This is a genomic window from Micromonospora sp. NPDC051227 (assembly GCF_044455385.1).
Taxonomy (GTDB): domain Bacteria; phylum Actinomycetota; class Actinomycetes; order Mycobacteriales; family Micromonosporaceae; genus Micromonospora.
In genome coordinates this window covers 166,367-222,702 of sequence record NZ_JBITET010000012.1, presented here as the reverse complement: position 1 = coordinate 222,702, position 56,336 = coordinate 166,367, and the positions used below count along the sequence as shown (strand labels likewise).

Here is a 56,336-nt window from a genome sequence, read left to right as displayed (position 1 = left end):
ATGTCGTTGATGGAGTTGGTGCCGGCCTCGGTGGTGCCCATTTCCTTGGCCATGTCGTCGACGTTGATGTTCTTGCCCTGCACACTCAGGGCGTTGCGGGTGGCGGCGGGTCCGCAGTAGTAGAAGTTCGGCTGGGCTTCGTAGCGCACGCCGAGTTCGCGCTCGCCGTGGCCGCCCTTGCGGTCGGTCTGGGTCTGGGTGGCCGGGTTGCTGGTGGTGGGGGCGGCGAAGGCGGTGGTGACGGGGCCGGCGATGGCGCCGCCGGTGAAGGCGAGCCCGGCGGCGGTCAGGGCGGTCTTACGGATCAGATCGGTACGCATGATGGCGTGCTCCTCTGCATCGGGGGTGCCCGCACGGCACTCAACGGGGGGTCAGTGCGACCGTGCGGGGAAAGTTCGAGGGGTGCCCGGTGACCCGCGAGGGGGGTCGGCGTCGGGACAGGGTGTAACCGTTCGCGGTGGCAGGTCATTCCGCCTACCCGCAGGGGGCCTGTTGTGGTGCTCGGCCGTTCGGGGGGTGTAACCGGGGCGGCCTGGCGGGTGTTCCCGGCGGCTGCCCTGCCCGGCCGTTCGGCCATGCGGAGGATGTAACCGGGGCGGCCCGGCCGGTGTTCCCGGCGGCTGCCGTGCCCCGCGACCGGGACTGTTGCGGTGGTCTGCCAGGTATAACGACCCGGCCGGGCAGCCGATTCCGCCGCCGGGGTGGCCCCGACCACCCGACAGCCGACACCAAACCCGACAACCCGCCCAGCTCGCCCAGTCGGCGATACGGACAGGCCGGCCGAGACGGGGTGATCGACTCGGGTTCCTGAGAGTCGCGGTGTCCGGGCGCCGGGGATGCCCCGACTTCATGAAAAGCCGAGTGGATCATGCCGGTCTGCGCCGTTCGCGCGGCTCGGGGCGGTCCGAGGCGGGCCAACGCGGAGGCAGGTCACCGCGTGAACGGGGCCGGCCTCCGGTAGGGCGCCGTGTGGACCGGGCCGGCCCTCGGGTAGAGCGCTCCGGGACCTGCTCGTCGCCAGCGCCCGGCCGCGCCCGGGTGGACCGGGCCTGTCCGGAGCTGAGCGCCTTGCAGGCCGGGCTGAGCCGGGGGTCAGGGCGTGGCGGTGTCGGTCTGGGGCATGTTGCGCTGTGTCGGGATGGTCGGTGCGGTGGGCCAGGGGATCTCGGGCGCGCGGTGGAAGGTGATTCCGGCTGTCGTCCAGCGTGGGCCCTGGCCGGCCAGGCGGTCGCGGAAGTCGGCCCAGTCGTGGGTCGCCCGGGTGGACCAGCCCAACTCGGCGATGGCCGGGAGGCGGGGCAGCAGCAGGAGTTCGAGGTCGGCCAGCGAGGTGACCGATTCGGTCCAGAGCGGGGCCTCCACACCGAGAACGGCCTCCGCCGGTACGCCCGCGACGTGCGTACCCGGGTCCCAGTCATACGCCTTTCGTACGTCGATGAGGCCGGCCCAGTCGTGCCCGATCGGGGTGTCCGGGGCGTACTTCATGTCCAGGTAGGCGTGGTTGCCGGGGGAGACGATCAGCCGGGCGCCCCGACGTACGGCGTCGACGGTGGTGGGGTCTTCGCCGTTCGTGCCCCACCACTGCAGGACCCGCCCGTCGAGGTGGGCGGCGGGTGCGAGCTGGTGCCAGCCGACGACGGTCTTGCCGAGGTCGGCCACGGTGCGCTGAACCCTCTCGACGAAACCGGTGTAGACCTCGCCCTTCACCTTGAACGCCTCGTCGCCGCCGATGTGCAGCCAGGGGCCAGGGGTGAGCGCGGCCACTTCGCCCAGCACGTCGGCGACGAAGTCGTACGTCCGCTCGTCGGCCGGGTCGACGTAGCTGAAGCCGACCTCGGTGCCGGTGTACGGCGGCGGTGCGATCTTGTCCGGTGCCAGCTCCGGGTACGCGACCAGCGCCGAGTTGGTGTGCCCCGGGAGGTCGATCTCCGGGACGACGGTGATGTGGCGGGCGGCCGCGTAGGAGACGATCCGCTGGTAGTCGGCCTTCGTGTAGTGCCCGCCAGGGCCGCCGCCGACCTCGGTCGTCCCGCCGACGGTGGTCAGCTTCGGCCAGGAGTCGACGGCGATCCGCCAGCCCTGATCGTCGGTGAGGTGCAGGTGCAGGTGGTTGAGCTTGTAGCGGGCCAGGTGGTCGACCACCCGCAGCACGTCCTCGACGGCGAAGAAGTGCCGCGCGACGTCGAGCATGGCGCCTCGGTAGGGGAACCGGGGTACGTCGGTGATGGTGCCGCCGGGCAGCGCCCAGCGTTCGGTGACCGGGGTCGGACTCTCGATCGCCGCCGGCAACAGTTGGCGCAGCGTCTGTACGCCGTGGAAGAGGCCAGCGGCGGTGGCGGCCGTGACGCGTACCCCGACGGTGGCGATGTCGAGGCGGTAGCCCTCCGCGCCGAGGCCGGCGCTGTAGCCCTCCGCGCCGAGGTCGGCGCTGTAGCCCTCCGCGCCGAGGTCGGCGCTGTCGTCGAGCACCAGCGCGATGCCATTGGCGGGCTCCGGCGTGATGGTGTCGGTGACCGGCAGCGGGTAGCCGGTGGCCGGACGCAGGAGCTGGGCGAGCTGCTCGGCGACCGCCAGCGCGGCGGGGTCGGCGCTGGACACGATGACCGCGTCGGCCGGCAGTACCCAGTCGGCGGTCGGGTCCGGCTCAACGTGCTGTGGGGCGGGCACGACGTCGGCCAGCCGGTGCGGGGCCGTCGGGGCGAGCAATGTGCCCGCGGTCTGCTCGGCCGTGCGGGCCAGCGTGGCCGCGGCCGGTTCCCCCGTTGAGAGCGCCGTGCGGGCCAGCGTGGCCGCGTCCGGTTCCCCCGCCGGGAGCGGCACGGGGACGGCGGTGGGGCCGGGGGAGGGGGTGGTCGACACGGCGGCGACTCCGGGGGTGTATTCGCGTCGGTTATGGCAAAAGTGAGGTTCACCGGCTGGCGTGGCGTCAAGCGTACGACGCTCGGCCGGGATGCGTGATGGTGCGCATGGAAGCGTTCCCAAAAACCGGTACGAACACGGATAGTCGTGATGGCTGTGCCAATTGTCACCGAACGGTCCCAGGTCACTCGATGTTCGCTTAACCTTCGCCCACCGATCGACGTTGACCCCGGGATTACCGGCGGTCCGTCCCGGGGAATAAGAAAACTGAACCTTCGTTAAGTGTCAATCCGGCGCGTGTGTTGTGGAGGCTCTGGTGGCAGCGCAAGGGACCGTCGATCACAAGTACGTCTACGACTTCTCCGAAGGCAACAAGGAGCTCAAGGAGCTGCTCGGCGGCAAGGGGGCAAACCTCGCCGAGATGACCAACCTGGGCCTGCCCGTCCCGCCCGGCTTCACCATCACCACCGAGGCGTGCCAGGCGTACCTCACGACGGGACGGGAGCCGGACGGGCTCGCCGGTCAGATCGAGGCACACCTGGAATCGCTGGAGCGCGCGATGGGCAAGCGCCTCGGTGACCCGCAGGACCCACTGCTGGTCTCCGTCCGCTCCGGTGCCAAGTTCTCCATGCCCGGCATGATGGAGACCGTCCTGAACGTCGGTCTCAACGACCAGAGCGTGGTCGGGCTCTCCGCGCAGGCGGGGGGCAACGACAGATTCGCCTGGGACTCCTACCGGCGACTCATCCAGATGTTCGGCAAGACCGTCTGCGAGGTGCCGGGCGAGGAGTTCGAACACGCCCTCGACGAGGCCAAGCACGCCAAGGGCACCCACAACGACCTGGATCTGGACGCCGACGACCTGCGTGGGCTGGTCGACGCGTACAAGAAGATCTTTTTGAAGCACACCGGTCGGGAGTTCCCGCAGCAGCCACGCGAACAGCTCGACCTGGCCATCCGGGCGGTCTTCGAGTCGTGGAACGCCGAGCGCGCGGTGCTCTACCGCCGTCAGGAGCGCATTCCGGCCGACCTGGGCACCGCGGTCAACGTGGTGACCATGGTCTTCGGCAACCTCGGGCCCGACTCCGGCACCGGGGTCGCGTTCACCCGTGACCCGGCCAGCGGCGCGCAGGGGATCTACGGCGACTACCTGGCCAACGCCCAGGGTGAGGACGTGGTCGCCGGCATTCGCAACACAGTGCCGTTGCAGGAGTTGGAGCAGCTCGACAAGGCCTCCTACGACGAGCTGCTCGGCATCATGGCCCGGCTGGAGGAGCACTACAAGGACCTCTGCGACATCGAGTTCACCATCGAGCGCGGCAAGCTGTGGATGTTGCAGACCCGGGTCGGCAAGCGCACCGCCGCCGCCGCGTTCGTCATCGCCGGGCAACTCGTCGACGAGGGCTTGATCGACCTGGACGAGGCGCTGCACCGGGTCAACGGCGCGCAACTGGCCCAGCTGATGTTCCCGCGCTTCCAGCTCGACCACGAGTTCCAGCCGGTCGCCAAGGGCATCGGCGCGTCGCCCGGCGCGGCGTCCGGCACTGTGGTCTTCACCTCCGCCCGGGCCGTCGAGCTGGCCGCCGAGGGTGAGTCGGTGATCCTGGTGCGTCGGGAGACCAACCCGGACGACCTGAACGGCATGATCGCCGCGAAGGGCATCCTCACCTCGCGCGGCGGCAAGACCAGCCACGCCGCGGTGGTGGCCCGGGGCATGGGCAAGACCTGCGTCTCCGGTGCCGACGAGATCGAGGTGAACGTCCCGGCGAAGCGCTTCACAGTGGCGGGGCAGACCGTCAACGAGGGCGACGTGGTGTCCATCGACGGCACCACCGGCAAGGTCTACCTCGGCGAGGTGCCGGTCATGCCCTCCGAGGTCGTGCAGTACTTCGAGGGCAGCCTCGACCCCGAGCACATCGACAACGCGCTGGTCCGGGCCGTACACCGGATCATGACGCACGCCGACGGAAAGCGGCGGCTGGCGGTCCGCACGAACGCCGACACCGGCGCGGACGCCGCCCGGGCCCGGCGCTTCGGCGCCGAGGGCATCGGGCTGTGCCGCACCGAGCACATGTTCCTCGGTGACCGGCGGGAGCTGGTCGAGCGGCTGATCCTGGCCCGGGCCCCGGGCGAGCGGGAGGCGGCGCTGGCGGCGCTGCTGCCGTTGCAGCGGGCCGACTTCGAGGAGATCTTCCGCGAAATGGACGGCCTGCCGGTCACCGTCCGGCTCATCGACCCGCCGTTGCACGAGTTCCTGCCGCCGTTGGAGCAGCTCGCCGTCAACGTGGCGGTCGCCCAGGAACGCGGCGAGGACGTGGCCAAGGAGGAGGCGCTGCTCGCCGCCGTCCGGCGGATGCACGAGGAGAACCCGATGCTCGGGTTGCGGGGCGTACGCCTCGGCCTGGTCATCCCCGGCCTGTTCGCGATGCAGGTCCGGGCCATCGCCGAGGCGGCGGTCAGCTGTGCCCGCGGCGGCGGGGTGGCGAAACCGGAGATCATGGTGCCGCTGGTCGGGGCCGTGCAGGAGTTGGAGACGGTCCGTGCCGAGGCCGAAAAGATCATTGCCGAGGTGGTCGGGGACAGCGGCGTCGAGGTGCTGATCGGCACCATGATCGAGGTGCCCCGGGCGGCGCTGACCGCCGGGCAGATCGCCGAGGCGGCCGAGTTCTTCTCCTTCGGCACCAACGACCTGACCCAGATGGGCTGGGGCTTCTCCCGCGACGACGTCGAGGGCGCGTTCTTCTGGCGCTACCTGGAGTTGGGCATCTTCGGCATCTCGCCGTTCGAGTCGATCGACCGCGACGGCGTCGGTCGGCTGGTGCGGATCGCCGCCGAGGAGGGTCGGGCCGCCCGGCCCGGACTGAAGCTCGGCATCTGCGGTGAGCACGGTGGCGACCCGGACTCGGTGCACTTCTTCCACGAGGTCGGCCTGGACTACGTGTCCTGCTCGCCGTTCCGGGTGCCGGTGGCCCGGTTGGAGGCCGGTCGAGCGGTCGTGGAGACCGGCGGGTCGGACAGCCGCTGACGCACGTCGGCGGCGGCCTGGTCACCCGGCCGCCGCCGGCGCTCAGATCGGCGGACGACGCCAGGTGGGTCGGGACGAGCGGCGCAACTGCGCCGGCAGGGTCGCCATCGGGGTACGCGTGGCCAGCGGGGCGTGCGCGTCCGGTACCGACGTCGCGCCGATGCCTGCCCCGCGAACGTCCAACAACGACCCCGCCCGACGGGCCACCACCCGGGCCTCCTCGTGCAGCGCCTCCAGGTCCCCCGCCGCGGACGCGGTGACGAGGGTCAGCAGGGCGCTGCGCCCGGCCGGATAGGTGACCACGCAGCCGGCGGTGGTGCACACCACCGACTCCCGGAACTCACCCTGCTGGACGGTGTCGGCCACCCGGTGCCCGAGCCCGAAACTCGCGGCGGCGAGCGCGGCGAGATGGGTGGCGTCGGTGCTGGGTAGGTCGCTGGAGATGAGCAGGCCGTCGGTGCCCGCGAGGACCGTGCCGGCGATGTCGGGTCGTCGCTGGCGCAGCCCGCGTAGCTCCGTTCCCATCACCGTGTCTGCGTCCACGAGCGTTACCCCTCACCGGTCGGCTCTGCGTGTCAGTCGGCTGGTTACGTTCCGCGCTGGGAACGCTACCGGTGGCGACTTCCGGCCGCGAGCCCGTAACCCTCGGCGATCGGTCGGCAACTGGGGGCCAATCGGTGGTTGTGTGCCCTTCGTCGATGCGTCGTGAGCGGGTCGAGCAGTGGGGGCGGGCGTAATCTTGGCTCGCTCGCACACGGCCGATTGGGCGCCGCGTCGAACGGGAAGAGGTGACTGCATGACCAGTGTCTGGGAGAGCCTGACTGTCGACGCCCGCGACCCGGCCCGACTGGCCCGTTGGTGGGCCGAGGCGCTCGGCTATCAGGTCGTCACCGAGACTCCGAGCGGCGTGGAGATCCGCCAGTCCCCGGACCAGTTGCCCGCCCTGTTCTTCGGCCCGGTGGCCGAGGGCAAGGAGCGCAAGAACCGGCTGCACCTCGACCTGCGCCCCGCCAACCAGGAGGCTGAGGTCGAGCGCCTGGTCGACATGGGTGCCCGGCACGTCGACATCGGTCAGGGCGACGTCGAGTGGACGGTGCTGGCCGACCCCGAGGGCAACGAGTTCTGCGTGCTGCGTGAGCGCGAGGAGTGAGCCGGTGTTGCGAGCCCCGCAGTCGCGAACAACAGAAGCCTTGTGAGCGCGAGGACTGAGCCGTTCTTGCGAGCCCCGCAGTCGCGAACAACAGAAGCCTTGTGAGCGCGAGGAGTGAGCCGTTCTTGCGAGCCCCGCAGTCGCGAACAACAGAAGCCTTGTGAGCGCGAGGACTGAGCCGGGCGCGGCGGACGCGCGGTTGGTCGAGGAGCCGCCCAAGGACACCGGGCATCGCCGGTCGCCGTACGAGCGCGACCGGGCCCGGGTGCTGCACTCGGCGGCGTTTCGCCGGCTGGCCACCAAGACCCAGGTGCACACCGCCGGCACTGACGACTTCCTGCGTACGCGGCTGACGCACTCGTTGGAGGTGGCCCAGATCGCCCGGGAGATGGGTGCCCGGCTGGGCTGCGACCCGGACGTGGTGGACGTCGCGGGGCTCGCGCACGACCTCGGGCACCCGCCGTTCGGGCACAACGGCGAGGCTGCGCTGGATCTGCTCGCCACGCCGTGCGGCGGCTTCGAGGGCAACGCACAGACCCTGCGGGTGTTGACCCGCCTGGAGGCGAAGGTGCTCGCCCCGGACGGCTCGTCCGCCGGGCTGAACCTGACCCGGGCGTCGTTGGACGCGATCGGCAAGTACCCCTGGCCGCGCCGGCCGGGGGAGCGCAAGTTCGGGGTGTACGCCGACGACGTGGCCGTCTTCGACTGGATCCGCGCCGGCGCGCCCGGCGACCGGCGCTGCCTGGAGGCCCAGGTGATGGACTGGGCCGACGACGTCGCGTACTCGGTGCACGACGTGGAGGACGGCATCCACGGTGGTTACGTCACGTTGCACCCGCTGCTCACCGACGTCGACGAGCGGGCCGCGCTCTGCGGCGACGTGGCCGCCGCCTACTCCGGGGAGTCCGCGGCGGACCTGGCCGAGGTGCTCGTCGATCTGCTGGCCGGTCCGCTGCTCGCCCCGTTCACCGGGTACGACGGCAGTCATCGCGCGCAGGTCGCCTTGAAGGCCACCACCAGCGGTGTGACCGGGCTGTTCGTGTCCGCTGCGGTGGCGGCGACGGAGGAGCGCTTCGGTCCGGGCCCGCACCGCCGCTACGCCGCCGATCTGGTGGTGCCCCGCCTGGTGCGGGCGCAGTGCGCGCTGCTCAAGGGCATCGCGCTGCGGTACGTGATGCGTCGCAGCGGCTTCCGGGGCCGCTACGAGCGGCAGCGGACGATGCTGGCGGAGTTGGTCGCCGCGCTGGTCCGGCGTGCCCCGGAAGGGCTCGACCCGATCTTCTCCCCGCTGTGGCGGGCCGCCCCGGACGACGCGGCCAGACTGCGGGTGGTCATCGACCAGGTGGCCTCCCTGACCGACCCGGCGGCAGTGACCTGGCACACCCGCCTGGTCGGCAACGGGACACCCCCGATTGACCACCAGCCAACTTAGGCTAGCCTAACTGATATGACGGAACGCCCCAGGAACGTCACCTCGGCCCGGGTGCTGCGCACCGAGCGGCCCACCCCGCACCTGATCCGGCTGGTCCTCGGGGGGGACGAACTGGTCGGCCTGCCGGTGGGCGAGTTCACCGACCACTACATCAAGGTGGTGTTCCCGCAGCCGGGGGTTGCGTACCCGCAGCCGTTGGACCTCGCCGCGATCCGGCGGGACCTGCCCCGGGAGCAGTGGCCCCGGCTGCGCGCGTACACGGTTCGGAGCTGGGATCCGCTGGCCGGGGAGCTGACCGTCGACGTGGTGCACCACGGCGACGAGGGGTTGGCCGGCCCGTGGGCCGCCGCGCTGCGTCCCGGCGATCCGGTGCACTTCGTCGGCCCCGGCGGCGCGTACGCCCCGAACCCGGACGCGGACTGGCATCTGCTGGTCGGTGACGAGAGCGCCCTGCCGGCGATCGCCGCCGCGTGCGAGCGTCTGCCGCTGGGTGCCCCGGCCCACGTCTTCGTGGAGATCGCCGACCCGGCGGAGGAGCAGAAGCTGCTCAGCCCCGGGGCGGTCGAGTTGACCTGGCTGCATCGCGGCGAACGCCCGGTGGGCGAGGCGCTGGTCGAGGCGGTGCGGGCGTTGGAGTTCCCGGCCGGCCAGGTGCACGCGTTCGTGCACGGCGAGGCAGCCTTCGTCCGGGAGCTGCGCCGGCTGCTGCGCGGCGAGCGGGGCGTACCCCTCGACCGGCTCTCCATCTCCGGTTACTGGCGGCGCGGCATGGACGACGAGGGTTGGCGCTCCACCAAGGCCGACTGGAACCAGCAGGTGGCGGCCGAGGAGACGGCCATTCCGGAGCAGGCCGCGGCGGCCTGAGCACCGCTCAGCCCTCGGGCGTGTTCATCTCCTGACCGGCCCGGGCGAGGCGTCGGCTGAGCAGTACGGCGTAACCGACGACGGCCAGGGAGAGCAGCGACAGCATCAGCCTCGGCTGGTGCACCGTCGTGGTGATCAGCGAGACCGCGACCACCCCGTAGGCGGCGATCGCCAACCGGGCGGCGCTCGGTCGGGTCCACAGCCAGTACAGGGCGAGCCCGCAGGCGGTCCACACCACCATCGACGCGCCCAGCAGCAGCCGCAGCTCCAGCGGCAGGCGGTTCGCGTTGTCGTCGACCAACCGCACCACCTGCCCGAGCGCCCAGCCGAGCAGCAGCAGCGCACCGCCGAGCGGAATGTGCAGGTAGCTGTACGCCTGCCCGCCGCGCAGCCGGCTCTGGGCCAACCGGGTGGTCACGAAGGTGGTGTAGACCCACCAGACCGCCGCCGGGATCAGGAAGGCCATCGCGGCGGTGAGGATCATGTGGGGCGGGGGGTGGTCCGGCACGGCGAAGAGCAGGCTGGCCAGCGCGCTACCCAGCACGATGATGGTGAACTGGCCGATCCGTTCCGGCAGGTGCCGGTTGTCCACCGGCCAACGGTTGAGCCAGCGCACCCCGACCCAGGGCGTGCTCAGTTCGATGACCATCGCGATCGCCCACAGGACGGGCCGCAGTTCGGTGGGCACGGTCAACGACACCAACCAGATCAACCAGCCCGACCCGAAGCCGATCAGGTAGACCGTCGTGACCATCCGGGCCATCGGGCTGGTGGGGCGGGCACGCAGGTACAGCAGGAGCAGCACACCCCGCACGATCAGGTACCCGACCGGCAGGAGCACGCTCTCCGGCACCTCGTCGACCCCGAGGGTCATCGCTCCCGCGCCGACCAACGCGACAAGCACCAGCAGTCGGTGCAACGCGTCGTCCGGATCGAACCGGGTGTCGTAGTACACCTGCCCCATCCAGGCCCACTGGATCACCACGAAGAGCCCGATCACGGCCAGCACGGCCTTCGGCGACGGGGTCGGCTCGTCGCCAAGTCGGCGCACCACCGCGGCGAGGGCGTACACGAAGATGAGGTCGAGGAAGAGCTCCAGCCAGGTGGCGTGCCGGTGGCCGGCCTCGTCCGCACCCGGGGTCTGCCCGGGTAGCCCCATCCGAGCGGCCAGCCATCTCGGCAGGCGGGGGGCTTGGGTCCGTACCCGGCGCATCTGGTCATGGTCCCCGCGCGGACCCGGCCTGCGGGCCGGAACCGCCCAGCCGGCAGCGGCCGCCGCCACACCGGCGTCCCCCGGCCGGCGTGTCGTCGGTCCGGCAGGGCAGGATGTACGGCGAGGGGGTGGGGCATGGCTGGGCGGATCCGGGACGAGGACATCGCACTGGTCCGGGAACGCACCTCGATCGGGGATGTGATCTCCGAGACGGTCACCCTGAAGTCCGCCGGCGGCGGCAACCTCAAGGGTCTGTGCCCGTTCCACGACGAGAAGAGCCCGTCGTTCAACGTGTCTCCGGCCCGCAACGTCTGGTACTGCTTCGGCTGCGGGGCCGGCGGTGACGCCATCAAGTTCCTGATGGACGCCGACCACCTCAGCTTCGTGGAGTCCGTCGAGCGGCTGGCCGGCCGCGCCGGCATCCAGTTGCGCTACATCGAGGACGACAGGAGCGCCCCGCGCCCTCGCCCTCAGCAGGGCCAGCGCCAGCGCCTGGTCGCCGCGCACGCCGCTGCGGTCGAGTTCTACCGGGCGCAGCTCAGCACCGCGGGTGCCCGGCCGGCGCGTGAGTTCCTGGCCCAGCGAGGGTTCGACCGGGCCGCCGCCGAGCGTTACGGCTGTGGCTTCGCGCCGGACGGTTGGGACCTGCTCACCAAGCACCTGCGCCAGCAGGGCTTCACCCACCAGGAGCTGGTCACGGCCGGGCTGTCCCGCGAGGCCCGCTCCGGCAGCCTGATCGACCGGTTCCGCCGCCGGCTGCTCTGGCCGATCCGCGACCTTGCCGGCGACGTGATCGGCTTCGGCGCGCGCAAGCTCTTCGACGACGACGACGGCCCGAAGTACCTGAACACCCCCGAGACGCCGATCTACAAGAAGTCGCACGTGCTCTACGGCATCGACCAGGCCAAACGGGAGATTGCCAAGCAGGGGCGGGCGGTGATCGTCGAGGGTTACACCGACGTGATGGCGTGTCACCTGGCCGGGGTGACCACGGCGGTGGCGACCTGCGGCACGGCCTTCGCCGCGGACCACATCTCCGTCCTGCGTCGGCTCCTGTTCGACAGCGACGAGGTGGCCGGCGAGATCATCTTCACCTTTGACGGTGACGCCGCCGGCCAGAAGGCCGCGCTGCGCGCCTTCGAAGACGACCAGCGCTTCGTCGGGCGCACGTTCATCGCGGTCAGCCCGGACAACATGGACCCGTGCGACCTGCGGCTGGCCAAGGGCGACCTGGCGGTGCGTGACCTGGTCGCCCGCCGCGAGCCGCTCGTCGACTTCGCGCTGCGACACGTGATCGGCCGCTTCGACCTGGACACCGTCGACGGCCGGGTCGAGGCGATGCGCCACGCCGCGCCGCTGGTCGCGCGACTCAAGGACCGGGAAAAGCGCCCGGAGTACGTCCGCAAGCTCGCCATGGACCTCGGCATGGAGATCGAGCCGGTGCAGCGGGCGGTGCTCGCCGCCGCCAACACCCCGCCGACCGGCACCCGCGACGCCGCCCCCGCCGCCCGGCCAACGTCGGCCCGCCCCGAACCGGCAGTGGACAGCCCGCAGTCGATGGTCGAGCGCGAGGCGCTGAAACTCGCCCTCCAGCAGCCGGTCCTGGCCGGGCCCATGTTCGACGCGGTCGAGGCCACCGAATACCGCCACCCGGTGCACGTCGGGGTGCGCGCGGCCATCGCGGCGGCCGGTGGTGCCGCGTCGGCGACCGGCGGCGCGGTCTGGATCGAGTCGGTCCGCGACGCCTGCGACGACCTGGCGTCGGCGGCGCTGGTCGGTGAGCTGGCGGTGGAGCCGCTGCGGATAGACGGGGAAGCCGACCCACGCTACGTGTCGATCACCATGGCGCGGGTGCAGTTCGGGTCGGTGACCTCCCGGATCCGGGACATCAAGTCCCGCATCCAGCGGATCAACCCGGTCAACAACAAGGACGAGTACTTCGCCGCCTTCGGTGAGCTGCTGTCCCTGGAGCAGCACGCCCGGGCGCTGCGCGAGCAGGCTGCGGGAGGCCTCTAGATGGGACTGTTCAGCCGCAAGCCGAAGCTGCCGCCGGCCGACCGGCCGGCGCTGACCGCCGACGAGCGGGTGTTGGCATGGGCGGCCGTCGGCAACGGCGAGAGCGACGGGGTGGTGGTCGCCACCAACCTCGGGCTGTGGCTGCCCGGTCGAGGGCACCGGCTCGGCTGGCACACCATCCTCAAGGCGGTCTGGTCCGGCCGGGAACTGACCGTCACCCCCGCCGAGACCGTCGTCGAACGCGAGGGCTACACGGTGGTCGCCGACGGCCCGGCCGAGACGTACTTCCTCCTCGACCCGCGCGAGCTGCCGCACCAGGTACGGGCGCGGGTGACCCGCTCGGTCGCGTACACCGAGCACCAGCCGGTGCCCGGCGGCGCGGCGCGGGTCGCGGCCCGCCGCGTGGCCGGGGCCGACGGTCTGACCTGGACGGTCCGACTCGACCCCGGCACCCCCGCGGACGACGAGGCCCTGCTCGCCGAGACCGATCGTCTGGTCGGTTCGGCCCGTGCCGCCACCGCTCCGGCCGATCTCTGACCGGTTGGGTCAGTTGGCGCCGAGGTCCTTCAACGCCTTCTCCGCGCCGCGGTGCAGCGGCACCGGCAGGGTCCTGCGGGCCTTTTCCAGCGAGATCCCCTTGGCCGCCGGGTTCGCCTGGGCCAGCGCGTCGCGCTTGTCGAACACCGTCCGGGTGATCGCGCAGGCCACGTTGGCGTCCAGGTCCTTACGGACCAACAACACGTTGGGTACGACGATCGTCGGGGTGTCGGCCGCCGTCCCGTACGCGTCCCGGCCGATCGTGCCTTCCTGGTAGCCGGGGCTCAGCGCGGCCATCTTCGGCAGCAACGGCGAGGTGTCGACGAACTTCACCGAGTCGCCGGCGGTGGTGAACAGGTCGGTGAGGCCCCCGGTGGGCAGACCGCCGGACCAGAAGAAGCCGTCGACGCTGCCGTCCTTGATCCCCTCGACCGTCTTGGTCAGGTCCAGTCGCTGCGCCCGGATGTCCTTGGCCGGGTCGAGGCCGGCGGCCTCCAGCAGCCGGTTGGCGATCACCTCCGTGCCGGACTTCGGTGAACCGGTGGAGATCCGCTTACCGCGCATGTCGGCCACCGAGGTGATCCCGGAGTCGTTGCGGACCACCACCTGCGTGTAGTTGTCGTAGATGCGGGCCAACGCCTGCACCGGCTGCGGCGCTGTGAAACTGCCCTTGCCCTCGACCGCGTTGACCGCCGTGTCGAACAGGGAGAACGCCACGTCGTACTGGCCACCGACGAGCTGTTCGACGTTCTGCACCGAGGCGCCGGTCTCGGCTGCGGTGCCGGTGAGCTTGCCGCCGGTCGACCCGGACAACTGCCCGGCCAGGGCGTTGCCGACCACGTAGTAGACGCCCGTCGCGTTGCCGGTGGCGATGCCGACGCGCGTTTCCTTGGTCACCTCACAGGTGACCTCGCTGGCCGTGTCGTCGGTGGCCGCGCCGCCCTGCTGACCTCCACAACCCGCGGCACCGACCGTGACGAGGGCGAGCGCGCTCAGGCCCGCCGCGAGCCGTACGTCGATTCGTCTCACAGTTTCTCCTCCACAGGATTTGACGATGGTCGGCCGGCGGATCCGCGTCGCAGGAACACACCGGCCACCGCGACGGCGGCCAGTGCCGTGCCGACAGCGACCGGCACCGGTTCGAGCCAGAGCACTGTGACGCCGCCGAACGCACCGAGCACCCGTTCCGGGGCGCCGGCCGGGCCCACACCGGGCAGCCAGCCACCGGCGGCGACGGCGAGCACCGCGACGCTGAGCGCGGTGACTCCGGCGGCGAACGCGATTCGCTGGACCCCGCCGATGCCGAGCAGACCGAGCCCGGCCGGCGTGATGACGAACGCGATCGGGGTCAGGTACGCCGGCAGCGCGTACCGGAGGGTCTGCCACATGGTCGGCACCAGCCGACCACCGGTGACCGCCGCGGCGGCCACCGCGGCGAGCGCTGTCGGTGGGGACACCTCGGACAGCACCGCGAAGTAGAAGACGAACATCGCCGCCGCCGGCGCGGTGACGCCCAGGTCGAGCAGGGCCGGACCGACGATCACCCAACCGATCACGAACGACGCGGTGACCGGCACGGCCAGACCCAGCAGGGTGAGCGCGACGGCGGCGAGCAGCGCGGTGAGCACCAGCACCAGCGTCGGGTCCGAGGTGGCCGCCTGCGCCCCGCCGATCAGCAGCGCCGCCGCCTGCGGCCCGAGGCCGGTCTTCGTGGTGGTCGCCGTGATGATGCCGGCGGCGGCGCAGACCGCGGTGACGGCGAGGACGCCGCGTACGCCGGTGACCAGCGCGGTCACCAGCCGGCCCGGGGTGAGTCGGTGCGCGCGGTCCTCGTTCCTGGGGGCCAGGAACGACAACGCGACGGTGAGCACGATGGCGAAGACGACAGCCCTCGTCGCGGACACACCGATCGCGAGGAACACGATGATGGCGATCAGCGAGGCGAAGTGGTAGCCGAACCGGGCCAGCAGACGCCAGGGCGAGTCGACGTCGATCACCACGGGGCGTACGCCGGACCGGCGAGCGTCGATCTCCACGGCGAGCAGGATGCCGAGGTAGTAGAGCACCGTCGGTACCGTTGCCCAGCCCAGCACCTGGAGGTACGAGACGCCCAGGTACTCGGCGATGATGAACGCCGCAGCACCCAGGGTGGGTGGGGAGAGGATGGCGCCCACGCCGGCCGCGGCCAGCATGCCGCCGGCCCGCTCCGGCGGGTAGCCGGCGCGGCGCAGCAGCGGCCAGGTGACAGCGCCGATGCTCACCGTCGTCGCCGCGCCGGAGCCGGAGACGGTGCCGAGCAGGAAACCCGAGGCCACCGCCGTCCGGCCGGCGGCGGTACGGGAACGTCGGAACGCCGCCGCCGACAACTCGACGAAGAACCGCCCGGCCCCGGACAGTTCCAGCACCGCGCCGTAGATGGTGAACAGCACGATGTACGAGGCGGCCACGTCGAGTGGCGTGCCGTAGAAGCCGCTGTCGGAGTTGTAGAACGCGTCGACCAGCTGACTGAAGTCGAGCCCGGCGTGCGCGACCGGCCAGGATTGCGGCAACAGCCCGCCGTAGTAGCCGTAGCCGAGGAACAGCAGGCAGACCGCCGGCAGGATCCAACCGGTGGTACGTCGACACGCTTCGAGCAGCAGGAGCAGCAGGAGCGTGCCCAGCACCAGATCCGTGGGTGCCAGCAGGCCCTGCCGGTCGAGGAACGCGTTGTAGCCGCCGCCACCGTCGCCGATCCGGATCGGCAGGACGGGGTAGAGACAGGCCACGACGGCCAGGGCGACCAGAACCCAGTCGGCCACTGTGGGCCCCGACGACGCGAGTGCCGGGGTGCGCCTGTCGCTGTCGCTCTCGGTGGCCTCGGCGCGGTTGCTGCGTCGTCGCCGGGCGCGTAGGCGGGCCGGCAGCCGCAGGTCGGCCGGGTAGGCGAGGAAGACCAGCGGGAGTACGCCGGCCAGGAAGATGATCAGGTAATACTTGCTGCCCTGCGACAGAGGGCGGAACACCTGCCACAGGGCTAGCGCGCCGACCGCCAGCGCCGCCGTGGTGAGGAGGAGGCCCGCCGGCCCGGAGAGCACCCGTCCCGGTTTCTCGTCCTCGAACTGGGCGGCCAGGTCCCGGGTCGCCCGCTCGGCCACGCCAGGCTCGCTCGTGGTGCCGGGTTCGCTCGTGCTGCCGGGCTCGCTCGTGCTGCCGGGTTCGTGGGGCTCTGCCGGCTCCGCTCCCGGCCTTGGTCGGGGTGGCCCGCCGCCGGGGGTCGCTGCGGGCCCATCAACGGGAGAGTTGGCTGGTCGCGCAGGTGACGGCGAACCATCGGGGGAGCTGATGGGCGACACGAAAGGACGATACACGTCGATCGGCTGACCGGTGGGGCGTCGATCGGCGTTTCGCCGCCGGTGGTATGGACACAGTGGTGACCGGCCGGTCGTCGGCGAATATTCGCGTGGAGGGCTGTCGGACCCGGCGGTTAGGGTCGGGCGGTGACTTCGGGGCGACCACTGATTCAGGCTCGCGGGCTGGTGAAGCGGTTCGGCGATTTCACCGCCGTGGACGGCATCGACGTCGAGGTGCTTCCGGGTGAGGCGTTCGGCTTCCTCGGGCCCAACGGCGCGGGCAAGTCGTCCACCATGCGGATGGTCGGCTGCATCTCCCCACCCAGCGGGGGTGAGCTGCGCATCCTCGACATGGATCCGGTGGCTGACGGTCCGGCGATCCGGGCGCGTCTCGGGGTGTGCCCCCAGCTGGACAATCTCGATCCGGAGCTGACCGTCCGGGAAAACCTGACCGTCTACGCTCGCTACTTCGGCATCTCCCGCCGGGCGGCCCGGGAGCGCGCCGCCGAGCTGCTCGACTTCGTTCAGCTCACCGAGCGGGCCGACAGCAAGGTCGAGCCGCTGTCGGGTGGCATGAAGCGTCGGTTGACCATTGCCCGCGCGCTGGTAAACGATCCGGAGATCGTGCTGCTCGACGAGCCGACCACCGGGCTGGACCCGCAGGCCCGGCATCTGGTGTGGGAGCGGCTGTTCCGGCTCAAGCAGCAGGGCGTCACGTTGGTGCTCACCACGCACTACATGGACGAAGCCGAGCAGCTCTGTGACCGCCTGGTGGTGATGGACGGCGGCCGGATCGTCGCGGAGGGCTCGCCCCGCGCGCTGATCGAGCAGCACTCGACCCGTGAGGTGGTCGAGCTGCGCTTCGCCGCCGAGTCGCAGGAACCGTTCGCCGGCAAGCTCGACGGGCTGGGGGAGCGGGTCGAGGTGTTGCCCGACCGGGTCCTGCTCTACGTGCCCGACGGTGACGCGGCGGTCGCCGAGGTCACCGCGTTGGGGCTCCAGCCGGCGAACGTGCTGGTCCGGCGCAGCAGCCTGGAGGACGTCTTCCTGCATCTGACCGGCCGCACCCTGGTCGACTGACGGGCCAAGAGGAGAGTCGGCGGCTCAGCCCGCGACACTTCCGGCGTATCGCCCCGGACCCCTGCTTGATCGACTCGGCTTCCTGGAAGTCGGGGTGTTACGGCGGAGCGGACAGCCCGATTTCCTGAAACCCGAGTCGATCAGGCAGCGGCCAGGACCGTAGGGTGACCGGCGGTTTGTCGTAACCCGGGGGAGTTTCATGTCTGATCTGGTGACCGCCAACAAACGTCAGGCCGGGCTGACTGCCCTGTACCTGGGCATCTTCGCGATGGTCTGGTTCAGTGTGCCGGCGGCGGAGCAGCCGCTGCGTGCCCTGCTCGTGGTGGGCAGCATCGTCGCACTGCTCACCGCCGTGCTGGGCGGTGTGCTGTCCTCCCGACTGCGAAGTGCCGGCAGCCCCCGGGACCGGGCCGCCGACCGCCCGTACCTGCTCATCGTCGTGGCCGAGTTCGCCGCCGCCGGGCTGGGCGCCGCCGTGTTGGTAGCGGCCAACTGGTCCGAGTACGTTCCGGTGCTGGTCTGCCTGGTGGTCGGTCTGCACTTCTTCCCACTCGCCCCGCTCCTGCGGGATCCGTTGCTTCGCCCGCTCGGTGTCGCGCTGTGCCTGGTGGCGGTGGCGGGTCTCGTCACCGGCCTCGCCTCGGCGGTCTCCGCCGGGCTGGTGATCGGCGTCGGCGCGGGAGTGCTGCTGCTCGGTTACGCCGTGCAGGCGCTGACCCGCGCGTACCGACCGGCCTGACGGCTGCCAACGATCACCGCTCAACGGGCTCTGGCCCAGGTGATGAATCGGTCGGTCAGTCGGTCCTGACCGGCCTGGCCGGCGAGATCCCCGGCCGCCTCGTCGAGCAACGTGGCGAGGTAGACGAGCAGGCTGATCCGGTCCTCGCGGTACTCGCCGAGCAGCGCCAGTCGGGCCGGCGAGCAGGGCCACGCCGCGCCGCAGACCCGGCAGCGCCAGGACGGGCGTGCCGCCACGTGTGGGCGGTACCGCGGCATCAGTGCCCGCCGCCGTGATGGGCCGACCCGGTCAGTCGCACGAGGGAACCTCCGTCGGGTGGGTGGGAGCGCCCCGGATCGGGGGTCACGGGGCGCTCCCGGCCTGGTTCCGCCCGCCGTCTGGATCCCGTGAGCGGTTCCGCTGCGTGACAGTCTGGTGAGGACCCGACTACGGTGGGAGGTTCCGCACGCCGACGACCAGCGCGTACGGCAATCGGCCCGGCTCGGTACGGGAATGTACGGAGGGTGTCAGTGGAGAGTTCGTCCATGCTGGAGCACTTCGCCGAGGAGCTGCGACTGGCCCGGGCCGCCAGCGGGATGTCACAGGCGGCGCTGGCCGAGGCGTTGAGCTATTCCGGGGCGTTGGTCGCCAAGGTGGAGACATCCGAGCGTCGGCCGAGTCTGGATTTCGCCCGCCGGTGTGACGCCGTGTTCTCAGCCGACGGTCGGTTCGAACGCATCCAGCGGCGGATCAGCCGGGAGGCCGTGGTGCCGTGGTTCCGCGACTGGGCCGGCATCGAGCAGGAGACCACCGCGCTGCGCTCGTTCGAGCCGCTCTACGTGCCGGGCCTGGTGCAGACCGAGGGGTACGCCCGCGCCATCCTGGCCGGTGCCGGGCTCTTCGCGGCGGACGAGGTCGAACAGCAGGTGACCGCCCGGCTCGATCGGCAGCACGTGCTCACCCGGGACCGGCCACCGCTGCTCAGCCTGGTCGTCGACGAGTACGCGTTGCGCCGCCACGTCGGCGGGCCGGAGGTGATGCGCGAGCAGTTGCGTCACCTGGTGAAGCTCGGCTCGGCCCTGCCCCGGGTCCGAATCCAGGTCGTGCCGCTGTCGGCCGGTGCGTACGCTGGGCTCGATGGTCCCTTCGTGATCGCCACCACCGCCACCGGTGAGGACGTCGTCTACCTGGACGGGCAGCGCCACGGGCAGGTGATCGACCGGTCCGAGTACGTCCGGCAGATGGTCGAGGTGTGGGAGTCGATCCGGGGTGAGGCACTATCGCAGCAGCAGTCCCTCGACCTGATCGCGGAAGTGGCGGAGACATGGAGCTGACCGGCGCCCGGTGGCGCAAGAGCACTCGCAGTAACGGCAGCGGCGGCAACTGTGTGGAGGTTGCCGGCAATCTGCCTGGGCTGGTGGCCGTGCGCGACTCCAAGGACCCGACCGGCCCCGTGCTCGTCTTTCCGCCCCACGCGTGGCGCGCGTTCGTCGGTTCCGACTCCGTTCGCCGGTAGATAGCGGCCACCCCGTCCAGATCCACTCGGCTTTCAGGAAATCGGGGCATCGGGGCGGCTCTGACACCGCGACTTCCTGAAAACCGAGTCGATCAACGAGCGGGGCCGGGGCGCGGCGGAACCCGGGCGACACGTCGACGGGGTCGTCGTAGGGTGACCGGCGGTCTGTCGTACCCCGGGGGTAGACAGGTCGTGGGTGGTCGGCGCGGTGGGCGGGGTGATCGGGTGAGTGTGGCGGGATCGGCGCGGTTCCCCTGGGTGCCGGCGTATGCGGTGTTCGAGCACTACCTGGTGGGTCTGCGGCGCACCTGGCGGGCCGGTGTGTTCTCCTCGTTCCTGCTGCCGGTGCTGACCGTCCTCGGCTTCGGGTTGGGCGTCGGCGCCTACATCGACCAGGGCGTCGGCGGGGTGCGTTACCTCGACTGGCTGGTCCCCGGGCTGATCGCCTCGACCGCGCTCCAGGTGACCGTCGGCGACTCCACCTGGCCGGTGTTCAGCAACTTCCAGTGGGTCAAGACCTACTTCGCGCAGGGCGCGTCACCGCTGCGGGTGGGTGACATCGTGGCCGGGCACCTGGCCTTCGTGCTGTTCCGGGTGCTCACCACGATCGTGGCGTTCCTGCTGGTCACCGGGCTGTTCGGGGCGTTGCGGTCGCCGTGGGCGGTGGCCACCCTGCCGGTGGTGGCGTTGCTCGGGCTGGCCGTTGCCGCGCCGACCTTCGCGTACGCCGCGTCGGTGTCCAGCGACAGTTGGCTGGCGATGCTGTTCCGGTTCGCGGTCATCCCGACGACGCTCTTCGCCGGGGTGTTCTTCCCGGTCGAGTCGTTGCCCGAGGCGCTGCGCTGGCTGGCGTACGCGACACCGTTGTGGCACGCCGTGGACCTGTGCCGCGCGGCCACGCTCGGCGTCGCCCCACAGTGGTCGATCGTCGGGCACCTGCTCTACCTGGCCGCCTGGGCGGTCGCCGGCTGGTTGCTGGCGGTGCGCGCGTTCCGTCGCAAGCTCGTCGTCTAGCCGAGCAGGCCCGGCAGAGAGAAGGCCGGGCGGGCCCGGCAGCCGAGCGAGCAAGAGCAACTCCTCGTCTGAAAAGCAAGCAGAGAGGGTGTCGTGGTCACGCTGATCCTGCCTCGGCTGGTCGACGTCTCCGCCGCGTCCCGGCGGTCGGCGTCGGTGGCCGGGCGCAACGTCGCGGCGCTGAAGTCGGTCTACTGGCTGCTGCTGCTCTCCGGCTTCGTGGAGCCGCTGCTCTACCTGCTCTCCATCGGGGTGGGCGTCGGCGCGCTGGTCGGCGACCTGCCGCTGCCCGACGGGCGGCTGGTCTCGTACGCCGAGTTCGTGGCCCCGGCGATGCTGGCCTCCTCGGCGATGACCGGGGCGCTCGCGGAGACCACCTTCAACTTCTTCGGCAAGATGAAGTACATGAAGCTGTACGACGGGATGATCGCCACCCCGGTACGGCCGTTCGAGATCGCCGTCGGTGAATTGGGTTGGGCGATGATGCGGGGTAGCGCCTATTCGGCGGCGTTCCTCGGCGTGATGGTCGCGCTGGAGTTGACCAGCGTCACCCGGGCGCTGACCGCCCTCCCGGCCGCGGTGCTGGTCGGGTTCGCGTTCGGGGCGCTCGGCATGGCGATCTCCACCCTCATGCGTAGCTGGCAGGATTTCGACCTGGTGGGCTCCGCGCAGTTCACGCTCTTCCTCTTCTCCGGGACCTTCGTGCCGGCGCAGGCCTATCCGACACTGCTGCACTGGCTCGTCGAGATCACCCCGCTGTACCGGTCGGTGCACCTGATCCGAGGGGTCGCGCTGGGCAGTGGTGGTTGGTTCTGGCTCCTCGACGTGCTCTACCTGCTGGCGATGGTGGCGATCGGCTTGCTGGTGGCTTCTCGCCGAATGGCGAGGTTGCTCTACAAGTAGGGGTTATCCGCGCCCGTCGACGGGGCATGTCCGGAGGTGACACCACCGGCCAGGAGCCGGAGGTGACACCGCCGACCAAGAGGAGGGGCGATGGCCTCGGACGAGTCTTCCGCCCAGCGGGAGCGTGACCCCGCCACCACGCCGGTCGGGCCCGACGCGGGCCCGGACAGCCCCACCGACCTGCCCGGCAGTGGCTGGAAGGCGGCGATGCGCCGGACGATCACCGAATTCCAGGATGACAGTCTGACCGACTGGGCGGCGGCACTGACCTACTACGGGGTGCTGTCCATCTTCCCCGGCGTGCTGGTGCTGATCTCCCTGCTCGGGCTGCTCGGCGAGAGCGCCACCGAGGGCGTCAAGGACACGGTCAACCAGGCGGTGCCGAACGACAGCATCCAGAAGATCATCGAGGGCGCGATCGACACCGCGGGCCGCAACGGTGGCCTGGCCAGCATCGCGGCGATCATCGGTCTGGTGGCGGCCTTCTGGTCGGCCTCCGGTTACGTCGGCGCGTTCATGCGCGCCTCCAACACCATCTACGACGTGCCGGAGGGGCGGCCGATCTGGAAGACGCTGCCGATCCGTCTCGGCGTGACCGCGGTGATCGGGGTGCTACTGCTGGCCAGCGCGGTGATAGTGGTCTTCACCGGCAGCCTCGCCGAAGCGGTGGGTGACGTGATCGGGCTCGGCTCGACGGCGGTCACGGTGTGGGATGTCGCCAAGTGGCCGGTGCTGCTGCTCCTGGTCAGCCTGATGTTTGCGATCCTCTACTGGGCCTCGCCGAACGCGCGGCACGGCGGCTTCCGCTGGGTCAGCCCGGGCGGGGTGCTGGCAGTGGTGATCTGGCTGGTGATCTCCGGCCTGTTCGCCTTCTACGTGAGCAACTTCAGTTCGTACGACAAGACGTACGGGACGCTGGCCGGAGTGATCATCTTCCTGGTCTGGCTCTGGCTGAGCAACATCGCGATCCTGCTGGGTGCCGAGTTCGACGCCGAGTTGGAGCGCGGCCGCGCCATCGCGGCCGGTCACGACGTCGACGACGAGCCGTACGTCGAGCTGCGCGACGACCGCAAGCTTCGCAAGAAGCGCAACTCCGCCGGCCGCCGCTGACGGTCCCGCGCGAAATCGCCCCGCCACGGAAGACCGGCTGGCGGGGCGATTTCGCGTCCGTCGATGAAACTGGGGGCGAGGGGGCCGGGGCACCCCGTGATCCTTTCCTTGATCGACTAGTAGCTTTTGTTCTTTCGGACAAAAGTTGGTCTCGGAACGGCTGAAGCTCTGGACAGGCGGCGTTGAACGCTCTTACTGTGTCGGACACAACACATCGGCATTGCGTCGATGTGAACGCTGCCAAAGAAGAGGGGGCCCCGGGTGCGCACCGTCGACCCCCTGCACGTGCGCCTGCTGCGGCTGCTCCGCGACGAGGGCGCCGTGTCCCGGGCCGAGCTGGGCGACCGGCTCCAGATGCCGCGTCCGCGCATGCTGGCCGAGTTGGATCGCCTGGTGACGCTGGGTTATGTGGCCGAGGCCGGGCTCGCCGCTTCCCGAGGTGGGCGTCGCTCGACGCTTGTCGAGCTGAACCCGAAGCTGCGCTTCGCCGCCGTCGACCTCGGCGCCAGTTCGATGGACGTCGAGGTGGTCAACGGCCGCCTCGAACCGGTGGCCCACTACGCCGAGGCAGCCGACATCCGCAACGGCCCGAAGGTGACCCTGCAACGGGTCAACGAACTGCTGCACAAGGCCCGCGTCGACGGCGCGTACGAGCGACTGGACGCGGTCGGCATCGGCGTACCCGGCCCGGTCAGCTTCCGCGACGGCGTTCCGGTCTCACCGCCGATCATGCCGGGCTGGGACCGGTTCCCGGTGCGTGAGCTGCTCAGCCGGGAGCACGGCTGCCCGGCGGTGGTCGACAACGACGTCAACATCATGGCGATCGGCGAGCGGCACGGTGGGGTCGCCCACTCGGTGGACGACTTCCTCTTCGTGAAGATCGGTACCGGCATCGGGTGCGGCATCTACCTCACCGGCGAGGTCTACCGGGGCACCGACGGATGTGCCGGCGACATAGGCCACATCCAGGTCGACTCGCACGGTCCGATGTGCTCCTGCGGCAACGTCGGCTGCCTGGAGGCACTGTTCAGCGGCGCCGCGCTGGCCAAGGACGCCGCAGCCGCCGCCCGCAGTGGCACGTCGCCGGCGCTGGCCGAGCGGCTGGCGCTGCGGGGCGTCGTCACCGCGCTGGACGTCGCCGAGGGCGCCGTCGAGGGCGACGTGACCTGCATCCAGTTGATCCGGGACGGCGGACGGCGGGTCGGCGGCGTGCTCGCCGGCCTGGTCAGCTTCACCAACCCGTCCATGATCGTGATCGGTGGCGGGCTGGCCCAGCTGGGCCACATCCTGCTCGCCGAGATCCGCAGTGTGGTCTACCGCCGGTCACTGCCGCTGGCCACCGGCAACCTTCCCGTCGTCCTGTCCGAGCTGGGCGGCCGTGCCGGCGTCGCCGGTGCGGCGGTGCTCGCGAGCGACGTCGCCTTCGGGGAAGCCGCATGAAGCTGTTCGAGATTCCGTCGTGAGCGAGGAGGAGACTGTGGCTCTGCCCGAGGATGACCCCGCCACCGCGTCGGCCGAGGCCGTCGCCGAGGCGCCGCTGGTCGAGGCTCCCGCCGACACCGTCGCGGGCGAGGTGGTCCTGCGCCTCACTGACCTGGTGAAGACCTTCCCCGGCGTACGCGCGCTCGACGGCGTGCAGCTGGAGGTGCGTGCCGGCGAGGTGCACTGCCTGCTCGGGCAGAACGGCGCCGGCAAGTCCACCCTCATCAAGGTGCTCGCCGGGGTGCACCAACCGGATTCCGGGCAGGTGGAGTGGCGCGGTGAGCCCGCCGCGTTCGCCAACCCGCAGGCCGCCATGAAGGCGGGCATCGCCACGATCTACCAGGAACTCGACCTCGTCGAGGATCTGTCGGTGGCGGAGAACGCGTTCCTCGGGCACGAGTACCGCAGCTTCGGTTTCGTCCGGCGCGGCCGGATGGCCCGGCACACCCGGCAGATCCTCAGCCGGCTCGGCCACGGCGAGATTCCGCCGGGGCGGATGGTCCGGTCACTGCCGGCTGCCGGCAAGCAGATCGTCAGCATGGCGCGGGCGCTGTCGCACGAGGCTCGACTGATCATCATGGACGAGCCGAGCGCGGTGCTGGCCCACGACGAGGTCGGCAACCTGTTCCGGATCATCCGAGAGCTGACCGCGCAGGGCATCGCCGTCATCTACATCTCCCACCGGTTGGAGGAGATCCGCGAGATCGGCGACCGGGTCACCGTACTCAAGGACGGCCGGACCACGGCGGCGAACCTGCCGGCGCGCGACACCCCGACCCGCGACCTGGTGAGCCGGATGACCGGCCGCACCATCGAGTACGTCTTCCCGGACCGGCCAACGGACGACTCCGCGGGTGCCGACCTGCTCCAGGTGGAGGGGTTGACCCGCACGGGCGAGTTCGCCGACGTGTCGCTGAACGTGCGTGCCGGGGAAATCGTGGGCATCGCGGGGCTGGTCGGCTCCGGTCGTTCCGAACTGCTGGAGACGATCTACGGTGCTCGCCTCCCGGAGGCCGGCACGGTGCAGATGGACGGAAAGGTCCTGCGGCCCGGCGTCGGCGCGGCGGTTCGCGCCGGCATGGGAATGGCCCCGGAGGAACGTAAGAGCCAGGCGCTGCTGCTCGGCGAGCCGATCTACCGCAACGTCACGCTGGCAACCTTCGGCCGGTACGCGCGGCTCGGCTTCACGAACGCCGCCAAGGAACGCGCCGAGGCGGACCGGATCGCGGAGACCCTGGAGCTGCGGCCCCGGGACGTCGACCGGCCGGTACGCACGCTGTCCGGCGGTAACCAGCAGAAGGTGGTGGTCGGGCGTTGGCTGCTCGGCGGCACCAAGTTGCTGCTTCTCGACGAGCCGACCCGGGGCGTGGACGTGGGCGCCCGGGCTGAGCTCTACCAGGTCATCCGGGCATTGGCCGCTCAGGGCGTGGGGGTGCTGCTGGTCTCCAGCGAGGTGCCCGAGGTGCTGGGTCTGGCCGACCGGGTGCTGGTGATGCGGGAAGGGCGGGTCGTCCGCGAGGCCGCGGCCGGCGAACTCGACGAGAACACTGTGCTTGACCTCGTGATGGCGGGGTCCTTGATGGAAGGCGCACCGGCATGAGCGACGCGACTCCCACTCCCACCGCGACACCGGAGCGCCCGCAGCTTCCGGCGCAGTCGCCGCCGGTGGACCCGGCGGAGACGGCGGTGGCCAGCAACAAGGCAGGATCCGGGGGCAAGCTCTCCTGGTGGCGGGGTGACGGTGGCGACGGCGCGAAGCGCAACCTCGGTCTGATCGGGGTGCTGGCCGCGCTCATCGTGGTCGGCGCGGTCACCAAGCCCGACCTGTACGGCGACCCGAACTGGGTCTGGAACAACGTCCTGGCCATTCTCCAGCTGGCCTCGGTCGTCGGCGTGGTCACGGTCGGGATGACCTTCGTGATCATCGGTGGTGGCATCGACCTGTCGGTCGGCGCGATCGTCGCGCTGGCCGGGGTCTGGTGCACCACTGTGGCCACCCAGAGCTACGGCGCCGGCGGCATGATCTTCGCCGCCCTCGCGGTCGGCATCTGCGTCGGCCTCGTCAACGGTGTGCTCATCTCGTACGGGCGGCTGGTCCCCTTCATCGCGACGCTCGCGATGCTGGTGGCCGCGCGGGGGCTCGCGGCGTCGATCTCCAACAAGCAGACCCAGGTGTCGAGCAGCACGTTCATCAACGACATCGCTGCGCGCAAGGTGATCGGGATTCCGATCCTGGTCTACATCCTCGGCGCGGTCGTGCTGGCCGGTTGGGTCGTGCTCAACCGCACGACCTTCGGCCGGCGGACCATCGCCGTCGGCGGCAACCCGGAGGCGGCCCGGCTGGCCGGTATCAACGTCCGGCGGCACACCATGCTGCTCTACGCGCTCTCCGGTCTCTGCTGCGGTATCGCCGCCATCATGCTCACCTCGCAGGCGACCTCGGCGCAGGCGGCGATGGCCAACCTGTACGAGTTGGACGCGATCGCCGCGGCGATCATCGGCGGGACGCTGCTCAGCGGCGGCCGGGGCACCATCGTCGGCTCACTGCTCGGCGTCATCATCTTCGCCACCATCACGAACCTCTTCGCCATCAACGGCCTCTCCATCGAGGCGCAGAACATGGTCAAGGGCGGCATCATCGTCGCCGCCGTCCTGGTCCAGCAGTTCCAGTTCAAGTCCGTCACTCGGCTCCTCGCGCGGAACAGGGTCACCACCGCAACCTGACGCACCGCACCGTTGTCCTGGCGACGTCGAGACATTCGACGGAGGCCGGGCCTCGCACACCCTCAATAAGTCACATCCCGCTCCCAGGAGGTCATTCATGACCCAGCACAGTCGCGACCTGTCGCGCCGCCGGTTGCTCTTCGGTGGAGCCGCAGTGGGCGCCGCCACCCTCCTCACCGCCTGCACCAGCAACGAGACCCCGGCCGCCAGCACCCAGACCAAGGCCGCCGGAAACAGCGAAGGCAACAACGCCCCGGGCAAGAAGGTCGTCATCGGCTTCTCCGCCCCGGCCGCCGACCACGGTTGGATGGGCGCGATCCACGCCAACGCCAAGGCGCAGGCCGCGGCCTACTCGGACGTGGAGTTCAAGGAGGTCGACGGTGGGTCGAACTCCGAGGCCCAGCGCTCCACGCTCGGCACGCTGATCGCTCAGAAGCCGGACATCATCGTCGTGCTGCCGCACGACGGCAAGGAGGTCAACGCCGTTGCCCTCCAGGCGATGCAGGCCGGCATCCTGATCGTGAACCTCGACCGGGCGTTCCCCGACGCGCTGGCCTCGCGGCTGGTCATCAAGGGCGACAACTACGGCATGGGCGTCTCGGCCGGGCACTTCATCGGCAAGCAGCTCAAGGACAAGGGCGTCGCCAACCCGGTCATCGGTGAGATCGCCGGTCTGGAAATCCCGCTGACCGTCGAGCGTAGCGCCGGCTTCAAGGCCGCCCTGGCGACCTACGGGTTCACGGTGAGCAACCGTCGCTCGGCCGAGTTCACCTCGGACAGCGGTCAGCGCGAGGCGTCCCAGCTGCTCCAGGCGCTGCCGAAGATCGACGCCATCTGGAACCACGACGACGACCAGGGCATCGGTGTGCTCGCGGCCATCAAGCAGGCCAACCGGTCGGAATTCTTCATGGTCGGCGGCGCGGGCTCCAAGCTCGCGATCGACGCGATCAAGGCCGACAACACCGTGCTCAAGGCCACTGTCACCTACAACCCGTCGATGGCCTCCTCGGCGGTCTCGCTCGCGCGGCTCATCGCGCAGGGTCGGGGCCTGGGCGACCTGACGGAGCTGCAGGTGCCCAAGGAAGTGACCCTGGCCTCGGAGACGATCACCAAGGAGAACGCGAGCAGCTACGACAAGCTCGGGTTCTGACATACCGGGGGGAGACCCACCTTGTCCACGACAGACAAAGAACTGCGGGTCGGCATGGTCGGCTACGCGTTCATGGGCGCCGCGCACTCACAGGCGTGGCGCACAGTGAATCGCGTCTTCGACCTGCCGGCGCGGGCCCGGATGGCGTTGATCTGCGGCCGAGACACAGCGAAGGTGGCTGATGCCGCCGACACACTCGGCTGGGACGCGTACACCACCGACTGGCGTGACCTGATCAACCGGGACGACATCGACGTCGTCGACATCTGCACCCCGGGCGACAGTCACGCCGAGATCGCTCTCGCCGCGTTGGCCGCAGGCAAGCACGTTCTGTGCGAGAAGCCGTTGGCCAACTCGGTGGAGGAGGCACGGGCGATGACCGCTGCGGCGGACGTCGCCCGGGCCGCCGGAGTGCGGTCGATGTGCGGGTTCAACTACCGCCGGGTCCCCGCGGTCACGATGATGCGCCAGTTGGTCGCCGACGGACGGCTCGGGGTGATTCGACACGTCCGTGCGACGTACCTGCAGGACTGGATCGTGGACCCGCAGTTCCCGCTGGTCTGGCGGTTGCAGAAGGACAGGGCGGGCTCCGGCGCGCTCGGTGACATCGGTGCGCACATCATCGACCTGACCCAGTTCGTCACGGGCCAGCGGATCAGCGGCGTCAGCGCGGTCACCGAGACCTTCGTCAAGGAGCGGCCGTTGCCGGCCGAGTCGAGCGGTTTGGCGGCCTCGGTGGACGGCCACACGGCGCCCACCGGGACGGTCACCGTCGACGACGCCGCGGTCTTCGTGGCCCGGCTCGACGGTGGCGCCCTTGCCACGTACGAGGCGAGCCGGTTCGCGACCGGCCGTAAGAACGCGCTGCGCGTCGAGATCAACGGCTCGCTGGGCAGTGTGGTCTTCGACCTGGAGCGCCTCAACGAGCTGGAGTTCTACGACGCGACCCGCCCGGCCGTGGAGCAGGGCTTCAGCCGCATCCTGGTGACCGAGGGCGAGCACCCGTACATGTCGGCGTGGTGGCCCCCGGGCCACATCATCGGCTACGAGCACTCGTTCACGCACGAGATGCGCGATTTCATCGAGGCGGTCGCCACCGGTGTCGACCCGACTCCCTCCTTCGCCGACGCGTTGCAGGTCCAGCTGGTGCTGGACGCGGTGGCCCGCTCGGCGGAGCTCGGCTCCTCCTGGGCCGAGGTGGAACCGACGCTGACCGCGGCGGCCGTCTGACCATCGACCATCCGCGACGGCGGTGTTCGCACCGCCATCGCCCGACTGGCTTTCCGAAGCCGACCGGCGAGGGACCAGCCACGGATTGCGCCCCGTGGCCGGGACAGAGGTCGGCTTCGGAGAGCGTGCAGCCGGGCCCTACGGCCCGGTGGCGCACGAGCAGGACGGTCGTCCGGTGCGACCGGACCGGGATTCCCCGGCCGCACCGGAGGACCGCCACCACCGGTGACCTCCGGAGGACCTGATGACACCGCCCGCCGCCGCCCCCACCCGTACCGCACCCGCTCGCCGGTTCCGGCGGGTAGTGGTTCGGTCGGTGTTCCGGTGGGCGCGGCGGCCTGAGACGCCCGGCCGAGGCATGCCAATGCCCCGACCGGCCGGATGCGGGGGAGGCAGGGTCGAGACGCCGACCCGACCCTGCCTACCAGCCCCGTCTGCTCGCACCTGCCGGGATCCGGTCCGGCGTCGTCGCCGCCGACGCCGACGTCGGAAGCCGGTGCTGTTCCGGTGCGGGGCGAGCGGACGGGGCCCATCCACCCGGCTCGAAACTTTCCGAAACCGGGCCGTATCTTTCCGAAACATATTCTGATATTCCTATATTTAGCAGTACCGACGGTTCCTCGTGAATGGGGAAGGAGCACCATGCGAACAGGTGTCTGGCTGGTAGGAGCGCGCGGTTCCGTCGCGACCACCAGCATCGTCGGGGGGCTCGCGCTGCGGGCCGGCCTGGCCGGGCCGACCGGCTGCGTCACCGAGCTTCCCGAGCTGCGCGGCCCGGCCCTGCCGGCCTTCACCGACCTGGTCTTCGGCGGACACGACCTGGCCACCACTCCGCTGTGCAAGCGCGCCGAGGCCCTCGCTGACGCCGGTGTCATCCCCTGGCGACTGGTCGCCGCGCTCCGCGACGAGCTGGGCGTGGTCGATCAGGAACTGCGCCCCGCACCGGTCGGCGACACCCAGGCCGACCGCGCCGCGGCCGTGGTCCGCGACCTGACCAGCTTCCGCGAGCGGCACAAGCTGGACCGGGTGGTGGTGGTCAACGTCTCCGCCACCGAGCCGGCCCCTCGACCGCACCCCGCGCATGCCGACCCGGCCGCGCTACGCGCCGCCCTCGACGGTCCGGACGAGGTGCTGCCGGTCAGCTCCCTCTACGCGTACGCCGCAGTGCTCGCCGGCTGCCCGTACGTCGACTTCACCCCGTCCACCGGGCTGCGGCTGCCGGCGCTGGCCGCGCTGGCCGAGGAGGCCCGACTGCCCTACGCCGGGCACGACGGCAAGACCGGGGAGACCCTGGTCAAGTCGGTGCTCGCGCCGATGTTCGCGATGCGCAACCTGGCCGTGGGCTCCTGGTCCGGGGTCAACCTGCTCGGCGGTGGCGACGGCGCCACCCTCGCCGAACCGGCCGCGAACGCGGCGAAGGTGCAGAGCAAGCAGCGGGTACTCGGCGAGACGCTGGGCTACGTCCCACAGGGCGGCACCCGCATCGAGTACGTCGAGGAACTGGGCGACTTCAAGACCGCCTGGGATCTGATCACCTTCAGCGGGTTCCTCGGCACCGGCATGCGGATGGAGTTCACCTGGCACGGCTGCGACTCCGCGCTGGCCGCGCCACTGGTGCTCGACCTGGCCCGACTCACCGCCGCCGCCCACGCCGCCGGGCAGGTGGGGCCGCTGGCCGACCTGGGCTTCTTCTTCAAGGACCCACTGGGCGCGCCCACCCACTCGCTGGGCGAGCAGTGGGCCCGGCTGACCACCTTCACCCGGCAGTTACACGACGGCGGGGACGGTGACCATGACAACGTTGGCTGATCTCGCCGAGCTGGTCCGGGCTCCGGCCGCGCTCTCGGTGCCCGGTGACGTGATCGCCGGGGCCGCGGCGGCCGGCGCGTTGAGCCCGCGTACCCCCGCCCTGGCCGGCGCCTCGGTGCTGCTCTACTGGGCCGGCATGGCCGCCAACGACTGGGCCGACCGGCGCCTGGACGCCGAGGAACGGCCCGAGCGGCCGATCCCGAGCGGGCGGGTCACCCCGGCCGCCGCGGTCGGTCTCGCGGCGGGCCTCACGGCCGCCGGCGTGGGCCTGGCCGCCGCCGTGGGCGGTCGCCGCGCCGCCGCGCTCGCCGTGCCGCTGGCCGCCACCATCTGGGGGTACGACCTGCTGGCCAAGAACACCGCGGCCGGCCCGGCCGTGATGGCCGCCTGCCGAGGGCTGGACGTGCTGCTCGGCGCGTCCGGCGGCCGGATGACCCGGGCGTTGCCGGCGGCGGCCACCGTCGCCGCGCACACCTGGACGGTCACCGCGCTGTCCCGCCGGGAGGTCACCGGCGCCGACGCCACCCTGCCGATGCGCACCCTCGCCGGCACCGCGCTGGTCGCCGCCAGTGCCGCCGTCGCCGTGCCGGGAGCCCGACGCGCAGCCCTCCGAACGGCGAACCAGACCGGGGCCACCGACCGGGCCGAGACCGTCGACGAGACCGGCGTGCGCGCGGGTCGCAGCCGGTCGGCCACGATCGCGGCGGTGCTGCCCGCAGTGCTGGCCGGTTGGTACGCCGCCCGGTACGGCGCGGCCCAGGCCGAGGTGGTCCGGGACCCGTCGGCCGGGCGGGTTCGCGCGGCCGTCGGCGCCGGGATCACCGGGTTGCCGGCCCTCCAGGGAGCCCTCACCGCACGGGGTGGAGCGGGTCTGCTCGGGGTGGCCGTCGCGGCGGCCGCGCCGCTGGGTCGACGGCTGGCCCGGACGGTCTCCCCGACATGAGCGTCCCCGAGCCCCGGCCCGGTGCGCCGGCCGCCGACGCCACCACGCTGCGCCTCGGGTACGGCACGAACGGCTTCGCCAACCACCGCCTCGACGACGCGCTCGCCGTCATCGCCGACCTCGGCTACGACGGGGTGGCGCTCACCCTGGACCACGACCACCTGGACCCGTTCGCGCCGGGGCTCACCCGCCGGGTCGCCGCGGTCGGTCGACGGTTGGAGTCGCTGGGCCTGGCGGTGGTCATCGAGACCGGCGCCCGCTACCTGCTCGACCCGTGGCAGAAGCACGCCCCGACGTTGCTGCACGACGACCCGACCCGGCGGATCGAGTTCCTTCGCCGGGCCGTGCGGATCGGCGCCGACCTGGGCGCGGAGGCGGTCTCGTTCTGGGCCGGTGTCCGACCAGAGGCGGTGTCACCGCAGTGCGCCTGGGACCGGCTGGTGGCCGGCTGCGCCACAGTGGTCGACGCGGCCGACACCGCCGGCGTCACCCTCGGCTTCGAACCGGAACCGGGCATGCTGGTGCAGGACATCGCGGACTGGCGTCGGCTGCACGCCGCTCTCGACAACCCGGCCCGCTTCGGCATCACCCTCGACATCGGCCACTGCCGGTGCCTGGAGCCCTGGCCGGTGCCGCAGTGCGTCGCCGAGGTGGCCGACCACCTGGTCAACGTGCAGATCGACGACATGCGCCGAGGCGTGCACGAGCACCTGGAGTTCGGCGTCGGCGAGATCGACTTCCCGCCGGTGCTGGCCGCCCTGGCGGCGGCCGGCTACCAGGGGCTGGTCGCGGTGGAGTTGCCCCGCGACTCGCACGCCGCGCCCGCCGTGGCGGCCCGGTCGATCGAGTTCCTGCGCGCCGCCGCACTGGCCGGCCGGGCGAAGGACGAACTGCCCGCAGACATTCCTGGGGTGCCTGCGTAGCAACAAGGGGAGGAGACGGGATGACACCGGATTCACTACGGGCCGCGCTGGGAGGCGTACCCGATCCCGATTGGCTGGACACGGCGCTGCGCCGGGTCAGCACCGAGCCCACCGCGATCACCCGGCTCTTTCCCGCCGCCGGCCGACGCTGCGGGCGGGCCGCGCTGCCCGACGCCCCCGGCTGGACCGCCGACGACGCGGCCCGGGTGCTGTTGCTCACCAGCCTGCCCGGCGAGCACGCGGCGTACGCCGAGCGCCTCTACCAGCACGGTGACGCGGCCGAGCGACGAGCCGTGCTGCGCGCCCTGCCGCTGCTGCCGATCGGCGCCGACGGGGTTCCGTTGCTGCACGACGCGATCCGGACCAACGACACCCGGCTGGTCGCCGCCGCGCTCGGCCCGTACGCCCGGCACCTCGACCAGGCCGCCTGGCGGCAGGCGGTGCTCAAGTGCGTGTTCAGCGCCGTCCCCCTGGCCAACGTGGCCGACCTGGACACCCGGGCAGACGGCGAGCTGACCGCGATGCTGGCCGCGCTGGCCGCCGAACGGCACGCCGCCGGCCGGGAGTTGCCCGCCGACGCCAACGACCTGCTCCACCGGCTCACCGCCGCACTGCCCCGGGAGGCGTGAATGCGCATCTTCGACCCCCACATCCACATGACCTCACGCACCACCGACGACTACGAACGGATGGCCGCAGCCGGAGTGCGCGCGGTGGTGGAGCCGGCGTTCTGGCTGGGTCAGCCGCGCACCAGCGCCGCCTCGTTCACCGACTACTTCGACTCGTTGATCGGCTGGGAGCCGTTCCGGGCCGGGCAGTTCGGGGTGCGCCACTTCGCCACCATCGCGCTGAACCCCAAGGAGGCCAACGACCCGCGCTGCCGGCCGGTCCTCGACCTGCTACCCCGCTACCTGGACAAGGACGCGGTGGTGGCGGTTGGCGAGATCGGGTACGACTCGATGACGCCCGAGGAGGACGAGGCGTTCGCGGCGCAGCTCGCCCTCGCGGTGGCGTACGACCTGCCGGCGCTGGTGCACACCCCGCACCGGGACAAGGCGCGCGGCTGCGAGCGGACCCTCGCCGTGGTCGCCGAGTCCGGCATCGACGCGGGTCGGGTGGTCGTCGACCACCTCAACGAGGTGACAGTGAAGCTGGTCCGCGACAGCGGCTGCTGGCTGGGTTTCTCCATCTACCCGGACACCAAGATGACCCCGCAGCGGATGGTGGAGTTGCTGCGGGAGTACGGCACGGAACGGATGCTGGTCAACTCGGCAGCCGACTGGGGACGCTCCGACCCGCTGCTGACCCGGGCCACCGGCGAGGCGATGCTCGCGGCCGGCTTCACCGACGACGACGTCGACAAGGTGCTGTGGCGAAACCCGGTGGAGTTCTACGGGCAGTCGGGGCGGCTCGACCTCAGCGACCTGGACGCCGCCGCCGCGGTGGATCCGCAGACCGGCAACTCGATCCTGCGCGGCGGCAGCTGATGCGGCTGCGACATGCCGGCGGTGAGACCGTCCACCTGGGCTACTGCACCAACGTGCACCCGGCCGAGGACCTCGCCGGCATCCTCGGTCAACTGGACACCTACGCGGTGCCGGTCCGTGAGGCGCTCGGCAGCGACCTGCTCGGGCTCGGCCTGTGGCTGGCCGCCCCGGTCGCCGCCGAGCTGGCCGCCGACCCGACGCTACGCCGCCGGTTGCGCACCGAGCTGGACGCGCGCGGCCTGGAGGTGGTCACCCTCAACGGCTTCCCGTACGCGGCCTTCCAGGCCCCGGTGGTCAAGCAGGACGTGTACCACCCCGACTGGGCCACCGAGGAGCGCCTGACCTACACCCTGAACCTGGCCCGGGTGCTCGCCGACCTGCTGCCCGACGACGCCGCCCGAGGTTCGATTTCCACGCTGCCGCTGGCCTGGCGTCAACCGTGGGACACCGGCCGGGCCGACGCGGCCCGAGGTCGACTGGACCAGCTCGCCGCCGGCCTGGCCGACGTGCAGCGGGACACCGGGCGTGAGGTGCGCGTCGCCTTCGAGCCGGAGCCCGGCTGTGTGGTGGAGAGCACCGGTCAGGCGGCCGCGTTGCTGTCCGGTATGGACACGGATCGGCTGGGTGTCTGCCTCGATCTGGCCCACCTGGCCTGCGCCTGGGAGGAGCCGGCCGAGGCGCTGCACCGACTGCGGGCGGCTGGACTGCCGGTGGTGAAGGTGCAGGTCTCGGCCGCCGTCGAGGCCGCCGACCCGGTGGGTGGGGCCGAGGCGTTGCGCCGCTGGGTGGAGCCGCGTTTCCTGCACCAGACCCGGGGCGCCGGTTGCGCCGGTCTGGCCGACCCGGCCGACCCGACGTACGCGGCCGACGACCTGGACGAGGCGCTGGACCGGGCGTTGCCCGGGCCGTGGCGGGTGCACTACCACGTGCCGCTGCACGCCCCACCCGAGGAACCGCTCGGCTCGACCCTGCCGGTGCTCCGCGCGGCCCTGAGAGCGCTCTTTGACGGCCCGACCGTCGGCTGCGACCACCTCGACGTCGAGACGTACACCTGGGGGGTGCTGCCGGCCGCCCGACGGCCCGGCACCGACGCGGAGCTGGCCGCCGGCATCGCCGCGGAACTGGCCTTCGCCCGGGACGAACTGGTCGGCCTCGGCCTGACCGCAGAACGAACCGTGAGCATGGGGGTGAGGCGATGAGCCGGCGACTGGTGGTCCTCGACGTGGTGGGGTTGACGCCCCGACTACTGGCGCACATGCCTCGACTGCGCGGGGTCGCCGACGGCGGCTTCCGGGCCGAGCTGGGCACCGTGCTGCCCGCCGTGACCTGCTCGGTGCAGTCCACCTTCCTCACCGGCGAGCAGCCCAGCGGGCACGGGATCGTCGGCAACGGGTGGTACTTCCGGGAGCTGGGCGAGGTGTTGCTGTGGCGGCAGCACAACGCGCTGGTCGGCGGGGACAAGCTCTGGCATGCCGCCCGTCGGGCCGAACCCGGCTACACAGTGGCCAACGTCTGCTGGTGGTACGCCATGGGCGCCGACGTCAACTGGACGGTGACGCCCCGCCCGGTCTACTACGCCGACGGGCGCAAGGAACCGGACTGCTACACCGACCCGCCGGAGCTGCACGACGCGCTCACCGGGCGACTGGGCACCTTCCCGCTCTTCACCTACTGGGGGCCGACGGCCGGGTTGCCGTCGTCGCGGTGGATCTGTCAGGCGGCCGAGCAGATCCTCGCCGACGTGTCACCCGACCTGACTCTGGTCTACGTTCCGCACCTGGACTACGACCTGCAACGCTTCGGTCCCTCGTCGGCCCAGGCCGCCGCGGCGGCAGCGGAGCTGGACACGGTGCTCGGCCCGCTCCTGGACGCCGCGCGGGCCCGGGACGCCACAGTGGTGGTGCTGTCGGAGTACGGCATCACCGACGTGTCCCGGCCGGTGGACGTCAACCGGTTGCTGCGCGCCGAGGGGCTGTTGCGGGTGCACACCCAGGCGGGTATGGAGTACCTCGACCCGTGGACGTCGAAGGCGTTCGCGGTCGCCGACCACCAGATCGCGCACGTCTACGTCCGGGACCCGGCCGACGTGCCGGCGGTGGCGAAGCTCTGCGCCGGCCTGCCCGGGGTGGCCGAGGTGCTCGACGCCGAGGGTAAGGCCGCACACGGGCTGGACCATCCGCGCGCCGGTGAGCTGGTGCTGGTGGCCGAGCCGGACGCCTGGTTCACCTACTACTACTGGCTGGACGACGCCCAGGCACCGGACTTCGCCCGGCTCGTGGAGATTCACCGGAAGCCGGGCTACGACCCGGCGGAGCTGTTCTTCGACCCGGCCAACCCCGGTGCCGCGAAGGCCCGGGCCGGGGTCGCCCTGGCCCGCAAGAAGCTCGGCATGCGGTACCTGATGAGCGCGGTCGGCCTCGATGCCGGCGCGCGAGCGGTGCGGGGCTCGCACGGGCGACTGCCTGACGATCCGGCGGACGGCCCGGTGCTGCTCTGCTCCGACCCGACCGCGGCCCGGGATAAGATCGCGGCGACCGAGGTCAAGGCGCTGCTGCTGGAGCTGGCGGGGCTGAGCCCCGGCGGTGCGGACGGGTCGGGGGAGGGCTCATGACGGTCACCGTCGCGCCCACCGACGCCAGCGAGTTGCGGGCGCGCTTCGACGCGGAACTGGCCGGGTTTCTCAGCCGGCAGGGCCCGGACTGGCCGGACGGGGCGCCGCGGGGCGTGTTCACCGCGCTGCAACGGTTCGTGCTGGCCGGTGGCAAGCGGTTACGGCCGCTCTTCTGCTACTGGGGCTGGCGCGGTGCGGGGGCGGCCGACGGCACCCCGATCGTGGTGGCCGCGGCGGCCCTGGAGCTGTTCCACGCGTTCGCGCTGATCCACGACGACATCCTGGACGGCAGCGACCGCCGCCGGGGTGAGCCGTCGGTGCACCGGCTCTTCGCCGACCTGCACGCCCGCTCGTCGTGGCGCGGTGACCCCGAGGCGTACGGCCGCAACACCGCGCTGCTCTGCGGGGACCTCTGCGCGGCCTGGTCGGATCAGATGTTCCACGAGTGCGGGCTGAGCACCGAGCAGGTGCACCGGGGGTACGGCGTGTTCGCGCTGATGCGTACCGAGGTGATCGCGGGGGAGTACCTGGACCTGGTCTCGGGCGTGGGTGACGGCTCGGTGGCCAGCGCGCTCACGGTGATCCGGATGAAGGCCGCCCGGTACACGGTCACCCGGCCGTTGCAGATCGGTGCGGCCCTGGCCGGCGCGGGGCCGGAGCTGATCGCCGCGCTGGGCGAGTTCGGTGATCCGCTGGGTGACGCGTTCCAGCTCCGCGACGACGTCCTGGGCGTGTTCGGTGACCCGGCGGTCACCGGGAAGTCGGTCCTGGACGACCTGCGTGAGGGCAAGCCCACCGTCATGATGGCGCTGGCCCGCAGCGCCGCCGACCGGCCGCAGACCATCCGGCTGCGGGAGCTGTTCGGCAACCCGGCGTTGGACGCCGAGGGCGCGGCGGAGCTGCGCGACATCATCGAGGCGACCGGCGCGCGGGAGCGGATCGAGCAGATGATCCGGGTCCGGACCGAGGCCGCGCTCTCCGCCCTGCAGAACGCCATGGTGGCCGATGAGGCCCGTGCGGCCCTGGTTGCGCTGGCCGGGCAGGCGATCGACCGACGCGCCTGACCGGCAACTTTCGATCAAATCGACGAAAGTTGATGCTGAATCGCCGGAAGGTATGGACACATCGACAGGTGCGACTTAGTGTCGTGACCAACACGACAATGTTTCGTCGAGGTGAACCGGCGGCGCGGTAACCCATCGACCCCACCACCGCTACGGCATCCGGCGCGACGGCGCGCGCCCGGCCTGGCAGTCACTCGTCAGGAAGGGACAGCACAGATGTCCATGAAGGACGCTCCCAGACAACGGTCCCGACGATGGTTCTCCGCCGGATCAGCGCTGCTGCTGGCGGTCGCCGCCGGCACTGTCACCTTCGCCGCCGGCTCGGCCCCCGCCCAGGCACACACGATCGTCGCCAGCGACTTCCAGCAGGTCGAGCTGGCCCGAGGCGTGACCGACATGGGTGAGCCGATGTCGCTGGCGGTGCTACCGGACCGCTCGGTCCTGCACACCGCCCGCAACGGCACCCTGCGCCGCACCGACGCCAACGGCACCACCTCCGTGATCGGCACCCTGTCGGTCTACACGCACGACGAGGAGGGGTTGCAGGGCGTCGGGATCGACCCCGGCTTCGCCAGCAACCGCTACATCTACCTCTACTACGCCCCGCCGCTCTCCACCCCCGGCGGCGACGCGCCGGCCACCGGCACCGACTTCTCGGCCTGGAACGGCGTCAACCGGCTCTCCCGGTTCACCCTCAACTCGGACTTCACGCTCAACCAGTCCAGCAAGGTCGACGTGCTCGACGTCCCGGCCAGCCGGGGCGTGTGCTGCCACGTCGGTGGGGACATCGACTTCGACGCCGCCGGCAACCTCTACCTGTCCACCGGCGACGACACCAACCCGTTCGAGTCGTCCGGCTACTCACCGCTGGACGAGCGGACCAACCGCAACCCCGCGTACGACGCGCAGCGCAGCGCCGGCAACACCAACGACCTGCGCGGCAAGATCCTGCGGATCAAGGTGAACGCCAACGGCACGTACTCCATCCCGTCGGGCAACCTGTTCGCCCCCGGCACGGCCAAGACCCGGCCGGAGATCTACGCAATGGGGTTCCGCAACCCGTTCCGGATCAGCGTGGACAAGGCCACCGGGGTGGTCTACGTCGGTGACTACGGGCCGGACGCCGGCTCCACCAGCTCCACCCGCGGGCCGTCCGGCCAGGTGGAGTTCAACCGGGTCGCGGCACCGGGCAACTACGGCTGGCCGTACTGCACCGGCACCAACACCACCACCGAGACGTACAACGAGTTCGACTTCGCGACCAGCGCCAGCGGCGCGAAGTACAACTGCACCGGCGGGCCGACCAACAACTCGTTCCGCAACACCGGCCTGACCACCCTGCCGCCGGCCCAGCCGGCCTGGATCCGGTACGCCGGCGACGCCGGCACCCCGACCGAGTTCGGCGGTGGCTCCGAGTCGCCGATGGGCGGCCCGGTCTACCGGTACAACGCCTCGTCGACCTCCACCACCAAGTTCCCGCAGTCGTTCGACGGGCAGTTCTTCGCCACCGAGTTCGGCCGAGGCTGGATCAAGCCGATCCACGTCAACTCCGACGGCTCCCGGGGCGCCATCGACACCTTCCCGTGGGTCGGCAAGCAGGTGATGGACTCGGCGTTCGGCCCGGACGGCGCGTACTACGTGCTCGACTACGGCACCGGCTACTTCAACGGTGACGCCAACTCGGCGCTCTACCGCTTCGACTACGTCGGCGGCGGCAACCGGGCGCCCACCGCGAAGGCCAGCGCCAACCGCACCTCCGGGGCGGCCCCGCTCGCGGTGACGTTCTCCTCGGCCGGCTCGGCCGACCCCGAGGGCGGCGCGTTGACCTACGCGTGGGCGTTCGGTGACGGGACCACCTCGACCGCCGCCAACCCGACGAAGACCTACAGCGCCAACGGCACCTACACCGCCACGCTGACGGTGCGCGACCCGCAGGGCGCCACCGGCAGCAGCAGCGTGCAGATCAGCGTCGGCAACACCGCGCCCACGGTCACGATCAACAACCCGGGCAACGGTCAGCTGTTCGGCTTCGGGGACACGGTGGCGTACAGCATCACGGTGTCCGACCCGGAGGACGGCACCATCGACTGCACGAAGGTCAAGATGACCTACGTGCTCGGGCACGACCAGCACGGGCACCAGATCACCTCGAAGACCGGCTGCTCGGGCTCGATCACCATCCCGGTCGACGGTGAGCACGACGACGCGGCGAACATCTTCGCGATCTTCGACGCCGAGTACACCGACGCCGGTGGGCTGACCACGCACACCCAGCACACGCTGCCGCCGCGGCACCGCCAGGCCGAGTTCTACGGCACCTCGTCGGGGATCAACGTGTTCAGCAAGACCCCGGCCGAGGGTGGCAAGACCGTCGGCGACATCAACAACGGCGACTGGATCGCGTTCCAGCCCTACCGGCTGGGCAACGTGACCTCGTTCAACGCCCGGGTCTCCTCGGCGGGCGCCGGTGGCACCCTCCAGGTCCGGGCCGGCTCCGCCACCGGCACCGTGCTCGGCTCGGCCACGGTCCCGGTGACCGGCGGCTGGGAAACCTTCACCACTGTCACCGGGACGATCAGCAACCCGCCGACCGGCACGACCACGCTCTACCTGACCTTCGCCGGGTCGGGCACCGGGGCCCTCTACGACCTGGACGCCTTCACCTTCGTCACCGGGACGCCCCCGGCCGGCGGGGCCGGGGCGATCAAGGGCCTCGGCGGCAAGTGTCTGGACGTGCGCAACGCCGCCACCGCCGACGGCACGCAGATCCAGATCTACACCTGCAACGGCAGTGCCGCGCAGACCTGGGCGGTCACCCCCAACTCCACGATCAAATCGTTGGGCAAGTGCCTGGACGTGTCGGGCGGTGCCACCGCCGACGGCACCAAGATCCAGCTCTGGACCTGCAACGGGACTGCCGCGCAGAACTGGGCGGCCCAGGCCGACGGCACGATCCGCAACACGTCGTCGGGCAAGTGCCTCGATGTCTCCGGCAACAACTCCGCTGACAGCACGGTGGTCCACCTCTGGACCTGCACCGCCGCCGCCAACCAAAAGTGGACCCTGCCCTGAGCTGGCGGGAGGGGCCCTTCGACAACGCCTAGTGTGAGGCGAAGGGCCCCTCCTAACCGCAATTAGGAGAGCGATATGCGCAGACGCCTGCGACCCGTCCTCGGTGCGGCCATGGCCGCACTCGCCGTCATCGCCTGCACCACCCCGGCCACCCCGGCCAGCGCCGCCGACGCCCCGTACGACGTGCTGGTCTTCTCCAAGACCGCTGGTTTCCGACACGACGCGATCCCGGTCGGCATCCAGACCATCCGCGACCTGGGCGCGGCGAACAACTTCACGGTCACCGCGACCGAGGACGCCGCCGCGTTCACCACGAGCAATCTCAACCAGTACGAGGCGGTCGTCTTCCTCAACACCACCGGCGACGTGCTCAACGCCAGCCAGCAGACCGCCTTCGAGTCGTACATCGGCTCGGGCCGCGGGTACGTGGGTGTGCACGCCGCAGCCGACACCGAATACGACTGGCCGTTCTACGGCAACCTCGTCGGGGCGTGGTTCGCCTCGCACCCCGCCATCCAGCAGGCCAACATGAAGGTGGAGGACCGGGGCCACGCTGCCACCGCTCACCTGCCGCAGACCTGGACCCGCACCGACGAGTGGTACAACTACCGCACCAACGCCCGGTCGAGCGCCCACGTGCTGGCCACCCTGGACGAGTCGTCGTACTCCGGCGGCGGGATGGGCGCCGACCACCCGCTGAGCTGGTGCAAGAGCTACAGCGGCGGCCGGTCCTTCTACACCGGGGCGGGGCACACCCAGGCGTCGTACGCGGAGTCGGGGTTCCGCAACCACCTGCTCGGCGGCATCCGGTACGCCTCCGGTCGGAGCAAGGCCGACTGCCGGCCCGAGACCGGCTACACCCCGCTGTTCAACGGCTCGACGGCCGGTTGGTCACAGGCCGGCCCGGGCAGCTTCACCAACTCCGACGCCACCCTGACCTCGGTCGGCGGCATGGGGCTGTACTGGTACAACGCCAAGCAGTTCACCAACTACTCGCTGAAGCTGGACTGGAAGCTGGCCGGTGACGACAATTCCGGCATCTTCATCGGGTTCCCACCGTCGAGTGACCCGTGGTCGGCGGTGGACAACGGTTACGAGATCCAGATCGATGCCACCGACGCGGCCGACCGCACCACCGGCGCGGTCTACACCTACAAGTCCGCCGACATCGCCGCCCGCGACGCGGCGTTGAACGCGGCGGGGGAGTGGAACACGTACGAGCTGCTGGTCGAGGGCGAGCGGCTACAGATCTTCCTCAACGGGGTGAAGATCAACGACTTCACCAACACCAACCCGGTCCGCTCGTTGGCCGGTCACATCGGCATCCAGAACCACGGCACCGGTGACGACGCCTCCTTCCGCAACATCCGGATCAAGGAGCTGGGCACCACGCCGCCGCCCACCGGCACGATCCAGGCCGAGGCGTTCAGCTCGGCCAACGGCGTCTCCGCGTTCACCAAGGCGGGCGCCAACGGTGGGCAGACCGTCGGCTACATCGACCCGGGCGACTGGGCCGCGTACAACGGGGTCAACCTGGCCGGGGTCACCTCGTTCACGGCCCGGGTCGTCTCCGGCGGCGCGGGTGGCGCCATCCAGGTGCGCACCGGTTCGGCCACCGGCCCGGTGCTCGGTACGGTCGCGGTGCCCAACACCGGCAGTTGGACGACCTTCGCCAACGTCTCCACGGCACTGTCCAACGTCCCGTCCAGCACCCAGAACCTCTACCTCACCTTCACCGGTAGCGGCACGGGGCTCTTCGACCTGGACGATTTCACCCTGGTCAAGGGGGGCGGGGGCGGCACCGGGGTCGGCCCGATCAAGGGTCTCGCCGGTAAGTGCCTGGACGTGCGCAACGCCGGCACCGCCGACGGCACCCAGATCCAGATCTACACCTGCAACAGCAGCACGGCGCAGACCTGGACCGTGACGCCGAACTCGACGATCAAGGCGCTCGGCAAGTGCCTGGACGTCTCCGGCAGCGGCACCGCCGACGGCACCAAGATCCAGCTCTGGACCTGCAACGGCAGCGGCGCGCAGAACTGGGCGGCCGCGTCCGACGGCACCCTGCGCAACCCGTCGTCGGGCAAGTGCCTGGACGTCTCCGGCAACAACTCCGCCGACAGCACCATCGTGCACCTCTGGACCTGCCTCAACGCGGCCAACCAGAAGTGGACCCTGCCCTGACCGACTGACCCCGGAGGGGCCGCGACACACGTCGTCGGCCCCTCCGGGGCCAGACCCGGCAACGGTGTTTCCCGCGAGCGTTATACCGCCCCACCCCACCTTCGCGCCGCCGATCTTGCACTTTCGGTCGGGATCAATGCCACCATGCCGACCTTTCGGCAGCACAAAATGCAAGATCGGCGGAAGAGGGGTGGGGGACGCCGGGAGGGTGGCTGCCAGCTGGCTGCCGTACCTTGACCTGCATGGGGTTGTTCGCGCAGTGGCGTGGGACGGTGCTGGCGCGGGGCCATCAACTGCTCGGTGCGCTGGGCCGGGCCGACGAGCCCGACGACCCGTCCGAGCCGGCGCCCAGCCTGAACCGTCTCGATGCGCTGGTGGGGGGCTTCACCGCCGGTCAACCGGTGCGCTGGACGATGGCCGGGCAACCCCGGCCGCTGCCCGGCCCGGTCGACGTGGTGGCGTACCGGATCATTGAGGAAGCGCTGACCAACGCTTGCCGGCACGCGCCGGGCGCGCCGGTCGGGGTCCGCCTGCGCTACGACGCCGCGGGCATCACCATCGAGGTCCGCGACGAGGGCGCCGGTCCGGCTCCGTCCGGCGGCGGCACCCAGGGCGCCGGTCGGGGTCTGCTCGGGGTACGCAGGCGCGCCGAGCGGCTCGGCGGCACGTTCTCGGCCGGCCCGCGCGCCGGTGGCGGCTTCACCGTACGGGCTGTCCTGCCCGCGCCGGAGGAAATGATCGGATGATCGGCCGACCGCGGGGCTTCCCCGATGGGGCACTGCGGAAATAAGGTGGAGGTCGGCGACCGTGCTGGTGGCCGGTGACCCGGTGGGAGGCGCAACCCGCCGGGCTCAGGTGTGTTCCGCACCCACCGGTGACCGCTCGGGTGCCGCGCACGTTCGGTCACCCTCGCCCCGGTCCGCACAAGGAATCCCCATCACAACAGGGGAGAAGGACAATGGCGCGACCCATCACGCTCTTCACCGGCCAGTGGGCCGATCTTCCGTTCGAGGAGGTCTGCCGGCTCGCCTCCGAGTGGGGCTACGACGGTCTGGAGATCGCCTGCTGGGGCGACCACTTCGAGGTCGACAAGGCGCTCGCCGACGACTCGTACGTCGAGCGCAAGCGGGAGACCCTCGCGAAGCACAACCTTGAGGTCTTCACGATCTCCAACCACCTCGTCGGTCAGGCGGTCTGCGACCACCCGATCGACGAGCGGCACCAGGACATCCTGCCCGGCCGCATCTGGGGTGACGGGGAGCCCGAGGGGGTCCGTCAGCGGGCCGCCGAGGAGATCAAGGACACCGCGCGGGCGGCGGCGAAGCTCGGGGTGAAGACGGTCGTCGGTTTCACCGGTTCGTCGATCTGGCACACCCTCGCGATGTTCCCGCCGGTGCCGCCGGCGATGATCGAGCGCGGCTACCAGGACTTCGCCGACCGGTGGAACCCCATCCTCGACGTGTTCGACGAGGTGGGAGTGCGGTTCGCGCACGAGGTGCACCCCAGTGAGATCGCGTACGACTACTGGACGACGAAGCGGACGCTGGAGGCGATCGGCAACCGGCCCGCGTTCGGGCTGAACTGGGACCCGTCGCACTTCGTGTGGCAGGAGCTGGACCCGGTGAACTTCATCTTCGACTTCGCCGACCGGATCTACCACGTGGACTGCAAGGACGCGAAGGTGCGTACCGGCGATGGCCGGCGTGGCCGGCTCGCCTCGCACCTGCCCTGGGCCGACCTGCGGCGCGGTTGGGACTTCGTCTCCACCGGCCACGGCGACGTGCCCTGGGAGGACTGCTTCCGCGCGTTGAACGCGATCGGCTACACCGGCCCGATCTCCATCGAGTGGGAGGACGCCGGAATGGACCGGCTGGTCGGCGCCCCGGAGGCGTTGCAGTTCGTCCGCCGGCTCGCCTTCGACGCACCGAGCGCCGCCTTCGACGCGGCGTTCAGCAGCAAGGACTGACCGCACGTCGGACAGACCACGGGCCGGTCGCCCTGCGGCGACCGGCCCGTCGACGTGCGATTGGTCAGAGCGTGCTGGCGTTCGTGCCCGAGCCGGACGGCTTGCTGCGGGGGTTGGTGGACGACGGCGACCCGGAGGTCGTGCCGACCGTGCCGGTGCCCGCCTTGGCGCCCATGGTGGCGGGCGTGCCGGCGAACGCGTCGTCGGCTGCGGTCAGCTCCTGCTTGCCGGTGCTGCCGTTACCGTTACCCAGCTTCTCGCCCAGTTTGGTCTGGCCGAGCTTGTCCTTGCCCTCGCTGTAGAGCTTGTTGGCCTGGGCCTGCGCGACCCCGGCCGCCTCCTGGACGGTCGGGTGGTCGAGCACCTTGCGGCCCCGGACCACGAGCTCTTCGTACTTTTCCCGGCCGGCACGGGCGCCCAGGACGAATCCCGCAGCCAGCCCGCCAAGAAACATGATCTTTCCGCGCATGGCGGCTCCTTCCGTACCTGACGCGCCGTCACCCCGGCGAGTTGCCCCGTCGGAAGGCGACCTGTTCGCGCCTGCGTCCTCTGTCCGCAGCTAACTACCCATCCTGCTCTCCGCTCAAGCATCCTTGTGCCAGGATGGCGATTTACCCCGATTGTCGGTGCGACAGCGGGGAGGGAACCCACTGGACCGCCACCGGGGGAAGTCCTGTACTCTTGTCCCGTCGCACGGCGTCGGGGAGATCCGAAGTCGGGCGGAGCACGATCCCCTGTAGCTCAATTGGCAGAGCAGCCGGCTGTTAACCGGCAGGTTATTGGTTCGAGTCCAATCGGGGGAGCTTTTCCACGTACGCCCGTCAGCCACCGGCTGACGGGCGTTTTCGGGTGTGTGACCCGGTTTCACCCACCATGGACCGGCTTGCCCGGCAGGATGGTCGATGTCGACTGAGGCTACCGCTGCGTCGATTGATGCATCGATCCTTGGGGTGAGTGCGGATGTCCGGACGAGGCGGCAAGGCCACGCTGATCGCGGTGGCGGTCGTGCTGGCCTGGTTGGTGATCGGCGGCGTGTCCGGCCCGTACGCGGGGCGCCTCAGCGAGGTCGCCACCAACGACAACGCCGCCTTTCTGCCCACCGACGCCGAGGCGACCCGCGCCCAGGACCTCGCCGGCGAATTCGTCGACCGGGAGACCATCCCGGCTCTGGTCGTCTACGAGCGGCCCTCCGGGATCACCGACGCGGACCGGCAACGGGTGAGCGCCGACGCCGCCCGCTTCGCCCAGATCCCCGGCGTGGTCACCCCACTGCCCCCGCCCATCCCGAGCGACGACGGCCAGGCCCTCCAGGTCGTCGTACCGGTGGACGACGCCGAGGGCGAGGAGATCGGCACGGTCGTCGAGCAACTGCGCGACATCACCGGCGGTGACCGGGACGGCCTCACCGTGGACGTCTCCGGCCCAGCCGGTCTGCTCGCCGACCTGATCGAGGTCTTCTCCGCCATCGACGGACCACTGCTGCTGGTCACCCTGGTCGTGGTGCTGATCATCCTGCTGATCGTCTACCGCAGCCCGGTCCTCTGGATCTTCCCGCTGCTCGCCGCCGGGATGTCGTACGCCCTCGCCTCGGTCTTCGTCTACCTGCTCGCCGACGCGGACGTGGTCAAGCTCAACGGGCAGGCCCAGGGCATCCTCACCGTGTTGGTCTTCGGCGCCGGCACCGACTACGCGTTGCTGCTGATCGCCCGCTACCGGGAGGAGCTGCACCGGCACGACCGCCCGTGGGACGCCATGAAGACCGCCTGGAAGGGCGCCGCGCCGGCCATCATCGCCTCCGGCGGCACTGTCATCGTCAGCCTGCTCTGCCTGCTGCTGTCCAGCCTCAACTCCAACCGGGCACTCGGCCCGGTCGCCGCCATCGGCATCGCCGCCACCCTGCTGGTGATGCTCACCTTCCTACCCGCGCTGCTGGTGCTCGGCGGACGGTGGGCGTTCTGGCCCCGACGGCCCCGAGCCGACCAGGCCGACCCGCGGGCCGAACACGGCATCTGGAGCCGCGTCGCCGGCTTCGTGGCCCGGCACGCCCGGCCGATCTGGCTGACCACCGCCGTCGCGCTGGCCCTGCTGACCCTCGGCCTCACCCAGCTCGGCGCCACCACGCTCGGCCAGTCCGACCTGTTCACCCAGCGCACCGACTCGGTCGACGGCCAGGAGGTGATCTCCCGGCACTACCCGGCCGGCACCGGCAGCCCGACCACCATCTTCACCACCGAGCAGACCGCCCGACAGGTCGCCCAGGTGGCGACTGACGTGCCCGGCGTCGCCGACGTCCGCCCCCTTCCGGCCGGCCCGCAGACCGGCCCACCCGAGGAGAACGCCGCCCCGAAGGTCGTCGACGGGCGGGTGCAGCTGGAGGCGACCCTGGCCGACCCACCCGACAGCGACGGGGCCGAGCGGACCATCCGCGAGCTGCGGGTGGCCGTACACCAGGTGCCCGGCGCGGACGCGGTGGTCGGCGGCTTCACCGCGATCAACGTGGACACCTCGGACGCCGCCAAGCGCGACCAGAACGTCATCATCCCGGTGGTGCTGGTGGTCATCGCGGTCATCCTGGCCCTGCTGCTGCGCGCCCTGCTCGCCCCGGTGCTGCTGATCGCCACCGTCCTGCTCAGCTTCGCAGCGACCCTCGGCCTCTGCGCGCTGCTGTTCCGCCACGTCTTCGACTTCCCCGGCGTGGACTCGTCGTTCCCGCTGTTCGCGTTCGTCTTCCTGGTCGCGCTCGGCATCGACTACAACATCTTCCTGATGAGCCGCGTCCGCGAAGAGTCGGTCAAACGCGGCACCCGCGCCGGAGTGCTCGCCGGCCTCGCCGTCACCGGCGGGGTGATCACCTCCGCCGGCATCGTGCTCGCCGCGACGTTCTCCGCCCTCGCCGTCCTGCCGCTGGTGGTGCTCGTCGAGTTGGGTACGGCGGTCGCCATCGGGGTACTGATCGACACCATCATCGTCCGGTCGCTGCTGGTGCCCGCACTCGCGTACGACATCGGGCCGAAGATCTGGTGGCCGGGCCGGTTGTCCCGGGCGAACGGTGAGCGGGAGGCGCGCGGTGCTGGCTGAAACCGATGTGGTCATCGTCGGCGGCGGCCTGGCCGGCCTCGCCGCCGCCCGCCGGCTGCACCGCGCCGGCGTGCCCTGGCGGCTGGTGGAGGCCGAGGGTCGGCTCGGCGGCCGGGTCGCCACCGACGTGGTCGACGGTCACCTCATCGACCGGGGCTTCCAGGTGCTCAACACCGCCTACCCCCGGCTCGGCACACTGCTCGACACCGACCAGCTCAACCTCGGCTACTTCACCTCCGGTGTGCTGGTCCGCAAGGGCGACAAGCTGCTGCGGTTGGTCAACCCGCTGCGCGAGCCGACCGGCGGGCCCGGTACCGCGCTCGCCGGCGTCGGCTCCCTGCTCGATCGGCTGCGCTTCGCCGCGCTCGCCACCGGCTGCGCCACCCTGCCCGCGTCCCGGCTGCTCGCCGCCCCGGAAACCAGCACCGAGACGGCGCTGCGCCGCGCCGGTCTCTCCGACGCGATCATCGAGGAGCTGCTGCGACCGTTCCTGTCCGGTGTGTTCATCGACCGGGAACTCTCCACCTCCAGTCACGTACTGGCGATGGTGCTGCGCTCCTTCGCCCGCGGCCGGATCGGCCTGCCCGCCGAAGGGATGGCGGCGCTGCCTCTGGCGATCGCCGCGCCGCTTCCGGCCGACCTGCTCGACCTGGACACCCCGGTCGCGGAGGTCACCCCGGGCCGGGTCCGCACCCAGGCCGGCGACATCAGCTGCCGGGCCGTCGTGGTCGCCGTCGACCCACCCGCCGCGGCCGCGCTGCTGCCGGCCCTGGCGACGGTACGCATGCACAGCTACACCACCTACTACCACAGCGCTCCCGAGCCGCCGCTCACCGAGGCGATCCTGCTCGTCGACGGCGACCGACGCGAACTCGTCGCCAACACCGTGGTGCTCAGCAACGCCGCCGCGACGTACGCGCCCGCCGGCCGGCACCTCATCGCCACCTCGGTGGTCGGCCCGACGGCCCCACCCGAGCCGGCCATCCGGGCCGAGTTGACCCGGCTGTACGGCCGCTCCACCGCCGACTGGACCCACCTCACAACAGTGGCCATCCCCGAGGCGCTACCCGCCGCACCGCCGCCGCAGGGGCGGCTGCGCAAGCCGGTGGCGCTGGGGGAGGGCCTATTCGTGGCCGGTGACCACCGGGACAGCCCATCGATCCAGGGCGCTCTCACCAGCGGCTGGCGCGCCGCCGGCGCCGTGCTGGACGAGCTGCGCGCCGGCTGACAGGCGTACCCGAGCACGCTGTTATATTCCTGTTGCCCATCGTGCTCGCGCAGGCGTGGGCGCCGGCCGGCTCGGTGCTGGCTGCTGACCGCCGAGCGGGATAAGATCCGGCGCGGTGTTCGGGGCGGTAGCTCAGCCGGTTAGAGCAGGGGACTCATAATCCCTCGGTCGCGGGTTCGAGTCCCGCCCGCCCCACCAACTTCCTGACCTCTGGCTCTTGACTGAGCTGCAATCGCCATGCGAACCCGTTGACCGGGGGATCGAGCCTTCCAAGGCAGCGAGGCGCTGATGCATGCATAATGAATGCATGGTAGCTATCCAGATTCGAGACGTCCCGGAAGAAGTACGAGACGCCTTGGCTGCCCAAGCCAAGGCACGCGGGCAGTCCCTCCAGGCGTATCTGCTGGAGTTGGTGGAGACGCAGGCTCGACGTCTGCGCAACACGGCGACCCTCGATCGCTTCGCCGGCCGGTCTGATGGCACTCGCGCCCTTCCGGGGGAGAGTGCCGCGGAGTTGGCAGACCAGCGGGAGCAGCGGGGGCCGTGGGGTAGCGCCGCATGATTGTCGTGGACGCCTCAGTCCTGGCTGATGCGTTGGTCGACGACGGGCCGGTAGGCGACGCGGCGCGGGCGGCACTGACCGGAGATCCGCACTGGGCGGCGCCAGGACAATTTCTGGTGGAAGTCATGTCGGTGATCAGGGGCAAGGTCCTCGGTGGCAAGCTCGGCCCTGCCCGCGCTCAAGAGGCCGTCGACACTCTGCCTTCACTGGTAATCGACGAGGTTGAGATCTCGGGTTTGCTCGACCGAATGTGGCAGTTGCGGAGCAATGTCACGGCGTACGACGCAGCCTATGTCGCGGTGGCGGAGTTGATGACCTGTCCGCTCGTGACCGGAGATGGTCGGCTCGCCAAAGCCAGCGGTGTCCGCTGCGAAATCCGACTACTTGCACCGTCCTGACGAGTGGCGCACCTGTGCGCTGAGTGTCAGCGTGTCCGGCTGACGGACGAGATCCTCGGGTCTGCGGAGTAGCGGCGGACGACGTCGTCGGCGTCGCCAGCGGTGGCACCGGGATCGAACAGCACCTCCAGGCACGGCGATTGCGGCCCTTCTGACCCGAAGCCCGCAATCACGTGATTCGGGTCGACGCGGTGGCTCTCGCGCACCAGCTCCTCAGCGGACTCCCCCTGCCGCACGCAAACCACCGCCTCGGGCTGACCACCACCCCAGGCCAGTGCCGGAGCCGACACGCCGATGGTGAGCACCACTGCCGTCCCCACGCCGATCACCGTCGTCCGGCCAAGCCCCGGCCGGCTGGTCGGCGAGATCACCGCCACCAGGGCGGACAGCGCGTACACCCAGAGAGCCCGCTTGTCGGCCGAGTCATGGAGGGCCAACGCGACGACGCCGGCTCCGACGGTCTGTGCGACCAGGCTGATCAGCCGGAACCCTGGCGAGTCGACCAACGCCGCTGGTATCGCGGCAAGCGCACCGAGCAACAGGAGGAGCATGACGAGCCCGTACGCACTCCATTCACGGCGCGCGTCCAGGACGAGCAACACCAGGGCAACCAGGTGTCCGCAGACGACAAGCGGCGGGCGGAGGTACGCCAGGAACCGTGCGACCATCGGAAGACCTTACGTGATGACCGACTTCGATAGAGGTTCAAATCCGGCCCGACAGGCGAGCGGTGACGTGATGGAGGGGCAGGACATGGTTCACGGCACCCGCGACGAGCTACTCGGGCGCGTGGCTGAGGCAGTTGGGTCCGTCACGGTCGCCCACCCGACGCGGGTTGCCATCGACGGGCCGCCCGCCGCAGGCAAGACCACCCTCGCCGACGAGTTGGCCGTCGTCCTGCGTGAACAGGGCCGCGACGTCATCCGCGCCACGATCGACGATTTCCTCTTCCCCCGGACCAGGCGCTATCCGCGCGGCGAGTACTCGGCCGAAGGCTGCTACTACGACACCCACGACTACGACGCGCTGAACCGGGTTCTGCTCGATCCGCTCGGCCCGGGCGGAGATCGACGTTTCCAACCCGCTGTCTACGACCGCAACGCCGATGCCGTGCTGTCCCCGCCGGTCACGGCCGCCCCGGCCGACGCCGTGCTCGTCTTCGACGGCGTCTTCCTCCTGCGCCCGGAACTGATTGATCGGTGGGACCTGCGCATCTTCGTGTCGACGGCACTGGAGATGACCGTGGATCGTGCCGTGATCCGGGAGCGCCGGGTGTCAACTCGGGCCGACATCGAACGACGCTGGCGCGATCGTTACATCCCCTCGCAGCAGCTCTACTTCGCCACGGCCCGCCCCACCCAGCACGCCGACATCGTCGTGCACAACGACGAGCCCCAGCGGCCGGTCTGGGAGACTGTCCGGCGCGGAGATCCGCTCACCGAAGTCCTGTCGACCGGTGAGTGACCGCGCTTACGGGTGGTCCACATACTCGCCAAACGGCTCGATGGACCCATCCCAACCGTTCCAACCCTGTTGGATGACCTGCCCGTCGGCATAGGTGTACGACCAGCGGGCGCCGTCCTCGCCCTCGATCTGGATGGTCCCCGAGCGAACGAACGGCGCAATCGCGACGTAGAAGGCCGTCGTCTGATTCGACCACTTGGGGTCGCCCTCGTCGTCGTACCCGAACTCGATCCAGTCTCCGTCGCGGACGATTGTGGCCCTGGCCGGATCCGCCAGGTCAACCAGCGTGCCATCCGACGGAAACTCACCCGGCCGGTACCAACCACCGCGTCCAGCCATGGCGGCCTGGACAGCGGCGACCGCAGTGGCGTCCTCCGACTCCGGGAGGTGCAGACGGCCCGACGGCATCACCGTGTATCCCACGGCACGCACCCTACAACGGTCGATGCCCACCAGGTGTCGTCGCGAGGTCGTGGAACAGGTCACGTGCCGCTCGGCCACTGTCTTTGATCAACTGCGGTCAAACCCCCAGGCGGCCGCGTCGGAACCTGGTCCGATCCTCGTGCTCGGCGATGACCGGCGGGTCTCGTAGGCTCCGACAGTGGAAAGCAGCCGAGGGCGGATCATGGTCGATATGTTGGGTGCGGCGGAGAACGCTTCGCCGGTCGAGGCGGTCGAGGCCGTCACCCGGGAACTCGGTACGGCGCTGGGGGCACGGAGCGTCGCGTTTTTGATCGCGGACCTCAGCGGTCGGGCACTGGTCCGGTTGGCCCACGTGCCCCTCCACCATGCCGCCGAGGGACGCCGGGACGGTGACGAGGTCGCCACGGTGATGCCGTTCGACGGCGGCCCCGCCGAGGAGGCGCTACGCAGTCAGATGGTGCAGGTCGTCGCCCGGCCTGACCGGTGGATGGTGTTGGCACCGGTCACGGACCGTGGTGAGGCGATCGGCCTGCTGGAGATGATCCTGCCGGACGAGCCCGCGCCGCGGACGCTGGAGGAGATCGTCCGCGCGGCGCACGTGTTGGCGTTCGTGGTGATCGCCAACCGGCGTTACACCGATCTCTTCGAGTGGGGGCAACGCACGACCCCGTTCACTCTGTCCGGAGAGATTCAGCGTCGCCTGCTGCCCGGTTCGTTCACGTGTGAGGGTAGTGCGTTCACCCTGTCCGGCTGGCTAGAACCCGCCGCCAGCATCGGCGGGGACACCTTCGACTACAGCCTTGGCCGGGACGTGCTGCACTTCAGCGTCACCGACGCGATGGGCCACGGGGTGGCCAGCGCGCTGACGGCAACCCTGGGCGTGGGCAGTCTGCGCAACAGCCGCCGCCGCGCAGCTTCGCTGGTGGAGCAGGCCGACGCCGCGAATGCCGACCTGGCCGAGCACGCCGCCGTGCCCGGCAGTTACATGACCGCGGTCCTCGGCCGTCTCGACCTGCGTACCGGGGTGTGTGCGCTGCTCAATGCCGGACACGTGCCACCGCTGCTGGTACGCGACGGGGACAGCCGGGCGCTGCCGCTGCCGGGCAACTTCCCCCTGGGCATGTTCGCCGAAGGCGGTTACCGTGCCGACGAGATCACGCTGCTACCGGGCGACCGCTTGGTAGTGGTCACCGATGGAATGCGGGAGCGCAACGCCGCCAGCCTGGATCTACCGACCCTGTTCCGGTCGATCGCCGGTCTGCACCCGCGCGAGGCCGCCCGGGCGTTGGCCGACGCTGTGCTCGAGGTCAGCGGACCGACGCTGGCCGATGATGCCACCCTGCTGATCCTTGACTGGCACGGCGAGCACAGTGAGGACCGGCGTAGCAGCGCCGGCGCCGACCAGGCGCGTGCCAGCACCGCTCCGCCCGACTGACTACCGACCTGTCGCGTCGTTCACGGAAGGCGTGTCGGCTTCAGCCTCCTGCACGCTGTTGTAGACCTGGATCACCCGGTCAACGGACGTGATCGTCAGGACGCTGCGCACGGCGGGTTGCACTGCGGCGAGGCACAACCGGCCGCCGACGTCACGGAACGCCTTGAACATCAGCACCAGCGCGCCCAGCGCGCTGGAGTCCATGAACCCCACCCCGGCCAGATCCACCACTACCTGACGGTCACCGGCGTCAACCAGCCGTTGCAGACCCTCACGCAACTGTGGGGACGTCGCCATGTCCAGCTCGCCGCGCACCTCGAGCACTGTGCAACTCCGGCCCGGTCGGACCGACAACAGCAGATCCACAACAACCTCCGCACGCCGACGATCCCCGCCCACCCTATGCCGGCAGACGAACCGCCGCTGGTGGCGCACGTCGGGCCGACACCCGACGATTTCGCCTCAGCAGCTCCGGGGTAGTGCCGATCACGACCGGAGCAACCCGCCTTTAAGTGACGCGTAGTTGCCTCAGCCGATGTTGAGCAGCAACACCTGGTCGTCGCGGAGGTCGGAAATGCAGTCGCGTAACAGCCTCAGCGTGTCCAGACCGGCCGTGCCGCTCTCCTCGAAGTCCACCCCCATCTCCTTGAAGTGGGCGGCCAACTCCTCCGCGCGGTGCGCTCCGGGATCGAGCTGATCCACTAACCGCCGGGCTGGAGTGATGAGCGTGGTCAGGCCGTGCACGCTGTTGATGGCCTCCGACTCGGCATTGAACTCCGACGGCTCCAGGTCGATGCCGCGTTCCTCCAGATAGGTCAGGACATACAGCATGCAGTAGCCGGACCAGTCGTACTCCTGCCGCGGACTGCTCCCGTGTTCCGCCAGGTACGCGCGGAACGACGACGGCGATGTGCGGGCCAGGCGGGCCAGCTCCGTGATGCTGTCCCTGGGGACCAGGGTCATTGACGCGATAGCAGACAACGCATCCTCCGTCGTACGACTCTGCCGCTACGGCTTTCCGCCGGCTCATCGGGCAGGCTACTGAGGAGGGGTGACGAGCACTCGGTATGTCACGTGCACGACCGTGCTTGCTGCCCGCGCCGTCAGCTGTTCGAGTTTCAGCGGCGGGACGCCCTCGAACAGCCGCACACCGGCGCCGAGGGTGAGCGGCACGATGTGCAGCCGCAGTTCGTCGACCAGACCGGCGGCGAGGTACTGGTTGATGGTGGTCGCGCCGCCGTGGATCGAGATGTCGCCGCCACCGGCGGCCGCGCGTGCCTGTGCGAGCGCCGACTCGATTCCGTCGGTGACGAAGTGGAAGGTGGTGCCGCCCTTCATCGGCTGCGGCTCCCGCGCGTGGTGGGTGAGCACGAAGACCGGGGTGTGAAACGGCGGGTCCTCACCCCACCAGCCGTTCCACTGCCGATCCCACTCGCCCCGCACCGGGCCGAACATGTTGCGCCCTATGATGACCGCTGCGACGGCGTCGATCTGGTCGACCTCGGCCTGGTTCTCCTCGGCGTGGTCGAACATCCAGGCGTGCAGCCCACGGCCCCAGCCATCACCGCCGTCGTCGCCGAACGGGCGTTCCTCGCTCTGGTTGAGCCCGGCCGAGTACCCGTCGGCCGAGATGGTCTGATTGGCGATCACCTTGCCGTTACGTGTGTTCATTGCGGATTCTCCAATGACGTCGGTGTGTGCCGGTAGTCAGCCTATGGCCGCGATGATCAGTGCGATGCCAACGCCGACGTCGACAACCGCGCAGAATCGCGCCCACGAGCGACTCACCACGAGGTTGACGCGGTAGTGGTAGGCGTCCCAGATGGGAACCCGACACCCACCGATCGTTGGCGATGTCGAGACTGGACGTGACGCAGGCGATGCCGAGCAGCTCCGCCCCGTCGTACCCGACGACGAGGGTCACCCGTTCGCGCATGGCAACAGCGTGGCCACCCCCGTGGGTATTGGTAGTGCCGATGGCCCTCGTCGGCCCGCTGGATCTTGTCCAGTGCGCGACGAACAGATCGAGCATGCCGGGCTGGAGATCTAGCCTGATTCGGTGATTTCGACGGTTGGTACGAGCGTGCGCGTCAGGCTGCTCGGGCCGGTGGAGGTGATCGTCGCCCGCAGTCCGCAGGCGGTGAACGGGGTGCGCAGCAAGGCGGTACTGGCGACGTTGGCGCTGCACGCGGGCCGTGTCGTCAGCGTCGACCGGCTCATCGACGTGGTCTGGGGCGACCAGCTACCGGCCACCGCGGCGAACACGTTGCAACGCCACGTCTCCTACCTACGCGGGGTGCTCGGCGAGCCCGGGTCGATCGTGGCGCGCCAGCCCGG

At 70.7% G+C, this 56,336-nt stretch carries 50 protein-coding genes, 2 tRNA genes and 1 pseudogene (1 of these 53 cut by a window edge); 39 read left to right on the top strand and 14 right to left on the bottom strand.

Going from position 1 to position 56,336, the window contains the following annotated elements; all coding sequences use genetic code 11:
• Together ACIA47_RS26110 and ACIA47_RS26105 are read right to left on the bottom strand one after the other, a co-directional pair.
• On the bottom strand, positions 1-320 hold a 320-nt coding region (locus ACIA47_RS26110), incomplete at its 3' end, for a C39 family peptidase (protein WP_396711112.1).
• Between the two features lie 772 nt (positions 321-1,092).
• Positions 1,093-2,859, bottom strand: a complete 1,767-nt coding sequence (locus ACIA47_RS26105) for a family 20 glycosylhydrolase (RefSeq protein WP_396711111.1) — start codon at positions 2,857-2,859, stop codon at positions 1,093-1,095.
• A 316-nt stretch (positions 2,860-3,175) separates the two neighbouring features.
• Between ACIA47_RS26105 and ppdK the strand changes: the two genes are divergently transcribed.
• Positions 3,176-5,884 (top strand): pyruvate, phosphate dikinase, encoded by a 2,709-nt coding sequence (ppdK, locus tag ACIA47_RS26100; protein WP_396711110.1) that lies wholly within the window; start codon positions 3,176-3,178, stop codon positions 5,882-5,884.
• Between the two features lie 42 nt (positions 5,885-5,926).
• On the opposite strand, the gene ACIA47_RS26095 is transcribed toward ppdK, so the two are convergent.
• Complete coding sequence (locus ACIA47_RS26095; protein ID WP_396711109.1) at positions 5,927-6,427, bottom strand: roadblock/LC7 domain-containing protein; 501 nt, start codon at positions 6,425-6,427, stop codon at positions 5,927-5,929.
• A gap of 253 nt (positions 6,428-6,680) precedes the next feature.
• On the opposite strand from ACIA47_RS26095, the gene ACIA47_RS26090 reads away from it, so the two are divergent.
• The 3 genes from ACIA47_RS26090 (at position 6,681) to ACIA47_RS26080 (ending at position 9,330) form a co-directional block, all read left to right on the top strand.
• Positions 6,681-7,034, top strand: coding sequence for a VOC family protein (locus ACIA47_RS26090; RefSeq protein WP_112675786.1), 354 nt, complete (start codon positions 6,681-6,683; stop codon positions 7,032-7,034).
• A 160-nt stretch (positions 7,035-7,194) separates the two neighbouring features.
• Positions 7,195-8,466, top strand: a complete 1,272-nt coding sequence (locus ACIA47_RS26085) for a deoxyguanosinetriphosphate triphosphohydrolase (protein ID WP_396711108.1) — start codon at positions 7,195-7,197, stop codon at positions 8,464-8,466.
• 15 nt (positions 8,467-8,481) lie between these two features.
• Positions 8,482-9,330 carry a siderophore-interacting protein gene (locus tag ACIA47_RS26080; RefSeq protein WP_203121897.1) on the top strand — a complete coding sequence of 283 codons (849 nt, stop codon included), beginning with the start codon at positions 8,482-8,484 and terminating at the stop codon, positions 9,328-9,330.
• Between the two features lie 7 nt (positions 9,331-9,337).
• Here ACIA47_RS26080 and ACIA47_RS26075 read toward each other — a convergent pair whose 3' ends face one another.
• Entirely contained in the window at positions 9,338-10,543 is a 1,206-nt protein-coding gene (locus tag ACIA47_RS26075; protein ID WP_396711107.1) for a low temperature requirement protein A, read from the bottom strand.
• 135 nt (positions 10,544-10,678) lie between these two features.
• Between ACIA47_RS26075 and dnaG the strand changes: the two genes are divergently transcribed.
• Together dnaG and ACIA47_RS26065 are read left to right on the top strand one after the other, a co-directional pair.
• Positions 10,679-12,559 carry a DNA primase gene (dnaG, locus tag ACIA47_RS26070; protein WP_396711106.1) on the top strand — a complete coding sequence of 627 codons (1,881 nt, stop codon included), beginning with the start codon at positions 10,679-10,681 and terminating at the stop codon, positions 12,557-12,559.
• Positions 12,560-13,096 (top strand): hypothetical protein, encoded by a 537-nt coding sequence (locus ACIA47_RS26065; RefSeq protein ID WP_396711105.1) that lies wholly within the window; start codon positions 12,560-12,562, stop codon positions 13,094-13,096. It abuts the gene before it with no gap.
• A gap of 9 nt (positions 13,097-13,105) precedes the next feature.
• On the opposite strand, the gene ACIA47_RS26060 is transcribed toward ACIA47_RS26065, so the two are convergent.
• Both ACIA47_RS26060 and ACIA47_RS26055 read right to left on the bottom strand, forming a co-directional pair.
• Positions 13,106-14,125, bottom strand: coding sequence for a TAXI family TRAP transporter solute-binding subunit (locus ACIA47_RS26060; protein WP_203121902.1), 1,020 nt, complete (start codon positions 14,123-14,125; stop codon positions 13,106-13,108).
• Positions 14,122-16,428: a TRAP transporter permease gene (locus ACIA47_RS26055; protein ID WP_396711104.1), complete on the bottom strand. Its 2,307-nt coding sequence runs from the start codon at positions 16,426-16,428 to the stop codon at positions 14,122-14,124. Before ACIA47_RS26055 ends, ACIA47_RS26060 begins: the two co-directional genes overlap by 4 nt.
• Positions 16,429-16,572: 144 nt before the next feature.
• Between ACIA47_RS26055 and ACIA47_RS26050 the strand changes: the two genes are divergently transcribed.
• Positions 16,573-17,505: an ABC transporter ATP-binding protein gene (locus ACIA47_RS26050; RefSeq protein WP_396711102.1), complete on the top strand. Its 933-nt coding sequence runs from the start codon at positions 16,573-16,575 to the stop codon at positions 17,503-17,505.
• 199 nt (positions 17,506-17,704) lie between these two features.
• Complete coding sequence (locus ACIA47_RS26045) at positions 17,705-18,244, top strand: hypothetical protein (RefSeq protein WP_203121907.1); 540 nt, start codon at positions 17,705-17,707, stop codon at positions 18,242-18,244.
• Positions 18,245-18,264: 20 nt separating this feature from the next.
• On the opposite strand, the gene ACIA47_RS26040 is transcribed toward ACIA47_RS26045, so the two are convergent.
• Entirely contained in the window at positions 18,265-18,480 is a 216-nt protein-coding gene (locus ACIA47_RS26040) for a flavin reductase (RefSeq protein WP_396711101.1), read from the bottom strand.
• Positions 18,481-18,753: 273 nt separating this feature from the next.
• Between ACIA47_RS26040 and ACIA47_RS26035 the strand changes: the two genes are divergently transcribed.
• The 22 genes from ACIA47_RS26035 to ACIA47_RS25930 all read left to right on the top strand — a co-directional run bounded on the left by ACIA47_RS26035 (position 18,754) and on the right by ACIA47_RS25930 (position 45,411).
• A complete protein-coding gene (locus ACIA47_RS26035; protein WP_396711100.1) occupies positions 18,754-19,557 on the top strand; it encodes a Scr1 family TA system antitoxin-like transcriptional regulator in 804 nt (267 codons plus the stop codon).
• On the top strand, positions 19,548-19,739 hold the full coding sequence (locus ACIA47_RS26030; protein ID WP_396711099.1) for a DUF397 domain-containing protein: 192 nt from the start codon (positions 19,548-19,550) through the stop codon (positions 19,737-19,739). The genes ACIA47_RS26035 and ACIA47_RS26030 overlap by 10 nt, the downstream gene beginning before the upstream one ends.
• 225 nt (positions 19,740-19,964) lie before the next feature.
• Positions 19,965-20,753 carry an ABC transporter permease gene (locus tag ACIA47_RS26025; protein ID WP_396711098.1) on the top strand — a complete coding sequence of 263 codons (789 nt, stop codon included), beginning with the start codon at positions 19,965-19,967 and terminating at the stop codon, positions 20,751-20,753.
• Between the two features lie 93 nt (positions 20,754-20,846).
• Positions 20,847-21,656, top strand: coding sequence for an ABC transporter permease (locus tag ACIA47_RS26020; protein ID WP_396711097.1), 810 nt, complete (start codon positions 20,847-20,849; stop codon positions 21,654-21,656).
• Positions 21,657-21,746: 90 nt separating this feature from the next.
• Positions 21,747-22,766, top strand: coding sequence for a YihY/virulence factor BrkB family protein (locus ACIA47_RS26015; RefSeq protein WP_396711096.1), 1,020 nt, complete (start codon positions 21,747-21,749; stop codon positions 22,764-22,766).
• 261 nt (positions 22,767-23,027) lie between these two features.
• The gene (locus ACIA47_RS26010) at positions 23,028-24,206 is read left to right on the top strand and encodes an ROK family protein (RefSeq protein WP_091408992.1); all 1,179 of its coding nucleotides are present in this window, start codon (positions 23,028-23,030) and stop codon (positions 24,204-24,206) included.
• A gap of 133 nt (positions 24,207-24,339) precedes the next feature.
• A complete protein-coding gene (locus ACIA47_RS26005; RefSeq protein WP_396711119.1) occupies positions 24,340-25,848 on the top strand; it encodes a sugar ABC transporter ATP-binding protein in 1,509 nt (502 codons plus the stop codon).
• Positions 25,845-26,972, top strand: coding sequence for an ABC transporter permease (locus ACIA47_RS26000; protein WP_203121918.1), 1,128 nt, complete (start codon positions 25,845-25,847; stop codon positions 26,970-26,972). The genes ACIA47_RS26005 and ACIA47_RS26000 overlap by 4 nt, the downstream gene beginning before the upstream one ends.
• Positions 26,973-27,069: 97 nt before the next feature.
• On the top strand, positions 27,070-28,122 hold the full coding sequence (locus ACIA47_RS25995; RefSeq protein ID WP_203121920.1) for a substrate-binding domain-containing protein: 1,053 nt from the start codon (positions 27,070-27,072) through the stop codon (positions 28,120-28,122).
• A gap of 54 nt (positions 28,123-28,176) precedes the next feature.
• The gene (locus tag ACIA47_RS25990; protein WP_396711118.1) at positions 28,177-29,352 is read left to right on the top strand and encodes a Gfo/Idh/MocA family protein; all 1,176 of its coding nucleotides are present in this window, start codon (positions 28,177-28,179) and stop codon (positions 29,350-29,352) included.
• Between the two features lie 642 nt (positions 29,353-29,994).
• Positions 29,995-31,161, top strand: a complete 1,167-nt coding sequence (locus tag ACIA47_RS25985) for an inositol-3-phosphate synthase (RefSeq protein WP_396711095.1) — start codon at positions 29,995-29,997, stop codon at positions 31,159-31,161.
• Positions 31,145-32,104, top strand: coding sequence for an SCO3242 family prenyltransferase (locus ACIA47_RS25980; protein ID WP_396711094.1), 960 nt, complete (start codon positions 31,145-31,147; stop codon positions 32,102-32,104). Before ACIA47_RS25985 ends, ACIA47_RS25980 begins: the two co-directional genes overlap by 17 nt.
• Positions 32,101-33,027 (top strand): sugar phosphate isomerase/epimerase family protein, encoded by a 927-nt coding sequence (locus ACIA47_RS25975; protein ID WP_396711093.1) that lies wholly within the window; start codon positions 32,101-32,103, stop codon positions 33,025-33,027. The genes ACIA47_RS25980 and ACIA47_RS25975 overlap by 4 nt, the downstream gene beginning before the upstream one ends.
• A 20-nt stretch (positions 33,028-33,047) precedes the next feature.
• Positions 33,048-33,656: an EboA domain-containing protein gene (locus tag ACIA47_RS25970; protein ID WP_396711092.1), complete on the top strand. Its 609-nt coding sequence runs from the start codon at positions 33,048-33,050 to the stop codon at positions 33,654-33,656.
• Positions 33,657-34,514, top strand: coding sequence for a TatD family hydrolase (locus tag ACIA47_RS25965; protein ID WP_203118488.1), 858 nt, complete (start codon positions 33,657-33,659; stop codon positions 34,512-34,514).
• Positions 34,514-35,713 carry a metabolite traffic protein EboE gene (eboE, locus tag ACIA47_RS25960; protein ID WP_396711091.1) on the top strand — a complete coding sequence of 400 codons (1,200 nt, stop codon included), beginning with the start codon at positions 34,514-34,516 and terminating at the stop codon, positions 35,711-35,713. The genes ACIA47_RS25965 and eboE overlap by 1 nt, the downstream gene beginning before the upstream one ends.
• Entirely contained in the window at positions 35,710-37,125 is a 1,416-nt protein-coding gene (locus ACIA47_RS25955; protein WP_203118490.1) for a nucleotide pyrophosphatase/phosphodiesterase family protein, read from the top strand. Before eboE ends, ACIA47_RS25955 begins: the two co-directional genes overlap by 4 nt.
• Positions 37,122-38,189 (top strand): polyprenyl synthetase family protein, encoded by a 1,068-nt coding sequence (locus ACIA47_RS25950; protein ID WP_112675806.1) that lies wholly within the window; start codon positions 37,122-37,124, stop codon positions 38,187-38,189. Before ACIA47_RS25955 ends, ACIA47_RS25950 begins: the two co-directional genes overlap by 4 nt.
• A 216-nt stretch (positions 38,190-38,405) precedes the next feature.
• Positions 38,406-41,261, top strand: coding sequence for a PQQ-dependent sugar dehydrogenase (locus ACIA47_RS25945; protein ID WP_396711089.1), 2,856 nt, complete (start codon positions 38,406-38,408; stop codon positions 41,259-41,261).
• Positions 41,262-41,336: 75 nt separating this feature from the next.
• Complete coding sequence (locus ACIA47_RS25940) at positions 41,337-43,445, top strand: ThuA domain-containing protein (protein WP_396711088.1); 2,109 nt, start codon at positions 41,337-41,339, stop codon at positions 43,443-43,445.
• A 242-nt stretch (positions 43,446-43,687) separates the two neighbouring features.
• The gene (locus ACIA47_RS25935; protein WP_396711087.1) at positions 43,688-44,191 is read left to right on the top strand and encodes a sensor histidine kinase; all 504 of its coding nucleotides are present in this window, start codon (positions 43,688-43,690) and stop codon (positions 44,189-44,191) included.
• A gap of 212 nt (positions 44,192-44,403) precedes the next feature.
• Complete coding sequence (locus tag ACIA47_RS25930) at positions 44,404-45,411, top strand: sugar phosphate isomerase/epimerase family protein (RefSeq protein ID WP_203118494.1); 1,008 nt, start codon at positions 44,404-44,406, stop codon at positions 45,409-45,411.
• Positions 45,412-45,475: 64 nt separating this feature from the next.
• On the opposite strand, the gene ACIA47_RS25925 is transcribed toward ACIA47_RS25930, so the two are convergent.
• Entirely contained in the window at positions 45,476-45,880 is a 405-nt protein-coding gene (locus ACIA47_RS25925; protein WP_203118496.1) for a hypothetical protein, read from the bottom strand.
• A 261-nt stretch (positions 45,881-46,141) separates the two neighbouring features.
• Between ACIA47_RS25925 and ACIA47_RS25920 the strand changes: the two genes are divergently transcribed.
• The 6 genes from ACIA47_RS25920 to ACIA47_RS25895 all read left to right on the top strand — a co-directional run bounded on the left by ACIA47_RS25920 (position 46,142) and on the right by ACIA47_RS25895 (position 50,677).
• A tRNA-Asn gene (locus tag ACIA47_RS25920) sits at positions 46,142-46,214 on the top strand.
• A gap of 157 nt (positions 46,215-46,371) precedes the next feature.
• On the top strand, positions 46,372-48,489 hold the full coding sequence (locus ACIA47_RS25915; RefSeq protein WP_396711086.1) for an MMPL family transporter: 2,118 nt from the start codon (positions 46,372-46,374) through the stop codon (positions 48,487-48,489).
• A complete protein-coding gene (locus tag ACIA47_RS25910) occupies positions 48,479-49,717 on the top strand; it encodes an FAD-dependent oxidoreductase (protein WP_396711085.1) in 1,239 nt (412 codons plus the stop codon). Before ACIA47_RS25915 ends, ACIA47_RS25910 begins: the two co-directional genes overlap by 11 nt.
• 121 nt (positions 49,718-49,838) lie before the next feature.
• Positions 49,839-49,915, top strand: a tRNA-Ile gene (locus tag ACIA47_RS25905).
• Between the two features lie 109 nt (positions 49,916-50,024).
• Positions 50,025-50,279: a FitA-like ribbon-helix-helix domain-containing protein gene (locus ACIA47_RS25900; protein WP_210783910.1), complete on the top strand. Its 255-nt coding sequence runs from the start codon at positions 50,025-50,027 to the stop codon at positions 50,277-50,279.
• Positions 50,276-50,677, top strand: coding sequence for a type II toxin-antitoxin system VapC family toxin (locus ACIA47_RS25895; protein WP_396711084.1), 402 nt, complete (start codon positions 50,276-50,278; stop codon positions 50,675-50,677). The genes ACIA47_RS25900 and ACIA47_RS25895 overlap by 4 nt, the downstream gene beginning before the upstream one ends.
• A gap of 26 nt (positions 50,678-50,703) precedes the next feature.
• Here the strand turns inward: ACIA47_RS25895 and ACIA47_RS25890 are convergent, their stop codons facing one another.
• Entirely contained in the window at positions 50,704-51,345 is a 642-nt protein-coding gene (locus ACIA47_RS25890) for a hypothetical protein (protein WP_396711083.1), read from the bottom strand.
• 85 nt (positions 51,346-51,430) lie between these two features.
• On the opposite strand from ACIA47_RS25890, the gene ACIA47_RS25885 reads away from it, so the two are divergent.
• Positions 51,431-52,141 carry a cytidylate kinase family protein gene (locus tag ACIA47_RS25885; protein ID WP_396711117.1) on the top strand — a complete coding sequence of 237 codons (711 nt, stop codon included), beginning with the start codon at positions 51,431-51,433 and terminating at the stop codon, positions 52,139-52,141.
• A 6-nt stretch (positions 52,142-52,147) separates the two neighbouring features.
• On the opposite strand, the gene ACIA47_RS25880 is transcribed toward ACIA47_RS25885, so the two are convergent.
• The gene (locus tag ACIA47_RS25880) at positions 52,148-52,594 is read right to left on the bottom strand and encodes a hypothetical protein (RefSeq protein WP_396711082.1); all 447 of its coding nucleotides are present in this window, start codon (positions 52,592-52,594) and stop codon (positions 52,148-52,150) included.
• A 148-nt stretch (positions 52,595-52,742) separates the two neighbouring features.
• Here ACIA47_RS25880 and ACIA47_RS25875 point away from each other — a divergent pair, with 148 nt between their 5' ends.
• Positions 52,743-53,999 carry a PP2C family protein-serine/threonine phosphatase gene (locus tag ACIA47_RS25875; RefSeq protein ID WP_396711081.1) on the top strand — a complete coding sequence of 419 codons (1,257 nt, stop codon included), beginning with the start codon at positions 52,743-52,745 and terminating at the stop codon, positions 53,997-53,999.
• Here the strand turns inward: ACIA47_RS25875 and ACIA47_RS25870 are convergent, their stop codons facing one another.
• From ACIA47_RS25870 to ACIA47_RS25855, 4 genes are all read right to left on the bottom strand, one after another.
• Positions 54,000-54,365 (bottom strand): STAS domain-containing protein, encoded by a 366-nt coding sequence (locus ACIA47_RS25870; protein WP_203118509.1) that lies wholly within the window; start codon positions 54,363-54,365, stop codon positions 54,000-54,002.
• Between the two features lie 162 nt (positions 54,366-54,527).
• Positions 54,528-54,962 (bottom strand): hypothetical protein, encoded by a 435-nt coding sequence (locus ACIA47_RS25865; RefSeq protein WP_396711079.1) that lies wholly within the window; start codon positions 54,960-54,962, stop codon positions 54,528-54,530.
• Between the two features lie 75 nt (positions 54,963-55,037).
• A complete protein-coding gene (locus ACIA47_RS25860) occupies positions 55,038-55,670 on the bottom strand; it encodes a dihydrofolate reductase family protein (RefSeq protein WP_203118514.1) in 633 nt (210 codons plus the stop codon).
• 375 nt (positions 55,671-56,045) lie between these two features.
• Positions 56,046-56,264: a hypothetical protein gene (locus tag ACIA47_RS25855; RefSeq protein ID WP_396711078.1), complete on the bottom strand. Its 219-nt coding sequence runs from the start codon at positions 56,262-56,264 to the stop codon at positions 56,046-56,048.
• Between ACIA47_RS25855 and ACIA47_RS25850 the strand changes: the two are divergent.
• Positions 56,176-56,336 (top strand): annotated as a pseudogene (locus tag ACIA47_RS25850) (BTAD domain-containing putative transcriptional regulator) (its annotated part continues 397 nt past the right edge of the window); the annotation flags it as partial. The gene ACIA47_RS25855 and the pseudogene ACIA47_RS25850 sit on opposite strands and share 89 nt — an antisense overlap.

Coding starts and splice junctions, on each gene's coding strand:
- ACIA47_RS25990 (WP_396711118.1), top strand. CDS start 28,177: ATGGTCGGCTACGCGTTCATGGGCGCCGCGCACTCACAGGCGTGGCGC.
- ACIA47_RS26080 (WP_203121897.1), top strand. CDS start 8,482: ATGACGGAACGCCCCAGGAACGTCACCTCGGCCCGGGTGCTGCGCACC.
- ACIA47_RS25980 (WP_396711094.1), top strand. CDS start 31,145: ATGACAACGTTGGCTGATCTCGCCGAGCTGGTCCGGGCTCCGGCCGCG.
- dnaG (WP_396711106.1), top strand. CDS start 10,679: ATGGCTGGGCGGATCCGGGACGAGGACATCGCACTGGTCCGGGAACGC.
- eboE (WP_396711091.1), top strand. CDS start 34,514: ATGCGGCTGCGACATGCCGGCGGTGAGACCGTCCACCTGGGCTACTGC.
- ACIA47_RS25925 (WP_203118496.1), bottom strand. CDS start 45,880: ATGCGCGGAAAGATCATGTTTCTTGGCGGGCTGGCTGCGGGATTCGTC.
- ACIA47_RS25965 (WP_203118488.1), top strand. CDS start 33,657: ATGCGCATCTTCGACCCCCACATCCACATGACCTCACGCACCACCGAC.
- ACIA47_RS25885 (WP_396711117.1), top strand. CDS start 51,431: ATGGTTCACGGCACCCGCGACGAGCTACTCGGGCGCGTGGCTGAGGCA.
- ACIA47_RS25860 (WP_203118514.1), bottom strand. CDS start 55,670: ATGAACACACGTAACGGCAAGGTGATCGCCAATCAGACCATCTCGGCC.
- ACIA47_RS26090 (WP_112675786.1), top strand. CDS start 6,681: ATGACCAGTGTCTGGGAGAGCCTGACTGTCGACGCCCGCGACCCGGCC.
- ACIA47_RS25970 (WP_396711092.1), top strand. CDS start 33,048: ATGACACCGGATTCACTACGGGCCGCGCTGGGAGGCGTACCCGATCCC.
- ACIA47_RS26045 (WP_203121907.1), top strand. CDS start 17,705: ATGTCTGATCTGGTGACCGCCAACAAACGTCAGGCCGGGCTGACTGCC.
- ACIA47_RS25975 (WP_396711093.1), top strand. CDS start 32,101: ATGAGCGTCCCCGAGCCCCGGCCCGGTGCGCCGGCCGCCGACGCCACC.
- ACIA47_RS26000 (WP_203121918.1), top strand. CDS start 25,845: ATGAGCGACGCGACTCCCACTCCCACCGCGACACCGGAGCGCCCGCAG.
- ACIA47_RS25985 (WP_396711095.1), top strand. CDS start 29,995: ATGCGAACAGGTGTCTGGCTGGTAGGAGCGCGCGGTTCCGTCGCGACC.
- ACIA47_RS26075 (WP_396711107.1), bottom strand. CDS start 10,543: ATGCGCCGGGTACGGACCCAAGCCCCCCGCCTGCCGAGATGGCTGGCC.
- ACIA47_RS25945 (WP_396711089.1), top strand. CDS start 38,406: ATGTCCATGAAGGACGCTCCCAGACAACGGTCCCGACGATGGTTCTCC.
- ACIA47_RS25865 (WP_396711079.1), bottom strand. CDS start 54,962: ATGACCCTGGTCCCCAGGGACAGCATCACGGAGCTGGCCCGCCTGGCC.
- ACIA47_RS26065 (WP_396711105.1), top strand. CDS start 12,560: ATGGGACTGTTCAGCCGCAAGCCGAAGCTGCCGCCGGCCGACCGGCCG.
- ACIA47_RS26030 (WP_396711099.1), top strand. CDS start 19,548: ATGGAGCTGACCGGCGCCCGGTGGCGCAAGAGCACTCGCAGTAACGGC.
- ACIA47_RS25950 (WP_112675806.1), top strand. CDS start 37,122: ATGACGGTCACCGTCGCGCCCACCGACGCCAGCGAGTTGCGGGCGCGC.
- ACIA47_RS25935 (WP_396711087.1), top strand. CDS start 43,688: ATGGGGTTGTTCGCGCAGTGGCGTGGGACGGTGCTGGCGCGGGGCCAT.
- ACIA47_RS25890 (WP_396711083.1), bottom strand. CDS start 51,345: ATGGTCGCACGGTTCCTGGCGTACCTCCGCCCGCCGCTTGTCGTCTGC.
- ACIA47_RS25940 (WP_396711088.1), top strand. CDS start 41,337: ATGCGCAGACGCCTGCGACCCGTCCTCGGTGCGGCCATGGCCGCACTC.
- ACIA47_RS26015 (WP_396711096.1), top strand. CDS start 21,747: ATGGCCTCGGACGAGTCTTCCGCCCAGCGGGAGCGTGACCCCGCCACC.
- ACIA47_RS25900 (WP_210783910.1), top strand. CDS start 50,025: ATGGTAGCTATCCAGATTCGAGACGTCCCGGAAGAAGTACGAGACGCC.
- ACIA47_RS25930 (WP_203118494.1), top strand. CDS start 44,404: ATGGCGCGACCCATCACGCTCTTCACCGGCCAGTGGGCCGATCTTCCG.
- ACIA47_RS25955 (WP_203118490.1), top strand. CDS start 35,710: ATGAGCCGGCGACTGGTGGTCCTCGACGTGGTGGGGTTGACGCCCCGA.
- ACIA47_RS25995 (WP_203121920.1), top strand. CDS start 27,070: ATGACCCAGCACAGTCGCGACCTGTCGCGCCGCCGGTTGCTCTTCGGT.
- ACIA47_RS25895 (WP_396711084.1), top strand. CDS start 50,276: ATGATTGTCGTGGACGCCTCAGTCCTGGCTGATGCGTTGGTCGACGAC.
- ACIA47_RS25915 (WP_396711086.1), top strand. CDS start 46,372: ATGTCCGGACGAGGCGGCAAGGCCACGCTGATCGCGGTGGCGGTCGTG.